The following is a 55,304-nucleotide window of genomic DNA, read 5'->3' on the forward strand; positions in this document are numbered from 1 at the left end:
TTCGTGGTTTACGTGTCCAGGTGGTTCATCCGCCGGACAGCGAGCGCACCAGACTTGTTGAACATCTCCGCCGCATCGGCTGTACGGTTGAAACCCAATGGCCTGTTCCAGAGAGCTGGACCGATGGTTCGGACGTGATGCTCCTCGCTATCGAACATGATGTCCGTGGTGAAATCCAGCGGCTGTTGAGGTGCAATGACAGGCCTCGGCCAACCTTGATCGCCGTGGTGGGATATGAAGATCCGACGACGCTTCAACTGGTTCTGGAGGCTGGTGCGGTTGCCGTCATCGAACGCCCGATCCGTCCATTCGGATTGCTCACCAATCTGACGATCGCGCGCAGCCTGTGGCTCGAGAAGCAGGAAACCGAGAAGCGAATTCGCAAACTGGAACGCAAGCTGTCAGGTCTGCAACGAATCCAGAAAGCCAAGGCCATTCTGATGGACGGGCAGGGCTTGAGCGAGGCCGATGCCTACGAAAGCATCCGTCGTCAGGCGATGGCAAAGCGGCTGTCGATGGACGACATGGCGTCGGCGATCATCCACGCAAATGAACTCTTGCAGTACCGCGCAAAAGATGTTTAATTTTTGCGTGATTGCGCGCGGGTGAGATAATCCTTCACGCAAATTCAGCCGGATCACCAATGATGTTGGTCTGGCATGGCTAGGTAGCCCGAAAGATCCGTGAGGATCTGTCGGGCTTTTTTGCGTTTGGTGATCGTAAAGAGGCATGGACCTGGAAGAGTCCGCCGCTGACGGTCATTTCTGGAAAAATTTCAGTTCTGAACAACGTGCTTCGGCGCGAACGGGTTTGGCTTGTCTTCGATCACAAGGGGAATGTCGTCATGTCGGTGGATCGGCGTAAGTTTCTTAAAGGCGGTTTGCTCGCGACCAGTGGCGCGCTCGCGTCGCCTTACTTCTTCAGTGCTCCGGCCCAGGCCGCGGCAACGATCAATGTGGGAGTGCTGTTCTCCTTGACCGGCGGTCTTTCGATCGTTGAAAAATCTCTCCATGACGCAACCATGATGGCGATTAGCGAGATCAATGCCGCCGGCGGCGTGAAAGGCATGAAAATCACCGCAATTGCCGAGGACGGCGCCTCCGATCCCAAAACGTACAACGAGAAAGCCTCGAAGCTGGTCATTCAGGACCGCGTGCCGACGGTATTTGGTTCGTATACCTCGGCGAGTCGCAAGGCGGTTTTGCCGGTCTTCGAAAAGCGCAACAATCTCTACTTTTACCCGACCTATTATGAGGGGTTCGAGTGCTCGCGGAACGTCGTCTATACCGGCGCGGTCCCGAACCAGCAGCTGTCCAATTTCATTCCTTGGATCATCAAGACACTCGGCAAGAAGAAATTCTTCATTGTCGGCTCCAACTACATCTACCCCCGCGAAATGGCGAAGGTGTCGAAGATCCTCATCGAGAAGAATGGCGGGGAATGGATCGCCGACGAGTATCTCGAGCTGGGACATTCCGAGTGGGGTTCGATGGTCAACAAGATCAAGAACTCGGGGTGCGACGTCGTGCTGTCGAATGTCGTTGGTGATTCCGTGGTGGCGTTCTATCGCGAATACAAGAATCAGGGCCTCACCCACGACAAGCTGCCGATCTGTGCAACGGTGACCTCCGAAATCGAGATCGCCGCGATGGGGCCGGAATATGCGGTCGGCAGCTTCACCTCGTTTCCCTATTTTCAGGCGATCGATACCGACCGCAACAAGGCGTTTGTCGAACGCTACCGGGCGTTTGTTAAGGATCCGAAGGCTGTCACGCATCATGCGCTGGAGTCGTCGTATTTCCAGGTGTTCTTGTGGAAGCAGGCGGTGGAAAAGGCCGCGGAGATCACACCGACGGCAATTCGGGATGCGGTCCGAGGGCAGGAGTTCGACGCGCCAAACGGGCATGTGAAAATCGATGCCAACAACCTGCATACTTACCTGACACCGCGCATTGCTCAGTGGCAAGCCGACGGCCAAGGCAAGATCATCGACGCCTACAAGGAGCCGACCATTCCGCTGCCTTACGTGGCGTACGGCGAGACGGAGAGCAATCTCTTCTGTACCGGCAAGGGCCTCGATACGTCGAAGCTGAAGATCTGAGGTCCCGTCCAAGATATCTGCCGCGAATGTGCGCGGCAGATCGTTCCGACCTGGTGCCATCGATGCTGGAAATCCTGTTTATCGGCCTGAGTCTCGGCTCGATCCTGTTGCTGGTGGCGCTGGGTCTCGCGATTACATATGGCGCGATGGGCGTCATCAATATGGCCCATGGCGAGATGGTCATGATCGGGGCTTATGTCACGGTGCTGTCCGGCATCTGGCTCGGCGCCAATATCTTCGTCGCTATTCCGCTGGCGTTCGTCGTCACCGCCCTGATCGGACTTCTGATCGAGCGTGTCGTCGTCCGTCGCCTGTACGGCCGTTTGCTCGACACGCTGCTGGCGACCTGGGGTATCGCGATCCTGATTCAGCAAGCCGTGCGGCTCGAGTTCGGGCTGTCTTTCCTAGGCATCCATATCCAGGGTTTGGGACCCGGCCTTCAGAATGTCAGCGTTCCCGCTGTACTGCAGGGGACGCTGTTTGTCGGAAGCGTGGAAATCAACCGATACCGCACATTCATCATTCTGGTGACCGCCGTGCTCACGGCGGCCACCTGGTTCATCATGCATCGCACGGCGATCGGCATGCAGGTGCGGGCGATCATCCGCAATCCGAAGATGGCGGCTGCCTGCGGCATCGACGTGGCGCGGGTCAATGCGCTGACATTTGCTTTCGGATCTGGCCTCGCCGGCATCGCCGGCGTGATGATGTCCGGGTTCAAGACCGTGTTTCCCGACATGGGGACATCCATGGTGGTTGACGGCTTCATGGTCGTGGTCATGGGCGGTGTCGGAAGTTTGCTTGGCTCGGTGTTTTCCGCGGGGATTCTCGGTGAGATCAATGGCGTTGTTGCCGCAGGTACCAATGACATCCTCGCAAGGGCGGTCGTCTTCGGTATCGTCATTCTGATCATCATTCTGAAGCCCAAAGGCCTTTTTGCGTTGAAGGGCCGTTGAGACATGACCGTCAAGCGTCGCTTTGAAATCGTGGTCTATCTGGCCTTCGTGGTGCTCATCATGTGCGCCCCCTTGGTGCTGGATCCGTTCTGGCTGAATCGCATCGCCAAGTATCTGGTGTTCGGCATGCTCGGTATCGCGGTGGCCCTGTCATGGGGATATGCCGGCATCCTGAATCTCGGCCAGGGGCTCTTCTTCGGCGCCGGAGCCTACATGCTGGCGATGTCGCTGAAGCTCGCCAGCGCCACAAGTCTGCAGCAGGGATCGGACAAGCCGGTGCCGGACTTCATGCTCTGGAACGCGGAACCCGGCGCGCCCACGCAGCTCTGCTGCATCAACAAGGCGTCGTTCCTCTGGTTGCCGTTCCAGCACCAATGGTTCGGTGTTGCGATGGGCCTTGTCCTGCCGGTCGCGATCGCAACGATCATCGGAACCATCGTGTTCCGGAAACGGATTGCCGGCGTTTTTGTTTCGATCATTACGCTTGCCCTGGTCCTGCTGGTGCGGTTGGTGGTGATCGATGCGCAGCCGATCACCAACGGGTTCAACGGATTGACCGATCTCGGCTGGTTCAGGATCGCGGACTTCGAATTCGACCCCTATATTGTTCAAACCTACTATCTGGTGGCCGGGGCGCTAGCGGTCGTCCTCGCGGGAGCACGGTTGCTGATCGAAACCCGTGCCGGCCTCATTCTTCAGGCGATCCGCGACGACCAGAATCGCGCCCGCTATCTCGGCTTCAATGTTCCGCTCTACCAGACGTTCTTCTTTGCAGTGTCTGCCGGCATCGCAGGCCTCGCGGGAATGTTCTATGTGATCGTGTCCGAGTTCGCGTCGCCCACCTTCATGGATCTTGCGTTCTCCATCACCATGGTGGTGTGGGCTGCGGTTGGCGGACGATCGTCGATCCTCGGCGCCTGTATCGGCGCCATCATCATCAACATGATTTCCGCGACCGTGAGCGAGACCCAGGGCTTCGCCGAGGCGTGGAAAGCCATCATCGGCCTGATCTTTGTTCTTGTCGTGCTGTACCTGCCGCGCGGTCTTGCCGGCATTGCCCACGATCTGATCGATCGCTTCATCGCGCGCCATTCGCCCGCATCCCGGCTTTCGGTGTCTGCGACCGACGCGTCGCAACCGGCGGAGTGAGACAGATGGGGCAGGTCGCACTCACGATCGACGGACTTGGTGTCGATTTCGGCGGGTTTAAAGCCGTCAATGGAGTCTCGTTGACGATTGAGGACGGTGAACTTCGCGTGCTGCTGGGCGCGAATGGTGCCGGAAAGACCACGTTGATGGATCTGGTTTCGGGCAAGACCCAATCCACTGAGGGGCGAGTTTTCCTGCACGATACCAACATCACCAACTGGGAAGAACACCATATCGCCCGCGCCGGTATCGGCCGCAAGTTCCAGATTCCGAGTGTGTTCAAGGAATTGACCGTGCGCCGCAATCTCGAAGTGGCGAGCTGCCGCAATCCCGGTGTCTGGGCCAATCTGCGCTTTGGTTTCAGCAAGCGGGCGACGCATGATGTCGATGAGGTGCTGGAGCTGATCGGTCTCACGGAGGAAGCCGGCCAACTGGCCGCCTATCTCAGCCATGGTCAGACGCAGTGGCTCGAACTCGGTCTTCTGATCACGCAGAATCCGAAAGTGATCCTGCTCGACGAGCCAACAGCCGGCATGACCCAGGCGGAAACCCGTAAAACCTCGGAGATCGTCAACAGCCTGAAAGGCCGCCATACCCTTGTGGTCGTCGAACACGACATGGCGTTCGTTCGCGAGATCGCTGAGCGCATCACCGTTCTGCATCTTGGCCAGGTCCTGGCCGAGGGAAGCGTCGCCCAGATCGAAGCCGATCCCAGAGTGAGAGAAGCCTATCTCGGATCGAAGGGGATCGGCTGATGCTGACCTTTGACAATGTCGACAGTTTCTACGACCGCAGCCATATCCTGCACGGCGTGTGCCTCGATATCGCGATCGGGAAAGTGACCACCATTCTCGGCCGCAACGGCACCGGAAAGACGACATTGCTCAAGACCTTGATGGGTCTTACCGACCGCACCGTGGGAGAGATCCGGCTGGACGGCCGCGATATCGGCCAGGACCCGAGCTTTCGCCGGGCGAGAGCCGGCATCGCCTATGTTCCGCAGGGGCGGGAGATCATTCCCGATTTCAGCATTCGCGACAACATCATGATGGGCGCCTTCGCCCGTGCCGACGGCAAGCGCGAAATACCGCCGCTGGTCTCGGAGCTGTTTCCCTATCTGATGGAAAATCTCGAGCGCCTCGGCGGCGTTCTGTCCGGCGGCCAGCAGCAGCAACTGGCGATCGCCCGCGCGTTGGCCGCGAACCCCAGGATCATCCTGCTCGATGAGCCCAATGAGGGCATCCAGCCCTCGATCGTCGAGGAAATAGAAACCATCATCATTCGTTTGAACAGAGAGGCCGGTCTGACCGTGCTGCTGGTCGAGCAGAACGTCATGTATGCCCGCCAGGCGTCCCATCGCTTCGCCATGCTGGAGAAGGGGCGGGTCGTCGCTGGTGGCGCCATTGCCGAACTCAGCGATGACCTGGTTCATCGTCATATGGCGGTGTGATGTGGCGCATCGCTGGGCTGATCCAAGGCATGATGACTTGAAAGGAGAGCTGCTGATGCGTCGTATCGATCACGTGCTGGGGAGCCGTCTGGACCCGACGCTCTCTGAAAGACTGCATGATCTGGAGCATCGCGGCGCCGTCGATGTCGTGCAGCTCCCTGTGGCCGATCTGGCGCGGCGCCGTCTGCTTGCCATCACCCGCGGCGGTCAAGAACTGGCGATTGCGTTGCCCCGCGACCAGCGATTGTTCGACGGTGCGGTCCTCTTTCTGGACAGCAAGGAGGCGATCGTGGTGCGCGCCGGCACCCAGCGATGGTTGCGCCTCGAACCCCGTTCGATCAGCGATGCCATCGAACTTGGCTATCATGCCGGAAATCTGCATTGGCGGGTCCGCTTTGAAGGCGAAGTTCTGCTTGTGGCGCTCGAAGGCCGCGCGGAGGATTACACCGCCCGTCTCGGAGAGCTGGTCTCGGCGCGAAAGGTTGGTGTGAGCGTCCTGGACGACGACGAAAGCAACGGGGATCACGATCACGGCGCAGATGATGACGACGCTGGCGGTCATCGGGCCAGGGACGGCGGATTTCATCACGGACATAGCCATTAGCCATGCTGTCCATCCTGCAGGCGATCTGGCAAGCCGATGGTGCCTTCCCGAGCGGATCCTTCGCCTTCTCCTACGGCATCGAAGGCGTGATGGCGCTGCGCGGAAAGATGGGCACTGCCGCATTGGCGGAATTGATCTCCGCGATCCTGCGCCAGCGCTGGGCGACATGCGATCGGGTCGCCCTGGTGAGGGCGTTCCGCGCCGGCGGCGAGATATCTGCGATTGCCGAGATCGATCGCGACGTGGAGACGTCGACGTTCGGGAAAACCCTGCGGGACGGATCGCGGCGCAATGGTTCCTCTTTTCTGGCCGCCCATCATCGGATCGGCGAGCCTGTGGCGACGCGCCTGCGCCAGGCTGTAGGGGCCGGTGTCTGTCTGGGGCATATCAGTGTGATGCAGGGTGCGGTGTGGCACGCGATAGGGCTGGATGAGAGTCTGGCGCGCCTGGCGTCAGGCCATTCGGTCGCCTCCGGCGTCATGGCCGCGGCGGTGCGCCTTGGTGCGATCGGCGCCCTCGAGGGGCAGAAAGCGCTGAGCGGATGTTTGCGCCAGATCGAACACCTGGCTGCCCAGCCCGTCCCGGTGGCCGGCGAACTGGCGAGCTTCCTGCCGTTCCTTGAGCTTGCCGCCGCGCGCCATGCGCGTGCTGATCTTCGTCTCTTTGCCAACTGAGGTTGCGACCCATGCTGCTGACGCCAACCGAGCTTGAACGTCTGACGATATTCACGGCCGCCGAGCTGTCGCGCAAGCGACGCGCGAAGGGGCTCAAGCTCAACTACCCAGAAGCGGTCGCGATCATTACCGATGATATTCTCGAGGGTGCACGGGAAGGGCGATCGGTTGCCGATCTGATCGGCTACGGCTCCACGATCCTGACCACCGATGACGTGCTGCCCGGGATCGCGGCCATGATGCACATCATCCAGGTGGAATGCGTATTTCCGGACGGCACGAAACTCGTCACGGTGCACGAGCCGATCCGCCCAGCACCGGGCTCAGTGGAAGACCTCGAGCATCCAGGAGCGGTGATCGCGCGCGAGGGCAGCATCGATCTCAATGCGGGACGCCGGACAGCGGTGTTGACGGCCGTCAATACCGGAGATCGGCCGATCCAGATCGGGTCGCATTTCCACTTCTTCGAGGTCAACAAGGCGCTGGAATTCGACCGGGTGGCCGCGTTCGGCATGCGGCTCGATATTCCGGCGGGAACCGCGGTTCGCTTTGAGCCGGGCGCATCGAAGGAGGTCTCGCTGGTCACGTTCGGCGGCCGCAGTGAACTCACCGGTTTGAACAGCCTGACGGACGGATTGGCATCGGAGCCGGCCGTCCGCGATGCGGCCGTTGCGCGCGCCAAACAGCGCGGTTTCAAGGGAGCGTAGCATGGCGAAAATGGATCGACGCGACTATGCCGCGCTATATGGCCCGACAACGGGCGATGCGGTGCGGCTCGGCGACACCGCCTTGATGGCGGTCGTCGAGACGGATCATGCTGTCTACGGCGACGAGTGCCTGCATGGCGGCGGCAAGACGCTCCGGGATGGCATCGGGATGGCCGGCATCACCAGCGCGGATGGCGCGCTGGATTTCCTGCTGTGCAATGCCCTGGTGATTGATCCGGTGATCGGGATCGTCAAGGGCGATCTCGGCATCCGCCACGGCCGCATCGTTGCGATCGGCAAGGCCGGCAATCCAGCGATCATGGATGGCGTCGATCCGCGCCTGATCGTCTCCACAGGGACCACAGTGCGCGATTGCGAAGGGCTGATCGTGACGCCCGGCGCGATCGACGTTCACGTGCATTTCGACAGCGCCGGCCTGGTCGAGCACGCGCTGGCCAGCGGCATCACCACCATGATCGGCGGCTCGCTGGGCCCGATCACGGTCGGCATCGATTCCGGTGGTCCCTTCAACACCGGCAAGATGCTGCAGGCCGCGGAAGCCTGGCCGATGAATTTCGGTTTCCTCGGGCGCGGCAATTCGCACCGTGTGCCGCCCATGGTCGAGCAGCTCGAAACCGGCGTGATGGGGCTGAAGCTGCACGAGGACTGGGGCTCGATGCCGGCGGCGATCGACACCTGCCTGCGGGTCGCCGACGACTACGATTTCCAGGTGCAGATCCACACCGATACCCTCAACGAGTCGGGCTTTGTCGAGAACACGCTGGAGGCGATCGGCGGCCGAACCATCCACATGTACCACACCGAAGGGGCCGGCGGCGGCCATGCGCCCGATATCATTCGCGTCGCCGGCGAACAGCACTGTCTGCCGTCCTCGACCAATCCGACCAATCCCTTCACCGTGAACACGTTCGATGAACATCTCGACATGACCATGGTGTGTCATCATCTTAATCCGGCGATCCCTGAGGACGTGGCGTTCGCCGAGAGCCGGATCCGTGCCCAGACCATCGCGGCGGAGGACGTGCTGCACGACATCGGCGCGATATCGATGCTCGGGTCCGACAGCCAGGGCATGGGCCGCATCCATGAGGTGATCTGCCGGACCTGGCAACTGGCCTCGAAAATGAAGCAGCAGCGCGGATCGCTGCCGGAGGATCGTCCCGGCTTCGGCGACAACGCCCGCATTCGCCGCTACATCGCGAAATACACCATCAATGCCGCGCGAACTTTTGGCATTGCCGATCATGTCGGTTCGCTGGAAGACGGCAAGATCGCGGATATCGTGGTCTGGCGTCCAGCGTTCTTCGGGATCAAGCCGGAACTCGTCATCAAGAGCGGCTTCATCGCCTGGGGAGCGATGGGCGACAGCGCCGCTTCGCTGATGACGTGCGAACCGATGCTGATGCGCCCGCAATGGGGTGCCTTCGGCCGGGCGCCCGCGGCGCTGTCGGCCTGCTTCGTCCACCCGCTGGCGATCGCGCGCGACCTTGCGGGCACTCTTGGCCTTTCCAAGACGCTGCTGCCGGTTCACGGCACGCGGCAACTGTCGAAACGCGACATGCTCTGGAACGACGCCTGTCCCAAGGTGACCGTCGATCCCGAGACCTTCGACGTTTTCGCTGACGGGGTGCTGGCCACTTGTGAGCCAGCCCGCGAAGTGCCGCTGTCCCGACGTTATATGTTGAGGTGAACGATGCTGCACAATGCAGGAATTGCGAAAACGACGACTGCGGCCACGTCACCCGCCGCGCGGGTGGGGATCGGCGGACCGGTCGGCTCGGGCAAGACGGCGCTGATCGAAGCGCTGATTCCCGAGTTGCAGCGTCGCGCCGTCGATTTCGCAGTGGTGACCAACGACCTCGTTACCAAGGAAGACGCCGAACGGCTGCGCCGCTCTGGTCTGATCGATCCGGCGCGGGTGTCGGCGGTCGAGGCCGGCGCCTGCCCGCACACCGTCATTCGTGAGGATCCGACGCTCAACATCGCGGCCGGCGACGAACTCGAAGCCAGGTTTCCCGGACTGGAGCTGATCCTGTTCGAGTCCGGCGGCGACAATCTCGCATCGACGTTTTCCCTCGATCTCGTCGACTGGTGGCTCTTCGTGATCGACGTTGCGGGTGGCGACGATATCCCGCGCAAGAAGGGACCGGGATTGCTCCGGTGTGATCTCCTGGTGGTCAACAAGATCGACCTTGCGCCTTATGTCGGCGTCGATCTCGAGCCCATGCTGATGCAGGCGAGACGGGTTCGGGAGATGCGCCCGGTGATCGCGACAAACGCCCGATCCGGTGTCGGGATCGAGGCGGTGGCTGATGCAATCCTTACCGCTGTCCTCTTCCGGGTTTGATCCCGGCCGCGAGGCGGAAGCCTTGCTGGTCGCCGAACTGGCCGGCGGCAGAACCGTGCTGCGGCGTCAGCATGTCGGCTATCCCTTTCATGTCACCCGGCCATTCCAGCTCGACCGGATGCGGCCTGAACTCGCGACCCTCTATCTACAATCGGCGTCTGGTGGATTCTATGCCGGCGATCGGCTGAAGCTTGACATCGTCGTCGGCGCACAGGCGGCGCTCAATCTCACCACGCAAGCGTCGACAGTTGTCCATGACGGACGAGGGATTGGTGCGGTGCAGCGGCAATCCGTGACGGTAAGGGGGCGTGCGTTCTGCGCCATCGTGAGCGACCCCTATGTGCTGTTTCCCGGGGCCGCGCTCTCGGTCGAGACCACGGCCGAGGTAGCCGACGATGCGATTCTGATCATGGCCGATGGTTTTGCCGTTCACGATCCGCAGCGGCGGGGCGGGCTGTTCGAGCGGTTTTCCACGCGGACCCGCATTCTGCGTCCCGACGGCACCCGTGTTGTCTTCGACGGCGGCAGCATGTCCGGACCCGAACTGCGGGGCCGTTTTGGCACCCTTGGCGGCATGGCGGCGGCCGGCACGGTCTTCATGATCGCACCGGCGGACCGGTTGCCCGATCTCGCCGAGATCGAGGCTGTCTGCGACCGCTGCGGATGCCTGGCTGGTGCGAGCGCGGCACCGAATGGGGCCGGACTAGCCATGCGGCTGCTGGCGCCGGATGGCGGCGCGCTGACGCGGGGGATCGAGGCGGCATTTCATCTCGCCGGGCGTGCGGCGCTCGGCATAGAACTCGCCCGCCGCCGGAAGTGATCACGCTCCATCGCACGTCAAGGACGTCAGCGGCGCGCCAGGCGAAAGTACAATTCCGACAAGTGGCTGGGCAGATCGTCCTGCACGCTACAGCATCGGAGCGTGCGAACAGGCGTCGGAACGCCTCAAGTCATCCATTAGATCGCGAATGAAGCCGGCTTTCAAGCACTGTCGCCGTCAATGATCGGCGCGACCCTCAATCCCGGAATATGACGGTCTTGCGCCCATTGGCGAAGGCACGTCCGTCAAGATGAAAGGACACCGCGCGAGACAGCACGCGGCGTTCGATATCCCGGCCCTTGCGGACCAGATCCTCGGGGCTGTCCTGATGGCTGATGCGCTCCACATCCTGCTCGATGATCGGCCCTTCGTCGAGATCGGCCGTGACATAGTGCGCGGTAGCCCCGATCAGCTTTACACCGCGGGCGTGGGCCTGGTGATAGGGCTTGGCGCCCTTGAAGCCCGGCAGGAAGCTGTGGTGGATGTTGATGCAGCGGCCGGACAGGAAGGCGGAGAGATCGTCGGACAGGATTTGCATGTAACGGGCGAGCAGAACCAGCTCCGCCCCCGTCTCGGTCACGATCGCTTTGATCCGCGCTTCCTGCTGCGGCTTGGTATCCACGGTAATCGGCAAATGGTGAAAGGGCACGGTACCGAAATCGGTGCCATGATAGGTCTCGCGCGGATGGTTCGAGATGACGCCGACCACATCCATCCGCAGTTCGCCGATGCGCCAGCGATAAAGCAGGTCGACCAGGCAATGGTCGAATTTCGAGACCAGCAACAGCACCTTGCGACGCTCGTGCCTCGATCGGATCTGCCAGGTCATCCGGTAGTGATCGCCGATCGGCGCGAACGCTTCGGTCAGCTTCGTTACCCGCCGCTCGTCTTCGAGATTGAAGACGATCCGGGTGAAGAAGTCGCCGGTTTCGGTATCGTCGAACTGATGGGCTTCGAGGATGTTGCCGCCATGGGCGTAAAGTTCGGCCGTCACGCGCGCGACGATACCGGGCTGGTTCGGGCAGGCGAGTGTCAGCAGATAGGGGACACCGGACATCGAAAACCTCACTGTCGCCTCAAGTGGATCTGGATCAAGAAAAAGACGGCAACCGATCAGAGCGCCGCCGCCGTGGTCTCGACCCATCGGCGGAAGCTGTGCGCATAACTGCGGAACGTTGCGACGTCGAAGGTCGGGGTGTCGTCGCGCTGCCAGAGAATGACGCCGATATGGGCGATCACAGTCGTCGCCGCCGATCCCTGCCGAAACACGTCGGGATGAAAGTCGATGAAGGCGCCGTGCTGAAGCAAAGCACGAGCACCGTTCCCGCCGATCCGGAACACCATGTAGCCGCCCGACTGATCCGAGACGGACGCGAGGCCAGTCAGCTTGTGTGCGAGTTGCAACGACCAGTCCGGGTCCGGCGCCTCCGTCAGCGCAAGCCAGGTGCCGGGGCCCGTGCCGATCAGGGCCAGGCGTGCATCGCCGACACGGCCCGGTCCTTCGGACGGCGCAAGGCCGAGCGCGGCGCCGATTGCCGCGGGACGCACGCCTTTGCGGCTCATGACGGCGGCGAGGCCCAGGCCAGATTGCTCCGTGATGACAACTGAATTAGCTGCGGACACGTACGCCCTCCGGATCGACGAAGATGGCATGGCAGACCTCCACCTCGAGGTTAGGGCCGCGCACAGGGTCGTGGACGACGATGCGCTCACCGTGCCGGGTGGCGCCGCGCTTCAGCAGCGCAAGGCCAATCCAGTGGCCGAGAGTTGGTGAAAACGCCGTGGAGGTGACGTAGCCCTGGTCGTTGGCGGCGACCATCGGCACGTCACGGGGCAACAGATGGCCGCCGGCGCGCAGCCGTTCGCCGTTCAGCGGTCGAAGACCGATCAGGGACGGGCGATCGGGATCCATCAGGCCGGGACGACCGGCCATGACCCGGCCGATGAAATCTTTTTTCGTCGACATCAGCCGGCTCATCCCGAGATCGCCCGCCGTCGTCTGGCCATTGAGCTCGTTGCCGGCGGGATGGCCTTTTTCGATCCGCATCACGCTGAGAGCTTCGGTGCCATAAGGGACGGCATTGAACGGTTTACCGGCTTCGAACAGCGCGCGGATAAGGATATCGCCGCACGATGCGGGAACGCTGATCTCGTAGGCAAGCTCGCCTGAGAACGACAGCCGGAACAGTCGTGCCGGGGTATCGCGCCAGCGCAGTTCGGCCGCGGCCATGTAGGGAAAGCCCTCGTTGGACAGGTCGAGCGCAGGCAGCAGTGATTGCAGCAGCGCGCGTGACTGCGGGCCGGCAACCGCAAAGGTCGCCCATTGCTCGGTGACGGAGGTGGCCTGGACATCGAGTTCCGGCCACAACACCTGACGGGCATAATCGATGTGCTGCATGATTTTTGCGGCGTTGAGGGTGGTGGTAGTGACGTAATATCGATCGTCGGCAAATCGCGTGGTGGTGCCGTCGTCCATCACCAGCCCGTCCTCGCGCAGCATCACCCCATAACGCGCCTTGCCGATGGGAAGCGTCGAGAAGGTGTTGATGTAGAGCCGGTCGAGCAGCACGCCGGCATCCGGACCGTGGACGTCGATCTTGCCGAGCGTCGAGACATCGCAGATGCCGACGCCGTTGCGCGTCATCGCCACCTCGCGGTTGACCGTTGTGAGCCAGTCGTGCTCACCTGGGCGCGCGAACCATTGCGCGCGTTTCCACAATCCGGCGTCCACAAAGGTCGCGCCCTGTTCGCTCGCCCATCGATGGCTGGCGGTGCGGCGTTCGGGGCGGAAATCCTCATCCCGATGGTGGCCGGCCAGCGCGCCGATCGCGACCGGCAGGTAAGGTGGTCGCGACAGGATGGTGCCGGTCTCGGCAATGCTCTTGCCGGTGGCGGCGGCGAGCAAGGCGTGGCCATTCAACTGGCTGGTCTTGCCCTGATCGGTGGCCATGCCGAGGGTGGTGTAGCGTTTCAGGTGTTCGATCGAGACGAATCCTTCCCGCGCGGCGAGGGCGACATCGGTGTCGGTTACGTCATGCTGGAAATCGACAAAGGCCTTGGTGGCGTGGGAACCGACATGCCACAGTGGCGTGACCGCCGATGGATCGTCGCTGGCGCGGGGCACGGCCATCGTCGCGACGCTGCGCCCGAGGTCGCGTGCGATCTGTTCGGCGCAGCGCATGCCGTCACCAAGAGCGTCGCCAAGCGCGAAATGACCTGCGGCGGCGCCGATCACAGTCAAGCCCGACGGTGTCGTGTCCAGAACGAAGCCATGGATGGTGTCCGACCAGACCGGGCGTGCGCCGAGATTGCTGCCGAGACCGATGGACGGCGTCCAGCCGCCCGCCATGGCAAGCAGGTCGGCCGTGAGGCGACGGATCTTCCCGTCGGCTGTGCGCACATCGATTGCCTTCACGCTGCGGCCGCGCACGTCCGCGACGACGGCGCCTGTCAAGATCTCGACACCGGCCTGTTGCACTTTGGTGGCCACGGACGGGCGTGGGTCGGTGCGGGCGTCGATGATCGCAGCGAGGTCGATGCCTGCTGCCAGCAAGTCCTCGGCCACCGACCAGCCGCTATCGGATGTTGTGAAGATGGCTGCGCGGCGCCCCGGAACGGCGGCGAAGCGATTGATGTAAGTTGCGACCGCCGATGCCGTCATGACGCCGGGACGGTCGTTGCCGCCGAACACCAATGGCCGCTCGATCGCGCCGGCGGCCAGGATCGCGCGTTTGGCGACGATCTTCCAGAGCCGCTGTCGCGGCTGCCCCGGTGCCGCAACGGGCAGGTGGTCCGACACCTGTTCCAGCGCGCCGTATTCGCAGCCGTCGTAGACGCCGAACACCAGCGTGCGATTGAGCACGGTGACATTCGGCATGGCCTGCAGTTCCGCCAGCGTAGCGCGGGCCCAGTCGAGAGCTGGTGCACCCTCGATCTCGTGTCGTTCCGCCAGCAGGCGGCCGCCCAGCAGCCGGTCGCCATCGGCGATGATGACGCGCAATCCTGCGCGGCCGGCGGTCAGCGCCGCGGCGAGGCCAGCGGGGCCGCCGCCGATCACCAGCACATCGCAGAAGCCGTGGGCGCGGTCGTAACTGTCGGGATCGGGCTGCATCGACAACGCGCCGAGCCCCGCGGCGCGGCGGATCAGGGGCTCGTAAAGCTTCTCCCACAATTTCGCCGGCCACATGAAGGTCTTGTAGTAGAAGCCGGCGACGAGAAATGGCGCGAACATCTGGTTCACGGCCATCACGTCGAAGGACAGGCTCGGCCAGCGGTTCTGGCTCGTCGCCACAAGCCCGTCGAACAGCTGAAGCGTGGTCGCGCGGGTGTTCGGTTCGGCTCGTGCGCCACTGCGCAAGGTCACCAGTGCGTTGGGCTCCTCGCTGCCGGCGGTCAGGATACCGCGGGGGCGATGATACTTGAAGGAGCGGCCGACCAGCTTGACGTCGTTTGCCACCAGTGCCGAGGCCAGCGTATCGCCCGCAAAGCCCGAATAGGCTCGGCCGTCGAACGTAAAACGGAGCGGCGCGTGGCGATCGATCAGGCCGCCGGAGGCGAGGCGGCTCATCGCGAGGCCTCGCGCGCGAGCACGGCGCCCGACATCTGATGATTGCGGGTGTCGCGCGCCACCACGATCCAGTTGCGGCACCCTTGCGCGTGATACCAGTGTTCGCGCATCGGACCCGCGATGTTGTCTCTGAGATAGACGTAGTCGTAGAAGCCGTCGTCCGAGGTGGGGCGCCGCGGTGCGGCATCGCCACGATGGACGAATTCATGGGCGTCGCGGTCGCCGCAATAGGGGCAGGAGATGCGCATCGGGCCGGCGTTCCTCAGTGCAGGTTGGGTTGGGCGCCCTGACCTTTTTCATCGATCAGGTGGCCGGTCGCGAAACGGTCGAGACGGTAGGCGGCTGCGGTCTCGTGCGGCTGGCCGGTTGCCAGCAAATGCGCAAAGGCCCAGCCCGATGCCGGCGTTGCCTTGAAGCCGCCATAGCACCAGCCGGCATTGAGGTAGAGCCCATCGATCGGCGATCGATCGATGATCGGCGATCCGTCCATCGACATGTCGACGATGCCGCCCCAGCTTCTGAGCAGGCGCGCGCGGCCGATCATCGGCATGAGCGCCATGCCACCCTCGCAGACATCCTCAACGGTCGGAAGGTTGCCGCGGCTTGCGTAGCTGTTGTAACCGTCGATATCGCCACCGAACACGAGGCCACCCTTGTCGGACTGGCTGATATAGAAGTGTCCGGCGCCGAAGGTGATGACGCCGGGAATGACCGGTTTCAACGCCTCGGAGACGAAGGCCTGCAGCACATGGCTTTCAATCGGCAGTCGCAGCCCCGCAAGCGCCGCCACGCGTGACGAATTTCCCGCAACGGCGACACCGACCTTGTTGGCCCGGATTGTGCCGCGCGTCGTCTCCACGCCGACAATCGCGCCATCCGCGTCACGAATGAATCCAGTCAGTTCGCAATTCTGGATGATGTCGACGCCGCGGTCCGACGCACCGCGCGCATAGCCCCAGACCACCGCGTCGTGCCGCGCGGTGCCGCCGCGTCGCTGCAGCAACCCGCCCATGATCGGAAAGCGCGCATGGTCGAAGTTGAGAAAGGGCGCAAGCCTGCGCACATCAGTCTGGTCGAGCAGGTCGGCATCGACGCCGTGCAGCCGCATCGCGTTGCCGCGTCGCGCGAAGGCATCGCGCTGCCCGTCCGAGTGGTAGAGGTTCAGCACGCCGCGCTGGCTGATCATGGCGTTGTAGTTGAGGTCTTGCTCGAGCCCTTCCCACAGCTTCATCGACCATTCGTAGAACGGCGTGTTGCCGTCGAGTCCGTAGTTCGAGCGGATGATGGTGGTGTTCCGTCCGGCATTGCCGCCGCCGATCCAGGCCTTCTCGATCACGGCGACATTGGTGATGCCGTGCACCTTGGCGAGGTAATAGGCGGTTGCCAGTCCGTGACCGCCGCCGCCCACGATCACCACATCGTAGGCCTCGCGGGGGGCGGCGTCGCGCCAGGTTCGCGGCCATTGGCGATGGCCGGAGAGGGCGTTGCGCGCGAGGCTGAAAATCGAGAAGCGCGTCATCGGGCGGATGCCATGAAATAGTGTTGATCGAGGAGAAGCTTACGCGCTAAAAGCGTCACAGGATTGATCAAAAGCGACGCTTTTATGCCTAAAAACGACAAAGCCGACGAGGCCATCTGCCGAACTCTCGGGCTGCTGCTGATCGACGGCTTTGCGCTGATGTCCTACGCCTCGGTGATCGAGCCGTTCCGGGCCGCCAATACGCTGGCGGGTCGCGAGCTCTATCGGTGGCGCCATATTTCCGTCGACGGCCGGCAGATTCGTGCCTCCAATGGCGCCGCTATTCTCGCCGACCAAGCCGTGGGGCAGCCCATCGCGTGCGATACGCTATTCGTGATCGCGGGAGGTGATCCGGTAGCCTTCTCCGATCCGAAAACATTCGCCTGGCTCCGGCAGCTCGCTCTGTCCAATGTCCGGCTGGCCGGCATTTCCGGTGGTCCGTTCCTGCTCGCGCGCGCCGGCGTACTCGCCGGTTATCGGGCGACCATCCATTGGGATCACCAGCCCGCATTCCTGGAAGCCTTTCCCACGCTGGCGATCGAACCCGGCCTCTATGTCATCGACAGGCGCCGGCTCACGTGCGCGGGCGGGACCGCCGGGCTCGATCTTGCGATCGAACTCATCGAGCGCGAACACGGCTCCAAGCTGGCGGCGCAGGTGAGCGAGTGGTTTATCCGCACCGAGCCGCGACCCGCCGGCAAATCGCAGCGGCTCAGTCTGCGCGAACGGGTCGGCGTCAGCAACGACCGGGTGCTCAGGGTCCTGGCGGAGATGGAAGCGACGCTGGAGGAGCCGGCAGAGCTGCAGCAACTGGCGGAGATCGCCGGCGTATCGCTGCGCCAGCTCGAGCGGCTGTTCGCCTCGCACATGCAAGAGACCGTGAGCGAGTGCTACCTGCGCATCCGGCTCGAGAAAGCCGCCGAACTGTTGCGTAAAACAGGGTTGTCGGTGACCGCCGTCGGCGTTGCCTGCGGCTTCCAGAGCAGCAGTCACTTCTCGCGGACCTTCAAGGCCCGCTACGGAAAAACGCCCAGCGCAGAGCGCCGCCGCCGATAGATCTCTGCGCACTCGCAGCATGGTCGCGAGGTTTCCCCGAGCCCCGTTGCCATCTCCTCGTCACCGGCAGATACTTCCCGGAAGAACCAAAAAAACATCCAGGGAGAGTCGCGTGAAAGAGCATAGTCTCGACCATCACCATCGTGACAAGCACGGCAAGATCGGCCTCAAGCACGGCGATACGCCTGTCCGCACCCTGCGCGGCATTTACGGACCGGGGTTCGCGGCCGGTTATCCCGACACCCAAAAACTGAGCGACGTGCTGGATCACCTCAACGAAACGTCACTGAGCCAGTTGCGCCGCGATCACGAGACCGGCCATTTGGACAAGAAGATCGCCAAAGCTTCAAAATAATGGCTTCAAAATAGTGGCGTCGAAATAGCTGTCTGTAACTGCCAGGCGCTGTTGTTGAACCAAAGTGGCTGATATCGACACAACGCCATGACATGAAACGCGTTGTGAAAGCGGTTATCGGTTTGCTTCTCATCGGATTTGGCAGTCCGCTGCTCTTTCTTGGTCTGACCCGCCTCGGGTGGCGCCGGCACGGTGCGTCGCCGCTCGATATCAGTTTGCTGCATCTCGACTGGATTTTTCAGCCGCAACCGCCGTACTGGTTCGCGCACATGGCCAATCTGGCCGTGGCCTGCGCCGGTCTGATCGCCATTCTCGCCGGCGCCAGTCTATTGGTGGGAGCTGCCTTCAGGGTTGGACACACACGGTAACACCCTGACGTTTTGGTGATTGTCCGTCCACGGGCTGCAACAGACGGCGAAAACCAACTACAATCGGTGTTGATCACGAGATCGCCACGGGCGATCTATATGTCGATCGCCGATCGAGCGGGTTGGTTTGTAAGGAAACGGAATGATCTTGCGGAAGGCGATGATCGCGCTGGCGATCATGGTGATTGGCGCGGTTGTCACGACGGAAGCGTCGGCGCGGGGATGGGGCCACCATGGCGGGTTTTACCGCGGCTATTATGGCCGCGGCTTCTATGGTCCCGGGTTCGGCTATTACGGTTATCCGTACGGCTACGGCGGCCCCGGCGGCTGGGGCTATGGCTATATCCCGTATGAGGAGCAGTGGTCCGAAAGCGGACCGTCTTGCTATCGGGAATTGCGGGGACGCACCCGCACTAATAAAGGCTGGCGCGATCGTTATGTCACCGTATGCCCAGGGGCGCGGTGATCTTCTGACGCGTCCATTTGACGCTATCCACGCTTGGCGCGATCCTTCTCGTTCTGCGCCTTGATGGCGTCGCGCGCCGAGTTCCAGTCGGCGTCCGACCAGTCGCGCAGGCCGTAGAAATTGCCGCCCATCGCCAGTGCCTGGGCGCCGTCCATGGCGATGGTTTCGCCATTGATCCAGTCGCAGCCGCCGGAAATCAGGAACACCGCGAGGTTCTGCAGCTCATCCATGCTGCCGACCCGCCCCATCGGATTGTGGGCAATGGTTTTCGCGCCGGCCTCGTCGCCGGGCTTGATGCGTTTGCTCATGCCCTCGGTCGGAATCTCGCCCGGCGCGATGGCGTTGAGGCGGATGCCGTAGCGGCCCCATTCGGTCGCCAGCGACATGGTCATGGCGTGGATCGCCGACTTGCTCATGGCGGAGGGAACGACATAGGGACTGCCGTTGCGCACCCATGTCACCACGATCGACACCACATTGCCGCGCTGCTGGCCGGCGATCCAGCGGCGGCCGACCGCATGGGTGACGTAGAACGTGCCGTGCATCACGATGTTGGCGACGGCATCGAAGCCGCGCGGCGTCAGGTCCTGGGTGCGGGAGATGAAATTGCCGGCGGCATTGTTGATGAGGTCGGTCAGCGGCTTCTCGGCGAAGATGCCGTCGACCATGGCGTCCACCGCGGCGGAGTCTCTGATATCGACGCCGTGGCTCGTGACCCTGCCACCGTGCGACTTCATCAGCTCGGCGGCGGTCTCATCGCACACGCCCTTGCGGCGGCCGCAGATATGGACGTCGGCGCCAAGGCTGAGGAAGCGTGCGGCCATGGCTTTGCCAAGCCCGGTGCCGCCTCCGGTCACGAGGATATTGCGTCCAGTGAGCAGGTGGGGGGTGAACATGGCGGGCCTCGCTGAAAAACTGACCGTTCCCGATTTAATCGATCAATTAAAATCTGCAAAGCTGTTTTTGCTCGGTGTTAGGCGGGCGCAGGGGTGGAAGTCACCGGTATCTGGCTGATATTGTTTGTAATTCTAGCTAAAGCTGCGCTTGCCGATATCTCAGGCGCGTCAGCAGGACGCGGTCCAGCCGGCCGGGAAGGGCACATAGGGCCATTCCATGGTGTTGTCGTTGGCCGGTTCCGGGAGGTCGTCGACGTCAAGACCATCGTCGAAATCGCCGGGGACGGGCGCGGACGCCATCACCGCGGTAACCGCGTCCAGCAGATGTTCGAATTCGATGTTCGTCATGAGGCCACCCGTTAATCGATGGCGCACACTCGCAGACGACGTTTTCGGTCACGTTCAGCGGACCGCTAAAATTTTATCGATCCCGATTTTAACGTGGTTTGCCGTCGCTGCAGACCGTCAGGTCTTGCAGACGCTGATGGTCGTCATCGCGAGCTTGGCGTCGTCCTCCGAGCGGTAGGGCCCATCGGAGAACTGGATATTGCTGCCGTCGATCACCGGGTTCTGCTGCACGATCCGGCAGCCGTTGATGCGGCTACCCACCACCCAGAACAGCCCACTTTGGGCCGCGATCGGCGACGCCAACGCCATGCAGCCAAGTATTGCGGAACCAAGAATTGCGGCAGCGACTAAACGCATGACATGCCTCATGCAAGGTTACATAGATATCGTTCAACACCAGTGCCAGCCGATGGTGCCGCGCGCATGGTGTCGCAGTCCAATCACGTCGCAGTAACCGCGCATTGAGGTTAACGCCGGACTTGAAACATGAAATTCGGGTTCCGGCCGTTGCCGACAATTTAAAATATGAGCTGAAATCGGCTACCTGAGCCATCAACACAACAATACGAAGGGGAGAAACTGCTGATGAACGATCGCATCTCGGTCACACTGACGGATGGCGTTGCCGATGTCCGGCTGGTTCGCGCCGACAAGATGAATGCGCTCGACGTGGCGATGTTCGAGGCGCTGGTGAATACCGCGGCGAAGCTGCAGACCGAGAAGGGGCTACGCGCCGTTGTGCTGTCGGGCGAGGGACGGGCGTTCTGCGCGGGCCTCGACATGGGCCGCTTCCAGGCGATGAATGAAAACGGCGGCAATGGCGTTGCCGGCGGCGAGAAGCGTGACCTGGCGGCACGCACCCATGGCATCGCCAATCATTCCCAGCAGGCGGTGTGGGGCTGGCGGCAACTGCCGGTGCCGGTGATCGCCGCCGTGCACGGCGTGGCGTTCGGTGGCGGCTTTCAGCTCGCGCTCGGCGCCGACATGCGGTTTCTCGCCCCCGACACGCGGATGTCGATCATGGAAATCAAATGGGGCCTGGTGCCGGACATGGCGGGCACGCCGATCCTCGCCAGCCTGGTGCGCGACGACATCCTGCGTGACCTGACTTACACGGGACGCGTGTTCTCGGCGCAGGAAGCCTTGAGCTATGGGCTCGCGACGCGGATCTGCGACGATCCGCGCGCGGCGGCGCTTGAGGTGGCAAAGGAGATCGCGGGCAAGAGCCCGGATGCGATCCGCGCGGCCAAACGGCTGCTGAACAACCTGACGGTGGATCCGGCGCCGGCGCTGCTGGCGGAATCCGTCGAGCAGATGAAGCTGATGGGTTTTCCGAACCAGACCGAAGCGGTGCGCGCCAACATCGAGAAGCGCGCGCCGCGGTTTATTGATGGTTAGTCCGGCTCACGCTTCATTCGCCGTGAGGCGCCTCATTCCTCTCAGTGTCGTCCCCGGCTCGACCTCTGCGACTCGGCGAAGCCGAGTCGCGCTTGGGACCCAGTAAACGCAGGCGTTCGTAATATGCTCTGTGCTTAGGGCACTCACACCGGGCGTACTGGATGCTCGCGTCCGTGCGCGGGCATGACAATAATGAGCGCTTCCATACCATCGGTGTGTAGCGTCTAGATCGCGTCCCACGAGAAGACGTCCGCGGATCGATCCAGCGGATAGAACGACCCCTTCAGCGCGGGAATGGCGTGCTCGCCGATGGTCTCGCAGTTCCAGCCATCGGCGCGATGCACCGAGCGCAGCGGGCGCGATTGTCCCATCAGGAAAATCTCGTTCATGCGCACGGCAAAGATCTGCCCGGTGACGTCCTTGGCGGCGTCGCCGAGCAGGAACACCGACAGCGGCGCGATCTTTTCCGGTCCCATCTGCTGGATGCGTGCGACCCGTTCCTTCTGCGCCTCGGTCTCGGTCGGAATGGTGCCGATCAGACGGCTCCAGGCGAACGGTGAGACGCAGTTCGAGCGCACATTGAAGCGGTTCATATCGAGTGCGATCGATTTCGACAGGCCGACGATGCCGAGCTTGGCGGCGGCATAGTTGGCCTGGCCGAAATTGCCCACCAGGCCCGAGGTCGAGGTGAAGTGGACGAACGAACCGCTCTCCTGCTCGCGGAACAGCCGCGCCGCCGCATGCGAGACATAGAACGAGCCCATCAGGTGCACCTTGATGACGGCCTCGAACGCATCCACGCTCATGCGGTGGAAGATCGCGTCGCGCAGGATGCCGGCGTTGTTGACCACGCCGTCGAGTTTGCCGAACGAGTCGATCGCGGTCTTGACGATCTTGCTGGCGGGGACGGCTTCCGCCACGGTCTCGAAATTGGCCACCGCGGTGCCGCCGGCCTTGCGGATTTCCTCCACCACTTCCTCGGCGGGCGCGGCACTGGTGCCCGAGCCGTCCGCCGCGCCGCCGGGATCGTTGACCACGACCTTGGCGCCTTCGCGCGCTGCGAGCAGCGCGATTTCACGGCCGATGCCGCGGCCCGCGCCGGTGACGATCACGACCTTGCCGTCGAGCGCCTTGTTCTGAGCCATATTCCTGATCCTCTTTGACGACTATCGTTGGTTGGTGAAAATGATGGTGCCGCTGGCGGCGAACATGCCACCGACGCCATGGCACACCGAGATCCTGGCGCCCGGCACCTGCGCCGGCGCAATGCCGCGCATCTGCCGCACGCTCTCCTGCAGGGCGTACATGCCGTACATGCCCGAGTGCATGTAACTGAGGCCGCCGCCATTGGTATTGACCGGCAGCTTGCCGCCCGGCGCGGTGTTGCGGTCGGCAATGAATTGGCCGGTCTCCTCATGCGGCATGAAGCCAAGGTCGCCCAGGCCGAACAGCGGCAGATGGGCGAAGGCGTCGTAGATCATCACATGATCGACGTCCTTGTGAGTGATGCCGGCTTCGCGGAATGCCGTGGGACCCGCGACACGGAAGGCGCGTGAACTATCGAACGTTTCCATCTGGCTGACCATCGGCGTCTCGACACTTTCGCCGGTGCCCAGGATGTAGACCGGCTTGCGCGGAAAATCCTTGGCGCGGTCGGCGCTGGTCAGGATCAGCGCGCCGCCACCGTCGGTGACCAGGCAGCACTGCAGGATGCGGAACGGATAGGCGATCATGCGCGAGTTCAGCACGTCCTCGACCGTGATCGGCTCCTTCATGGAGGCGCGCGGGTTCTTCGCCGCCCATTCGCGCTGCACCACCGAGACCATGGCGATCTGCTCATGGGTGATGCCGTGGGTCTTCATGTAACGCAGCACGGGGATCGGAAACATGCTGGGTGGGCCGTAGACCCCGAACGGGGCCTCGAACTGGCCATTGAGGCTGTCGGGCGCGGTCGAGCGCGGCAGCTTGCCGATCATCGACTTGCCGCTCTCGGCGTGGGTGATCAGCACGGTCTTGCAGAGGCCGGCCTCGATTGCCGCTGCGGCGTGACGAACATGCAGCATGAAGGAGCAGCCGCCGACCGAGGTGCCGTCCACCCAGGTCGGGGTGATGCCGAGATAATGGGCGATCTGCTGCGGTGTTTCGACGGCGGTGGCGATGCCGTCGATGTCTGACAGCTTGAGCCCCGCATCCGCGATCGCATTGAGCGCCGCATCCGCGTGAAGCTGGATCTGTGAGGCATCGGGAATGACGCCGAGCTTGGTTGTTTCAGCCGCACCGACGACGGCCACCTGGTTCCTGCGCATGGGATCAGCCTTTCGCCGGACGGAATACGGGAAGGCTGATCGCGTCATCCAGCTTCTCGAAGGCGGCTTCGAGCGGCATGTCGAGCACCAGCGCCTCCGGGGTCTGCGGGCAATCGATGATGTTGGTCATCATGCGGGGTCCTTCCTCCAGCGTCACCACCGCAATCGCATAAGGCGGGGTGAAGCCGGGCGCCGCCGGGCGATGATTGATGACATAGCTGTAGAGGGTGGCCTTGCCGCTGGCTTTGTAGATGCTGACCTTGCGCGAGCCGCAGCCCGGGCAGAAGGGACGTGGCGGGAAGTAAGTCTTGGCGCAGCTGTCGCAGCGCTGCAGGCGAAGCTCACCCGCTGCCGTGCCGTCCCAGAAGTGCTGCGTTTCGGGCGTTGGTTTCGGACGGGCACGTGCGGGCGTGGACATCGAAGCTGTTTCTCCCGGATCGGGGCTTCAAAAGCCCTCGGTTCTTGATCCGGTCATCTTCCATGCCGACACAGAGAGGTCCAGTTCGAATTGCGCCGCGCATGCGGACGCGCTCTCGCTGCATGGCACAAAGGCCGCGTTTAAATTTTCACGATCGCCGCCGAGGGAAGTCCGAAATGACGAGAGCCCCACTCGGCGGGGCTCTCGTATTTATCTCCGGGTGTCTATCGGCCGAAGAACAACCACAGCAGAATGATCACCGGGATCGGAATACCCAACAGCCACAACAGAATTCCGCGTCCCATTTCCTCACCTCCATCAATGCCCTGCTGCAAACCCAACACGGCAGGAGGGCAGTCGTTCCCTCGATATGGAGCGCCGGAAACGTGAGGTGAGAAGCGCGTTTACCAGTGGCCGGTGTTGGGCATCGACGACCACGGCTCCTGCGGCGGCTTGGCGTCGCCCTTCTGCAGCAGCTCGATGGAATGCAGATCCGGCGAGCGCACGAACGCCATCTGGCCGTCGCGCGGCGGACGGTTGATGGTGATGCCGAGCTTCTGAAGCCGGTCGCAGGTGGCGTAGATGTTGTCGACCTCGTAGGCCAGGTGGCCAAAATAACGGTCTTCGCCGTATTTCTCCTCGTCCCAATTGTAGGTCAATTCCACCAGCGGCGCGCCGCGGCCCTTCGACTGCTTGAGCAACTCCTCGTCCTCCGACGCGCAGAGGAAGACCAGCGTGAAGCGGCCCTTGTCGTTGTCGATGCGGCGGGCTTCCTTCAGCCCCAGCGCATCGGCGTAGAACTTGAGCGCAGCGTCGAGATTGCGGACGCGCAGCATCGTGTGCAGATAACGCATGTTTCTTGTCCTTCTGAGAACATTTTGAGAATTCGTCTCGGTTGAGGCACGGCGGGCCCTCAATAGCAGCAAAATGCAACGAGGTGCAGGCCCCTTGACAGGCCGTCGCGGACAACGTGGGGTGGGGAAGCCCTTCACGCCCAATGCACACGCGAGACGGCCCTGCCTGGGGGGACAAGCAGGGCCTGGGTCGTTGTGAGCGGTGGGGTAACCGCTCGGGAACGGGTTGGGGCGCCCGTTCAATTAAGTAGACGCACGGCGCCGCAAAAAGTTCACCCGGTCACCGGTTCTTGAAAACGAGTTGAACGGCCGAAAGGACCTCAAGTCATCGAGCGTCTTTGAACATTCCCCGTTTCGGCCCGACAGGCGAACAGGCCCATCGAGGGCCTGCAGATGAAACGCTTTTCTGTTGCGGCGGCTTTGCGCGTTTCCCGCGTCGTCGAGGCACGCAGGCCGAGCGGTTCGCAGTGCCTTGGTGCGACGTGATCAGGTCGCGCGCACGATGGCATCTCCAGCGCAGAACGAGTTGCCGGCAATCAGCGCGGCCAATTCACGGCCTTCAGCGATGCCTTGACGTCGGCCATCTGCTTGCGGCAACGCTCTTCCTGTTCCCGGATCATCTGCCGCTGAAAAGCCACCGTGCGATCGACGTGCTGCCGGATCAGTTCGCGCTCCGACAGGTTGCCGATAGCGTGCGCGACGGACTCGTCCGCCAGTTTGTCTGGCTTCATTGTGTTGGTCTCCCAAATCAGCTGGCGATTTCAATCGACGGCGGCAACATCGGTCAATGTCTCAGCGGTTTATGCACAGACAGGGCAGCCATGATGAAATCCGTGGCGACAAACGTCCGCCAACGTCCCTCGCGACGATTCCCACCACTCTGCAAAGCGGCAGAAGGAAACGCCGACTGCGCGCGATCGTTCCGTGGATAAGCCGGATGACTCCTTGCCTTGGATCAAATGTTCACGTTACGTCCGTATCGTGAATGGGAGGCCAGAATGGCTAAGATCGATTTGAACACCCTCAGCATTGAAGAACTGGCGGCGTTGCGCGACGACGCGACCGAAAAGCTCGCGGAGAAGGTTGCGGCCCGTCAGGCCGAGCTCGAAGCGGAACTGGAAAGGCTGTCGCTCTACGGAAAACCGGCGAAGAAGTCACCGGCCCCCGTCGTGAAGCCCAGGAAGGACGAGCCAGCCAAGACAAGCGATACGGCCAGCGAGCCGGTGTCCAAAGCGGCGTGATCCGATCGGCAAACGCAGCGACGCGATGAAGGGGGCTTCGGCCCCTTTTGTGTTTGAGGGAGCGCGACAGATGGTCTCGATCGCAAGCGCGCTTGAAACATCGGCGGGTTTGGGTGTGTAGTTGCGCTCTGCCCAAACGGAAGCCACGGATGATCGCCTCAAGTCTCTCCAGCGGCATTGAACAGCTCGGCGACTTGATCGCCGCAGCCTCCGTGATCGTCCCGTTCACCGGCGCCGGCATTTCGACGGAGTGCGGCATTCCCGATTTCCGCTCGCCCAGCGGCCTCTGGACTCGCAACCGCCCCATTCCGTTCGATGAATTCGTGGCGAGCCAGGATGCGCGCGACGAGTCCTGGCGGCGACGCTTCGCCATGGAGGAGACGTTCGCGGCTGCGAAGCCGGGACGCGGCCACCGCGCGCTTGCGGCCCTCTACAAGGCCGGCAAAGTTCCCGCCTTGATCACCCAGAACATCGACAATCTGCATCAAGCCTCGGGTTTCCGGCCCGACGACGTGATCGAACTGCACGGCAACACCACCTACGCGCGCTGCATCGGCTGCGGCAAAAGGTTCGAGTTGTCATGGGTGAAGCAGCTGTTCGATGGTCGTGAACACGCACCGGATTGCTCCGACTGCGATGAGCCGGTGAAGACGGCCACCATTTCGTTCGGTCAGGCGATGCCCGAAGACGAGATGCACCGCGCTGCGGAACTTGCGCGCGCGTGCGATTTGTTCATTGCGATCGGCTCGTCGCTGGTGGTGTGGCCGGCTGCGGGGTTTCCTGCGATGGCACGGAACTCCGGTGCACAACTTGTGATTATCAACAATGAACCGACGGAACAGGATGAGCTTGCCGATCTCGTGATCCGGCATGACATCGGCGAGACTCTTGGTCCGTTCGCAGGCAATTGATTGCGGAATTGATTCGCAAATGTGCAAGGCTGTTCATAGCCCAGCGCATACGAGTTTTTTATCTTTGCGAGTTGGCGGGGAGTGTTATCGTCGAATCAGGAGATTCGCGTTCGGACCGGTATTGCAGGCGGCGCGGGTGACGGGAAATTAAACGCGGTGGCTGACCGTGTTTTGCTGGTGTGAGGTCCGGGGATATGGGGTCGGACGGTTTTGAGTCCAAGAGGCCGGGAGGGTCGGCGTTAGGCGGACCCATATCGCGTGGTCTTGGCTCCAATGATTTTCGTTCTGGTGATTTTTCGGGCAACCGTGAGCGGTCGCCAGAGGCAGACCCGTTTCTCGGTGCAGGCGAGGGGATCGCCGCACATCTGGTTGAGGTCACCGGGGTCATCAAATGGTTTGATGCGTCCAAAGGATACGGCTTCATCATTCCAGACAATGGCTGGCCCGACGTGCTGCTGCACGTGACGGTGCTCCGGCGTGATGGCTTTCAGACCGCCTATGAGGGCGCGCGCATCGTTGTTGAATGCCTGCAGCGCTCGAAAGGCTACCAGGCGTTTCGCGTCGTCTCGATGGACGAGTCGACCGCGATCCATCCCGCTCAGCTGCCGCCGCCGCGCACGCACGCCAGCGTGACGCCGACCAGCGGCCTCGAGCGGGCCCAGGTCAAATGGTTCAACCGCCTGCGCGGTTTCGGCTTCCTGACCTGCGGCGAGGGCACGCCCGACATCTTCGTCCATATGGAAACCCTGCGGCGCTATGGCATGACCGAGCTGCGGCCCGGCCAATACGTGCTGGTTCGTTATGGTCCCGGATCCAAGGGTATGATGGCGGCGGAGATCCAGCCGGAGACCGGCGCTCCCGGTATGTCCCCTCACTGAGCCGTCACCGGCTGCAAAGCCTTCCTTGAGGCCCTTCCCATGTGTGAGGGGCCGATCTGGCAGCTGCCGCGTGGCCGCCCTCCCAAAAATAATCAATAAGAAGTGTGTGCCGCCAGGCAAAAACGGTATTCACCTGCGCGTCGGACGCGTTAGGTTGCGCCGGCTTTTTCCCCCTGAGGTCGGTTGCCATGAGATTTCGTTTCGGTTTTGCGGATGGCCGCAGTCTGCGCTGGCTGATGGCGTTTGCGGTGTTCTGGGGCGCGTTGTTCGGCGTATCCCTCGTCCATGCCGCGGAGACGCAGTCGCTCGAGATCATCACCAAATCCGGGGTGCAGGTGTTTGCCGTCGAGGTGATGCGGACGGACGAGGAGCGCGCCAAGGGGCTGATGTTTCGCAAGGAGCTTCCTGAAGGGCGCGGCATGCTGTTCGATTTCACCCCCGAGCAGAACGTCTCGATGTGGATGAAAAACACTCTGATCCCGCTCGACATGATCTTCATTCAGGCCGACGGACAGATCCTGCGCATCGCCGAGAACACCCAGGTCGAGTCGGAGAAGATCATCTCCTCGGGCGGCCCGGTCCGTGGGGTCCTGGAAGTCATCGCAGGCACGTCCCGGAAATTCGGCATCAAGGCGGGAGACCGGGTCGGGCACCCGCTTTTTAACGGGAAATAGCCTCTCCGGTGCGTCTTGCTGGTTTGGCGTGAAGCGTGTATCGAAGGCCCCGCGGAGCCCAATTCGGGACGCTGTGGGCCTTTTGGGCTCGTTTCGGCCGGCGATCATCCATAATGGCCGCCTGAAGATATCGTCGGAGCATAGCGCAGTCCGGTAGCGCATCTGCTTTGGGAGCAGAGGGTCGTAGGTTCAAATCCTACTGCTCCGACCATCTTCCCTTCTCTTCCTTGCAACGTCCGTTTCGCATCATGCCGCGCGCACGCGACATGAATGCCTGTTCAGTATTTTCCCTGACTTTTCGTCGTCGGTTCCCGGAACGAGCGCAATGACGCGCGGTTGGTCGGGCAGGTGGGGTTTTGACAATGGACTCTGGAGGATACTGATCATGATGAAGACAACATTGCTATCGACCGTTGCAGCCATTGGTCTTGCGGTGAGTTTGGGCGCGGCCTCGGCGCAGGCGCCGAGCGAGCGAGGCGGTGCCGCAGGTGGCACCGCGTCAGGCAGCATGGAGCGTGGCGGCGCAAGCGGCAGTGCCACAGGCGACCACAAGTCCGGCATGACCGAACAGTCGCCGTCGAAGGCCGGTACGTCGGAGCAGCGGGCCCAGACGCCGGCGAACAAGGCTGACGGCCGCCCCGAAGGCAAGAACGCCCAGGCGCCTGCGGCCAACGACGGCAAGGCCAACAGCAAGATGAGTTCGGACAAGATGGCGCCGGATCATTCGGCTCAGAAAACCGGCGACGCCAAGCAAGGCACGGACAGCTCCAAGCAGGGCGCGGACAGCAAGTCCGGGACCAACGCGCAGTCGCAGCCGGGCTCCAAATCGACGGTCGGCGCCGCCTCGTCGTCCGAGACCAAGATGACCAGCGAACAGCGCACCCAGATCCGCGAGAAGGTGATCGCGACCGGCCCAAGGGTCACCAACGTCAACTTCTCACTGAATGTGGGCACGGTCGTTCCGCGCACCGTGCAGGTGGTGGACGTGCCGACGGTGATCATCGACATGCATCCGGAATGGCGCGGCTATCGCTATTTCGTGGTGAACGATCAGGTCATCATCGTGGAGCGAGATTCGCTGCGGATTGTCGCCGTGCTCGACGTCTAATCGGCCATCGATAAAAATGGAAAAGCCGCCGACCCATGGTCGGCGGCTTTTTGACGTTTCGATCAAGCTGCGCTGGATTCCGCCGATGGCGCCACCGGCGCGGGGGCCGGTTTCGGCCGCGGCGGCGGCTTGTCCTGTTTCTTGGACCAGCTGCGATAGTAAGCGACAGCCGTCAATATCGCGATGCCGCCGGCGCTGACCACGATCTGCACGAAGACCGAGCCGGAGCTGAGCGTCAGCAGGAAGTGCGCAATGAACGACAGGAAGACGCCGACGCAGAACACTTCCAGCGATTGCTGGCCGCACTTGATCATCGGCGCAAATATCTTTGATTCCAGGCCCGGCCAGTTCTTCGGAACGAAGCGGGTGACGAGGAACGCGATGATCACGAAGTGCAGCACGCGATAGGGCGCGAGGTTGGTCTTGTCGTTCGGATTGAAGGCCTCAAAGAACCAGCGCGGAAACAGGTTTCCGAGCGTCTCGAAACGGCCCGCCATGGTCATCACCAGTGCAAACACCAGATAGGCCAGACCGGCGATCAGCAGGTGCTTGGACTTGATGACCGAGCGGGATTCCAGGGCGCCTCCCAGCGCAAACCACGCGCCGAAGATGAACAGCAGCTGCCAGCAGAACGGATTGAAGTACCAGGTGCCGGCCGGGTAGGCGGGCAGGTTCCAGCCGAACTGGCGCGCCGCGAAATACAGCACCAGCGAGGCGATCATCACGGTGTCCGGACGCCGCAGCATGAACCACAGGATCGGCGGGAACACGCCCATCAGAACGATGTATAGCGGCAGCACGTCCAGGTTCACCGGCTTGAATTTCAGCAACATGCCCTGGCTGAGCGTCTCGATCGGATTGTCGATCAGGCCCGCGACGTTGAACTCATTGATGATGTCGGGGTCGTGGAATTTGATCGCGACAAAGCCGATGGTCACGATGTAGATCACAAACAGGAACACGTGCGCGACATAGAGCTGCCACACCCGTTTCATCAGCCGCGTCGCGCCGACCACGAACCCGCGATCGAGCATCATCCGTGCATAGACGAACGACGCGGTGTACCCGGAGATGAAGACGAACAGGTCGGCGGCGTCACTGAAGCCATAGTTGCGCGTCGTGACCCAGTTCACGATGTTGTAGGGGATATGGTCGAGGAAAATCGCCCAGTTCGCGATGCCGCGGAACAGATCGAGCCGAAGGTCACGGCCGCCTGAGGGGAGTGTCGCTCTGATTGTCATATGGACCGTTTCATGCGGGGGCCGATTCATACGGATTCCGACGCGGGATCATGGGCGATCCCGAGCCCGACAGCCAGATTGTATCAGCCTTGCGGAACGAATATATTGAGGAAAGTAAGCCCTGTTAAACTGCAGAATCGTACAATAAAACTCACATGCCTGTCACCGCCATACCTGTTACTGAAATGGGCCTCGGCCAGGCGGTGATGACCCGGCCCCTGACGGGCCGGCCTCATCATGACATTGGCGTCACACCTCAGGAGCTCGTCTCGTTCATGACTGCCCGCATCTACAAACCTGCCAAGAACGCGATGCAATCCGGCAAGGCGAAAAGCCGGGAATGGCAGCTGGACTATGAGCCGGAGCAGCCCCGGACCATCGAGCCGCTGATGGGCTGGACCAGCTCCGGGGACATGAAACAGCAGCTCACCCTGCGCTTCCACACCAAGGAAGACGCGGTGGCCTATTGCGAGCGGGAGGGCATTCCCTATCAGCTGCTGGAGCCGAAGGAGCCGGTGCGGCGAATTGCGGCCTATTCCGACAATTTTGCTTTCCGGCGCGGCGAACCCTGGACACACTAAGCCCTCCACATTGATGGCGGGCGGCTCCTCGCCGTTCTGTCGCTTGCCGGACTTCGGACATCTGGCAGGGCCGGATGCGCTGCATACAGGTCTTCGCGCCCGTTGCGCAGGCCGTCGCAATTCATCCCAGAAATCAAACGATTGCAGACGCCGGGCGATATTGCCTGCTCTGTCGCCCTGGCACTGGACACGGGCGCGTTGCCTGCTTTAGTTCAGTCACCGACCCGGGAACGGGGTGCGGTCAAAAAGCCGATCGGGAGGCCTATGCCGCTTCATTCCGGGATTGATCCCAAATCGTCCGACTTTGCGCGGAATTCCGAGGCCATGCAGGCGCTGGTCGCGGACCTGCGTCAGAAGCTCGAGCAGGTGGCCGGCGGGGGCGGGGAATCATCCCGGGCCCGGCATACGTCCCGCGGCAAGCTGTTGGCCCGTGAGCGGGTGGACCTGCTGATCGATCCGGGAACGGCGTTCCTCGAATTGTCGCCGCTCGCCGCCTACGACCTCTATGGCGGCGACGTCCACTCCGCCAGCATCGTCACCGGCATCGGCCGTGTCGCGGGCCGCGAGTGCGTGATCGTCGCCAACGATGCGACCATCAAGGGCGGCACTTATTACCCGATGACGGTGAAGAAGCATCTGCGGGCGCAGGACATCGCGCGCCAGAATAATCTGCCGTGTATCTACATGGTGGATTCCGGCGGTGCCTTCCTGCCGCAGCAGGACGAGATCTTTCCGGACGAGCGCCATTTCGGCCGTATCTTCTACAATCAGGCGCAACTGTCGTCGCAGGGCATTCCGCAAATCGCCATCGTGATGGGATCGTGCACCGCGGGCGGCGCTTACGTCCCGGCGATGTCCGACGAGAGCATTATCGTCCGTAATCAAGGCACCATCTTCCTTGGCGGACCGCCGCTGGTGAAGGCTGCGACCGGTGAAGTCGTCACCGCCGAAGAGCTCGGCGGCGCCGATGTCCATAGCCGGCAGTCCGGTGTCACCGACCACTATGCCCAGAACGACGCCCATGCCATCGGCATCGCACGGCGGATCGTCGGCAACCTCAACCCGGCCGTGAGCGCCGCCACCGGCTGGCGCCAGCCGCGTGAGCCGCTGTATGCGCCGGAGGAAATCTACGGCGTCGTTCCCGCGGATGCCCGCAAACCGTTCGATGTCCGCGATATCATCGCGCGCATTGTCGACGGCTCGGAATTCGAGGAATTCAAGAAGCTTTACGGGCAAACGCTGATTTGCGGCTTCGCCCATATCTGGGGTTACCCGGTCGGCATCATCGCCAACAACGGCATCCTCTTTAGTGAGAGCTCGCTCAAGGGCGCGCACTTCATCGAACTGTGTTGCCAGCGCAAGATCCCACTGCTGTTCCTGCAGAACATCACCGGCTTCATGGTCGGCAAGAAGTACGAAGCCGGCGGCATTGCGCGCGACGGCGCCAAGCTCGTCACCGCGGTCGCCACCGCCGGCGTGCCCAAATTCACTGTGGTGATCGGCGGCTCCTACGGCGCCGGCAACTACGGCATGTGCGGCCGCGCCTACAGCCCGCGCTTCCTCTGGATGTGGCCGAATGCCCGCATCTCCGTGATGGGCGGCGAGCAGGCCTCCATGGTGCTGAGCACCTTGCGTCGTGACAACATCGAGGCCAAGGGCGACACCTGGTCGACCGAGGAGGAAGATCAGTTCCGCACCCCGATCCGCGCCCAATACGAAAAGCAGGGCCATCCTTATTACGCCACCGCACGGCTGTGGGACGACGGCGTGATCGATCCCGCCGACACCCGCCTGGTGCTGGGGTTGGGGCTGTCGGCAGCAGCCAATGCGCAGATCGAGCCGACCAAATTCGGCGTGTTCAGGATGTGATGATGACAGAGATCGTACGCATCGAACGCGAAAACGGTCTGGCCCGCATCGTGCTGAACCGGCCGGAACGCAACAATGCTTTCGACGAGGCGCTGATCGCAGCATTGGCGCAGGCGTTCGACGGCATCGCCCGGGACAGCGAGGTGTCGACTGTCGTGGTGCAGGGCGAGGGCAAGAGCTTTTGTGCCGGCGCCGACATCAACTGGATGAAGAAGGCCGCGGGCTACAGCCGCGAGGAGAACATCCGCGACGCCCAGCCGCTGGCACGGATGCTGGCCGCGCTCGACCGCATGCCGCAGACCACCATCGCCCGGGTGCAGGGGCCGGTCTATGGTGGCGGCGTTGGCCTTGTGGCCGCCTGCGACATTGCCATTGCGACGGACGAAGCCACGTTCTGCCTGTCCGAAGTGCGGCTGGGATTGGTCCCTGCTGTGATCAGCCCCTACGTCGTTCGCGCCATGGGCGTGCGCCAGGCGCGCCGTTACTTCCAGACTGCGGAGGCATTCGCCGCGCCGGAGGCCGCACGGATTGGCTTGGTCCACGAGGTGGTAGCGATTGACGCCATCGATGCGCGCATTGCTGCTCTGGTCAAGCAACTCAAAACCGGCGCGCCGGCGGCCCGTGCCGCCGCCAAGGCGCTGGTCGAAACAGTGGCCGGGCGGCCGATCGATGAGGATGTGCTGAGCGAGACGGCGCAGCTGATCGCCGAGATGCGGGCCAAGCCCGAGGCCCGCGAAGGGCTCTCGGCATTCCTCGAAAAGCGCAAGCCGGTTTGGAGCCAGACGTGACCGAGCCTCATTCCCTCTACCGCCGCTTCCGCACGCTCTTGATCGCCAATCGCGGCGAGATCGCCTGCCGCGTCATCCGCTCCGCCAAGGCCATGGGGCTGCACACCGTCGCGGTCTATTCCGAAGCGGATCAGGACGCGCTCCACGTGGCCATGGCTGACGACGCCATCCTGCTGGGGCCGGCGCGCGCGCGCGACAGTTATCTCAACATCGACCGCATCATCGCCGCGGCCAAAGCCACCGGCGCCGAAGCTGTCCATCCCGGCTATGGCTTCCTGTCGGAAAGCGCCGAGTTCGCTCAGCGCTGCGCCGATGCGGGGCTTATTTTTGTCGGCCCGACCGCCGCCATGATCACCGCCATGGGCTCCAAATCCGGCTCCAAGGCGCTGATGGAAGCGGCCGGCGTGCCGCTGGTGCCGGGCTATCATGGCGACGCCCAGGACGAGACGACGCTGTCCAATGCGGCGGCGAAAATCGGCTATCCCGTGCTGATCAAGGCCTCGGCCGGCGGCGGCGGCCGCGGCATGCGCATTGTGCGCGAAGCCGAGCAATTGCAGTCGTCCGTGGTCAGCGCCAAGCGCGAGGCGCTGGCCGCTTTCAGCGACGACAAGGTGTTGATCGAGAAGTATGTCGATAACCCGCGCCACATCGAGGTGCAGGTGATCGGCGACAGCCATGGCAATCTGCTGTCGCTGTTCGAGCGCGAGTGCACCTTGCAGCGACGCCACCAGAAGGTGATCGAAGAGGCGCCGTCGCCGACCCTCAGCGAAGCGCAACGCGAGGCCGTATGCGCCGCCGCGCGCATGGCGGCGGGGGCGGTCAAATATGTCGGCGCCGGGACCATCGAATTCGTGTCCGACGGCAAGGATGTGTTCTTTATCGAAATGAACACCCGCCTGCAGGTCGAGCACCCGGTGACCGAACTGATCACCGGCATCGATCTTGTCGAATGGCAACTGCGGGTGGCGTTTGGCGAACCGCTGCCGCTGACCCAGGACCAGATCCGGCTCAACGGCCACGCCATCGAGGCGCGCGTCTACGCGGAGAATCCCGCGCGCAACTTCATGCCCTCGGTCGGCAAGATCCGGACATGGCGCACGCCCGAGGAAACCCATGGCCTGCGCATCGACGCCGGCTACCGGCAGGGCGATGTGGTGTCGCCGAACTATGACGCCATGCTGGCCAAGGTGATTGCCTGGGCGCCGACCCGTGGTGCGGCGATCGAGCGGCTGCACCGCGGCCTCGACGACACCGACGTGCGCGGCATCGTCACCAACATCCCGTTCCTGTCGGCGCTGGTCACGCACCGGAACGTTCGCGACAACGACATCGACACCGGCTTCATCGAGCGCGAGCTGACGGCCCTGACGTCGCAGCAAACGACGGTCTCGAGTCTCGAGCTTTGCGCTGCGGTTTCCGCCATCCTGCGCGACGAAGCCCGGTCGATCGGCCAGGACGCGTTTTCGCCATGGCGGGCATCCGGTTGGGCGCAGGTCAGCCGTCGCACGCGGGTGTTTGCGTTCCGGCAGGGCCAGGCCGAGCACAAGGTGACGCTGCAGTATGGTCGGGGACCGTCGAGCATCCTGATCGACGGTCGCGAAATCGGCTTCGCCTATAGCTCCGGCAACGATGCAACGATCAGTCTTGATCTGCACGGCGCGAAGACCCAGATCGTGGCCATCATCGAAGGGCACGAGCTCTATATCCGTACCCGCAATGGCCGGTTTGATCTGCACTGGATTGATCCGTTCGGTGTCGATGAGGAAGATCACGCCGGCGAGGACCGCATTGTCGCGCCACTGCCCGGCACCGTGGTCGCGCTGCTGGCCGAGGTCGGCGCAACCATCGAAAAGGGCGCGCCGATCCTGACCCTGGAAGTGATGAAAATGGAGCAGACCCTGCGGGCGCCGTTCGACGGCGTGCTCAAGGCGCTCAAATGCAAGGTCGGCGACATCGTGCAGGAAGGCGCCGAGCTCGCCGAGATCGAGCCGAAAGCATAGCGTTTTCAAACGAAGTGGGTACCGGTTCGCGTCAAGAAAACGCGTCGAGGAAAGAGTATCTTGATGGGTGACGAAGTCCGGATTGTCGAAGTCGGTCCACGCGACGGACTGCAGAATGAAAAAACGCCGATCACCGTCGAAGCGCGCATCGCGTTTATCGAGGCGTTGATCGCAGCGGGATTTCCGACCATCGAGATCGGCAGCTTCGTCTCGCCCAAGGCGATCCCGCAGATGGCCAATTCCGACCATGTGCTGCAGGCCGTCGATCATCATGCGGATCGCGAATTCCACGTCCTGGTCCCGAATGAAAGAGGCTACGACGCGGCTGTTACGGCCGGCGCACAGGTCATCGCAGTGTTCGCCTCGGCGTCGGAAGGGTTTTCGCGCGCCAACATCAACTGCACCATCGCGGAATCGATCGAACGCTTCAAACCTGTGCTGACGCGCGCCAAGGCCGACGGCATCAAGGTGCGCGGTTACGTGTCCTGTGTGCTGGGATGTCCGTATGACGGCGAGGTCAAACCGGCGGCGGTGGCGTCGGTGGCAAAACAGCTCTGGGACCAGGGCTGTTACGAGGTCTCGCTGGGCGACACCATCGGGGTCGGCACGCCGGCCAGGGCGCGGCAGCTGCTGCGCGCGGTCGCGGGCGAGGTCCCGATGGCCAACCTCGGCATGCACTTCCACGACACCTATGGCCAGGCGCTGGCCAACATCTATGCGGGCCTGGAGGAGGGCGCGCGTGTCATCGATTCCGCCGCCGGCGGGCTCGGCGGCTGTCCCTATGCGCCCGGCGCCACCGGCAATGTCGCGACCGAGGATGTGGTCTACATGCTGGAAGGCATGGGGATCAAAACCGGCATCGACATGACCAAATTGCTCGCGGCCACCAACACGGTGAGCGAGCTGATCGGACGGCCCCCGGTCAGCCGTGTCGCCTCGGCGTTGAATGCCAAGGCGAAGGCGGCACGGACGGCGTAGTCGCTAGGGCGTGTACCCCTAAATCCACTTGCCGGACGACGTCCGCATTACCATCGGAAACTGACAAAAGAGGCGCGCTTGGTCATGTCAGCTAAGTGCCAATAAGCGACATTGCGCACCGTAACGGCAGCAGCAAACCTCATTCAAAATCGATATGCTGAATGTGCTACAAGCGAACGCAGAGCGAGCCACTTTATCTTCGCGGGAGCACGCCATGACGCATATGCAACACTCACTGACAAAGGCCCTGGCATTCTTCAGTGCAATCGGATGTGTTCTTTTGACCGTCGCGCTCTCGACACCTATCGATCCTGCGATCAAGAACTTTTCGATAGGGGGATTTTCGCAAATTACCTCTTGGTACAAGGAACGGATTGATGCGGTCGACCCTTCGGGCAAGGACCTGTCGGGTGCAGTCATCGCCATTGCTAAAGAGGGCAAGCTTGCTTATCTTCAACCCATTGGCTTCCAAGATCGCGCCAAGACCATTCCCATGACGACCGACTCGATCTTCTGGATCGCGTCGATGACCAAGCCGATCACCAGTGTTGCAGCCATGATGCTGGTAGACGACGGCAAGCTCGATCTCGATGCTCCGGTCGCGAAATACCTGCCCGAGCTGAAGACCATGCAAGTCGCGACCGCGAAGCCTAACCCGGCGTCAGGGAAGATCGACATTGCGCTAGAACCGCCGAAGCGACCAATGACCGTGCGCGACCTGCTTCGTCATACTTCCGGCTTGGTCTATCCGCCGCAATTTGTAGATGAGCCGATCAACAGGCTCTACGCTAAGGCCGCTTTCGGGCCGGACAATTCCCTCGCCGAGTTTGTGACAAGTCTTTCGAGCTTGCCGCTGGCACACCAACCGGGTGAGGTCTGGGAATACAGCTGGGGCGTAGATGTTCTGGCGAGGGTTGTCGAAGTTGCTTCCGGCCAGCAGTTTGATCAATTCCTGCAGAGCCGCATTTTCAAGCCCCTCGGGATGGTTGACACCGGCTTCTATGTACCGAGCGAAAACCTCGGCCGCGTGGTCGAGGCACCAACGACGCGTCCTCCTCAATTTGACATCACAAGGCCGCGCAAGCTCGTTTCAGGTGGCGGCGGACTTGCCTCGACGGCTCTTGACTATTTGCGCTTCTGCCAAATGTTGCTCAATGGCGGTGAGCTCGACGGAGTTAGGATACTCGCGCCTGAGACAGTGAAGCTGATGACCGCCGACGCGCTACCATACGATGTTAGCTTTGTGGGCCGCAGTGTCGGCCCAGACCATGGGACAACGTTTGGCCTCGGCTTTGCCATTCGCACCAGTCGAACATCGAGCCTTAGTAGTCCCGGCGGGTCAGTCGGCAGTTTTGGCTGGAGTGGAGTTTGGGGGACGGAGTTCTGGGTTGATCCGGCGCAGAAGGTGATCGCTGTACAGATGATCCAGGCCGCACCAGAAAAGGTCAGCGATTACTTCACGGCGATGCGCAATCTGACGTACGGAGCGCTGAATATCTCGCAACATTGAGTTCTTCGCGCCTTGTCGAATACCGAAGGCGACCGCTGCCGCGCGGCGACGTGCAGAAGCGGATTGCCGAGGTCCGCAACGGGTCACAAGGCGATATCCCTGAGGTCCGGTCGCGCGTCCGCTTCGTCCCTGAAAGCGTGGCGTCCCAGATTTATGAGTACGCGCCCTAGTACCCACTTTTGATCAAACGTGATTCAGAATCGGTGGGCACGTACAGTGTTTGCTCGTGTCACTTGGCTATGATTCCGGGTACTAGCGCAGCGCCGATTGCAGGAACTGAAAGATCCGCGGATCCGTCGACTGCGCCACATTGAAGCGCAGAAAGCTGCCGGCCGACTGCGACAGGCTGAAGGCGTTGCCCGGCGCCAGAACGATGTTGGCGGCCAGCGCGCGTTGCGCCAGGTCGGACGCGTCGAATCCGTCCGGAAGGCGGCACCACAGGAAGATGCCGGCTTTCGGCTCCACCCAGGGCGTGATCCCGAGTTTGCGCAGACGGGCGCTGGTGCTGCCCATGGCATCGGCGAGACGCCCTCGCAGGGCATCCAGATGCTTGCGGTAGGTGCCGTCCTTCAGCGCCGCGAGCAGCAGTTCTGCGGCCAGCCGTCCGCTGCTGAAGGTCGTCGCGATCTTCAGATCGGTCAGTCCCTCTATCCAATCCGGCCGCGCGGCGATGTAGCCGCAGCGCACTGAAGCCGACAGCGTTTTTGAGAAGCTGCCGATCTGCACCACGCGATTGAGCCCGTCGAACGCCGCCAGGCGCGGCGCCGGCTCGTGCTCGAAGTCGGCGAAGATGTCGTCGTCGACAACGGCGAGATCATGCTGCTCGGCGAGTTTGAGGATCCGGTGCGCGGTGACCGAGGACAAGGATGCGCCGGTTGGATTGTGCAAGCCGGAATTGGTGATGTAGAGCCGTGGCCGCTCGCTGGCGAGCACCTGGGCGAAGGCTTCGACATCGGGGCCGTGAGGCGTAAAGGGAACGCCGACAATGCGGACGCGATGGGCGCGCAGCAGGGCATGGAAATTATAGTAGCCGGGATCGTCCACCAGCACCGTATCGCCCGGCTCGAGCAGGAAGCGGCAGACCAGGTCGATCGCCTGGGTGCCGGAATCGGTCAGCATGATCTGCTCGGGCGCCACCTCCACGCCGTGGTCGGTGAGGCGGCGCGACAGCAACTGCCGCAGCGGCCGCAGCCCGAGCGGAGATCCATAATCCGTTAAGACGGCATTGTCGGCGCGTGAGAGACCGCGTAACGCGCGGCGCAGGCTCGGCTCCGGCATCCACGATGGCGGCAGCCAGCCACAGCCGGGCTTCAGGACGTCGTCACCGGCTTCCAGCGACTGCCGCGAGATCCAGAATGGGTCGACCGAGCGATCGAGCCGTGGTCCCATGTCGGCCAGCGACAGCGGCGCCAGGTGCCCTGCGACATAGAAGCCGGAGCCGCGGCGGGACTGGATGACGCCTTCCGCCGCCAGCCGGTCATAGGCTTCCACCACCGTCGATTTGGAAACCCGCTGGGCGGCCGCGAACGCACGGATCGACGGCAGCTTGGCGCCCGGCGCCAGCGTGCGGGCTGCGATCCGCTGCCGCACTGTTTGCATGGTGCGTGCGACCAGGGTGCCTGCGCCGGTCAAATCGCTGGTTTCGTCCATCTGTACTCCCGATTAATCAGTACAGTTTGGCAAAATTGTACTGGATTGTCTCTGGAATCACCAGCCTGTCCGCGGTGTTTGGGGCCGCAAGAAAGAGAGTGGCCATGGACAAGACAGGCGGTTGGATCAACGGATTTCTCGGCGTGCTGATTTTCAGCGGATCGCTGCCAGCGACGCGGCTGGCCGTGGCCGATTTCGATCCGGTGTTCCTCACCGTCGCCCGTGCCGCCATCGCCGGCGCATTGGCGCTGCTCCTGTTGCTGGTTTTCCGTGAACGGCGGCCGGCGCGCGAGGATGTCGGCTCGCTGGTCGTGATCGCACTCGGCGTGGTGGTGGGATTTCCGCTGCTGACGGCGCTGGCGCTGCGCCATATCACCTCGGCGCATTCCATCGTCTTCATCGGGCTGTTGCCGCTGGCGACGGCGGTGTTCGGCGTGCTGCGCGGCGGCGAGCGGCCGCGCCCGGTGTTCTGGTTGTTTTCCGGTCTCGGCAGCGCTTTTGTGGTGGGGTTCGCGCTCAGCCGGGATGCCGGCGCGGTGTCGGTCGGTGATCTGCTGATGCTGGCCGCCATCGTGGTCTGCGGCCTCGGCTATGCGGAGGGCGCGAAACTGTCGCGCAAGCTCGGCGGCTGGCAGGTGATCTCCTGGGCGCTGGTGCTGTCGCTGCCGGCGATGATCGTGCTGGCATGGACGATGAAGCCTGTGTCGTGGAGCGGGATCACCGCGCCCTCATGGCTCAGCCTCGGCTATGTCTCGCTGTTCAGCATGCTGATCGGATTCGTGTTCTGGTATCGCGGGCTGGCGCAGGGCGGCATCGCCGCCGTCGGGCAACTGCAGTTGCTGCAGCCGTTCTTCGGCCTGCTGCTGGCTGCGACGCTGCTGCACGAGGCGGTCGACGCTTCGATGATCGCCGCGACCGTTGCCGTGGTGCTGTGCGTGGTGGGCGCCAGGCGGTTCGCCTGACGCCCGAACGTACTAACGCACGCTCTCCGGTCCCATCACCAGGTCGGGCAGGTAGGTCGAGATCTGCGGCACGAAGCACAGCAGGATTACGGCGGCGAACATCAGCAGCACGAACGGCAGCGTGCCCCAGATCACTTCGCTCAGCGGAATGTCGGGGGCGACATTGCGGATGACGAAGATGTTCAATCCGACCGGGGGATGGATCAGCCCCATCTCCATCACGATGGTCATCACGATGCCGAACCAGATGATGTCGAAACCAGCGGCGCGCAGCGGCGGCAGAACGATCGGCGCGGTCATCAGGATGATCGACACCGGCGGCAAGAAGAAGCCGAGCACAATCACCATGAACAGGATCGCCGCCAGCAGCTCCCATTTCGGCAGGTGCATCGCGACGATCGCTTCCGCCGTCGATTGCGAGATGTGCAGGTAGCTCATCACGTAGGAATACAGCAGCGACATGCCGATGATCATCATCAGCATGGTCGACTCGCGGATGGTCGACGTCAGGATCGGTGCGAGGTCGCTGGGCCGCCAGACGCTGTAGATCAGCGCGATCAAAACCAGCGCCAAGAGTCCGCCGAGGCCGGCGGTTTCCGACGGCGTGGCGTAGCCGCCATAGAGCGCGATCATTACGCCGGTCAGAAGCGTAACGAACGGCAGCACCCGCGGCAGCATGCTGAAGCGTTCCGACATGGTGTAGGTGTCGTGGGTGAGGATCGCCGAGGTCTCGCCCGTGGCTTCATAGGCCTTCTGGGCCGTTGCATACTCCTTGCGGAAGCGGATCACGGCATAGACGCCAAACAGCGTCACCAGCAGCAGGCCGGGGCCGATGCCGGCGAGGAACAGCCGTCCCAGCGATTTTTCCGCGGCGACGGCGAACAGGATCATGGTGATGGACGGCGGCAGCAGGATGCCGAGCGTGCCGCCGGCGGCGATGATGCCGGCCGCGAAGCCGCCGGAATAACCGCGCTTGCGCATCTCCGGAATGCCGGCGGACCCGATCGCCGAGCAGGTGGCGGGCGATGAGCCGGCCATCGCCGCGAACAGCGCGCAGGCGAACACGTTGGCGACGCCGAGACCGCCCGGCACCCGGTGCAGCCAGGCGTGCAGCGCCGAGTACAGATCCTGTCCGGCGCGGGACTTGCCGATCGCAGCACCCTTCAGGATGAACAGCGGGATCGACAGCAGGGTGATGGAGGCAATTTCCTCATAGACATTCTGCGTTACCGTATCGAGCGATGCCGCCGGCATATAGACCGCCATGAACACAACGGCGACGGCGCCGAGCGCGAACGCGATCGGCATGCCGGAAAACATCGCCGCCAGTGTCGCGGCGCCGTAGGACAGTCCGATGCCGAGCACGCTCATGACCGCGGCACCCGGTAGAACGCGCCCCAGATCTGCAGCAGGATCTGCACACACAGCAGCGTCATGCCGATGGACATCAGCGCATAAGGGATCGACAAAGGCGGGCTCCACATCGAATTCGACACCTGGCCGTCGACCCAGGCCTCATGGGTCAGGGTCCATGATTTCCACGCAAAGAACGCGCAGAAGCCGAGGCTCACGAGATCGACCAGCATCAGGCGGACATGATTGACGCGGGGCGACAACAGTCCGACCAGCGCCTCGATGCCGATATGGCCGCGTTGCGACTGCACGAAGGCGGCGGTCATGAAGGTGGCACCGACCAGCAGGAAAACCGCGGCCTCATCCTGCCAGTAGGTTGCCGTATGGAACAGGCTGCGGGTGATCACGCTGTAACTCAGGATCAGGCAGGCGGCGATCAAAGCGAGCGCGGCCAGCACGACAATGACGCGGTTGCACAGGCCAACGCTGCGGTCGAGCGCCGCGAGGACCGGATTGGTCCCGGCGGCGGTCGACGGCAGGGCAGCTTGCTCCGATCGAGCGGGATGAGGAAAAGTGGACACCGGTTTTCCGCCCGCATCCCGCTCTACTTTATAAGGATCGATCACGTTCATGACTTTGGATCGTTTCGATCCAAAGTCATCGTGATCGGTGGGAGCGTGCATCATGAGGCGGTGGCTGATGCGAGCTTCAGGAGATTGGCCGCCGTGGTGGTCTTGGCGGCATAATCCTTCCAGGCGGTATCGCGGGCGATGTCGCGCCATTTCTCGACGGTGGCCGCGTCGAGGTCGGCGACTTTGGCGCCGGCCTTCTCATAGACCTGGGCCACGGCATCGTCGTCGGCCTTCGCGCCCTTCTTGCCGAACGCTTCCATGTCGGCGCCGACGGCCATCAAGATGTCCTGCTGGTTTTTCGGCAGCTTGTCGAAGATCGCCTTCGACATCAGCAGCGGCTCCAGCATGTACCAGTACGACTTGCCGCGTCCGGTGGTCAGGCTCTTGGAGACCTCTTCCAGCCGGAACGAAATCAGACTGGTGGAGGAGGTGATGCCGGCATCGCAGGCGCCGGTCTGCATGGCGGCGTAGATTTCATTTGACGGCAGCGACAGCACCGCGGCCCCCGCGGTCTGCAGCACCATATCCATCTCGCGCGAACCGCCGCGGACCTTCAGCCCCTTGGCGTCTTCCGGCGTGATCAGCGGGCGCGAGCGGCTGGCGACGCCGCCGGCTTGCCAGACCCAGCTCAGGATGACGATGCCCTTGTCGGCGAGGAAATCGGTCAGCGCCTTGCCGATCGGTTCGGTTTTCCAGCTCAGGCCTTGCTCGTAGCTGGAGACGAGACCCGGCATCAGGCCGATATTGGTCTCGGGCACTTCGCCGCCGGCATAGGGCAGCGGAAACAGGCTGAGATCGAGCGCGCCCTTGCGCATGGCGGAGAACTGGGCATTGACCTTGATCAGTGAGGCATTCGGATAGACATCGGCCGTGATCTCGCCGCCGCTGCGTTTGCTCACCTCGGCGGCGAACACGCGGGTGAGGCGGTCGCGGAAGTCACCCTGGTCGATGGTGCCGCCGGGAAACTGGTGCGAGATCTTCAGTGTGGTGGCGGCCTGTGCCGGTCCGAAATGCAGGATGGCGGGCGCGGCGAGCGCCGATGCGAGAACATGGCGGCGTGAAAGCATGAGCGTTGTCTCCCTTGTCGAGTCTTGTCCTAGACGTCTTTGTTGTCGTTGTCGTCGTTGTCTTCCGGGCGCGGTGCACGCGCCCGCGGTCATTGCACGGGAATCAGCTCCCGAGGCGTAAAGTCCTTCACCAGCCGCCGCACCGCGCTTGATGCAACGACTTCACCATTCTCGGCATAGGCTTCGTGGTTCTTTTCGATGGCGCCGAGATCATAGAGATAATTCACCATCAGGCCGTGCGCCTGCTTGATACCCCGTTCGGACTGATCACCGAGAAAATTCAGCCGTTCCAGCCGCGCACCGTTGCCGAGGTGGAACCGCGCCACCGGATCGACCGGCCGTCCGGCCGGATTCTTGGCGTGCAGGAAATAGTGGGCGGCGATCGGCTGCAGGACCTCTTCGACCTGGGCCCGGACGTCCGGATTGTCGAACCAGCCCTTCGCATCCAGCAGGTCGAGGGTCGCCGTCTGCTTGTCGTCGAACAGGGAGGAGTCCTTGGCGCGCTCGCGCTTCAGCCAGGCGGCAAAACCGGGGACGGGCGACAGTGTCACGAAGGTTTTCAGCGCCGGCATTTCGCGCTTGAGATCCTCCACCACCTGCTTGATCAGGAAATGGCCGAACGACACGCCGGCCAGCCCGCGCTGGGTGTTGGAGATCGAATAGAAAATCGCCGTCGTGGCGGTGTCAGGAGCGATCGGCTCGCGATCCTGCGCCAGCAGCGGCGCCACGGCGCCGGGGATCTGCGTGGTCAGCGCCACTTCCACGAAAATCAGCGGCTCGTCGACGAGTTGCGGATGAAAGAACCCGAAACAGCGCCGGTCGGCCGGCTCCAGCCGGCTTCTCAGGTCGCCCCAGCCGGCGAAGGGATGCACCGCTTCATAGCGGATGATCTTTTCCAGGATGTTGGCGGGCGTGGTCCAGCGGATCGGCTTCAGTTCGAGAAAGCCGCGATTGAACCAGGACGACAGCAGGTGGCCGAAGTCCGCATCCACGATCGCCAGCTCCGGATGCGTCTTCACCTGGTCGAGCAGTTCCTCGCGCATCCGCACCAAAGCAAACGTGCCGCCGGGGGCGAGGTTGAGGCGGCGGAACAGCTCCTGGCGTCGCGGTTCGGTCGCGGCCTGCAGCGCCTGTACGGCCGCGGCGTCGGGCTTCTTCTGGTAAGCCTGCACGGCGCTCTGCAACAACTGCTGGTCGGGGCCGAACTTGTCGGCCAGCGCCTTCAGGAATTCCAGCCTGACCTCGCGTGGAGCATGGGCGTAGCTGTTGAGCAGGGTCTGGGCCAGCATCACACCGGAGGCCTCGCCACGCCGCGACAGCAACATTTCGGCGAGTTCAACCAGATCGGTGTTGTCGGCCCGGCCGCGGGTGCGCCGGAGCAGGGCACGTCCGCGGTCAGTAAGCGTTTGCATCAAATCGTTGAGGAAGGCCTGCGCCTCGCCCGCCTTTGCCATTCGCCGGATCCTGTTTCGACGCCCCAAGCCGTTTTAGCGAAGCCTTTGGAGAAGCAACGCTTCAGAGGCACGCCACTGGAAGAGGCCTGCCATATTTTCGTGCATACTATCCTAGAAATCGTGTATACACAATCAGACCTTGGTTTGTTTTTGACAACCTCTTGGACAAAGATGATGAAGCACCCATCACGGTTGCGAGAAGCCATCGAGGACGAGATCGTCACCGGCCAGCTGACGCCGGGGACGCGGCTCGAAGAAACCACGCTTGCCACCAAATTTGGAGTTTCAAGGACGCCGATCAGGGAAGCGTTGCTGCACCTTGCGGCAACCGGACTGGTCGAGATCCGTCCCCGCCGCGGCGCGATTGTCAGCGCGCCCAATCCGCGCCGGCTGGTCGAGATGTTCGAAACCATGGCCGAGCTCGAAGCCGCCTGCGGCCGGCTCGCCGCGCGCCGCCACACCGCCGAGGATGAAGCAGCCATCACCGCTGCGCACGCCGCCTGCGAGAAGGCTGCGCAATCCGGGGATTCCGAAGCGTATTACTTCGAGAATGCGACGTTTCACGCAGCGATCTATCGGGCCAGCCACAACATGTTCCTGACCGATCAGAGCCTGGTCCTGCATCGCCGTCTGTCGCCTTATCGGCGGATGCAGTTGCGCGCGCGCAACCGCGTGACGCAATCGCTGACGGAACATGCCGCGGCCGTCCAGGCCATCCTGGCCGGCGACGGCGAGCTCGCGGCCAAGGTCTTGCGCGACCACATCGTCATTCAGGGCGAACGATTCTCCGATGTCGTCATCAGCATGGCGGGCGGCGAGGCGGCATGAGCGCACCCGAGCGACCGCGGCGATGACGATGTGAAATTCACGAAACCGTTATATGTCGATCGCCGAAATGATCGGCGGTTGCGTAACAAAGATCCCTCCTGGCCGTAGCAATCAAGGCGACCTTCGTCGTCTCAAACCGGTTTTGGAGGAATTTTGATCATGGCACTCAGCACCCGCATCTCGCTCGGCATGTCCGCCGCTGTTCTGTCTCTCGGCCTCGTGCTCGCGCCCGCGGCGTTTGCCCAGGACAAGATGAGCAAGGACAGCATGAGCAAGGACTCGATGTCCAAGGATTCAATGAGCAAGGACGGCATGAAGAAGGACACCATGTCCAAGGACCACATGTCGAAGGACGCCATGAGCAAGGACGGCATGAAGAAAGACGAGATGAAGAAGTAAGGCCGCCGGTAGGCACGGAAACAGGCCTGCCTTTCGAGCGCGGGCCTGTTGTCTTTATGACGAGAGCATCATTTCACGATCAGGTAGGCGCCGCTCAACAAGGCGAAGATCAGGACGCTCAGCCGCAAACCGTTTCCGCCAATCTTGCCGTGGGTCAGCTTTGACAGCGCGCTACCTGCCAGAACCGCCGGTACGAGATAAAGCGCAGACAGCAATTGGCTGGATCCGATCTTGCCGCTGATGGCCAGCATCGCGAGCGACATGATTTCGCCGATCAGAAAACACACGGCGACTGTGGCTCGCAGTGTCGGACCGTTGGTGTGCTGGTAGAGCAGGGCCAGTGGCGGTCCGCCGATGCCGGTCGCGGTTTCGGTAATGCCGGTAAACAGCCCCACACCCTGGGAGATTGAGGGCGTTGCCGCGAAGGGTGGGGCGACCAGTGCCGCTGCTGCTGCGATGACTGTGAACCAGCCGACGGCCTGATCCAGATGATGTCCGGAGAGGGCGGTGAGCAGCCACAAACCGGCAAAGGTCCCGACAAGGCGTCCTGCGGTGATCCATCTCGCTCCCACCCAGTCGATCGACGCACGCTCGCGCCAGGCGACGTGGAAATTGAGCGGCAGCATGAGGATCAGCAGAGTGACCGGCAGCAGACCCGGCTGGAGCACACCGACGACCGGTGCGACGATCAACGCAAAGCCGATTCCGAGCGCGCCCTGAACGAAGGCCGAAACGAAAACCACCGCAACCAGAGTTGCGAGGACACTTGAACTCACTGGTAGTATCCAATTTCGCGATGTTCGACTGACTGCGGATGAACCCGTTGTATGGGCGCATTGGCGATGGCTTCCGTCGTTGCAGCACGCACGTCGGCCATCAGGGCGCGCGCATCCCACTCCGGCGGCCAGCCCTGCCATAACCGAAGATGTCCATTGGTGAAGACCGCATCGATCTGGTCGCGGTTGCCATAGCGAACGAGCTCCCAGGAAAGATCGTGCGACGGTGTGAATTCCGGCCGGTCGAGATCTATCAGCAGGAAATCGGCGGCCAGACCCTCACGAATGGTCCCGGTGACGCCGGACAGGCCACAGACAGCGGCCGCGCCGGACGTGGCCCGATCAAGCCACAGCCAGCCGCCGCCGCAGGACGAGTCGCCCACGGCCATCCCGATGCTGGCGCGCTGGAGCGCCTCTGCCGAATCCATCAAGCGGAAGCCGTCGGCTCGCGTTCCATCGGTGCCGAGGCCGAAGCGGATTCCGAGAGCTGCCATATGCAGAGCGGGTGCGATCGCATTGCCCTTCCACACGCTCGCCACCGGGTTGTAGGCGACCGCCGTGTCGCTGTCGCGCAACAAGTTCAGCTCATGCGGTGTGACCATGGTGGAGTGCGCGATCAGCACATGCGCCCCCAGCGCGCCGACATGAGCGAGATGTTCGAGCGGGCGCCGGCCCGTTGCGACCAGCGAGCGCTCAACCGCGGCCAGATGCTCATTGACGTGGGTCTGGAAGATGACGCCGGCGTCCGCGGCCATCCGCGAGACGTCGTACAGCATGCCGTCTGTCGCTGCTTCCGTTATGGAGATGGCGAGCGAGGGATGAAGCAGCGGGTCGCCCTTGAAGACGGCGAGATGATCCCTCGCGCGGGCCAGAATGGCCGACCGGTCGGGCACGAGCGCAGTGCCGCTGCGGTCGTTGCAGATGAGGCCGATGACGCTGCGCAAGCCCGCTTCTCTCGTCGCCTGAGCGAGGGCGCCGATATGGCCGGCCGACCGCGTGCCTGCGTCCACTGCGGTCGTGAACCCGCCGCGCAGGCATTCAAGTGCCGCGAGTTTCCCCGACAGATAAACCATCCGCTCATTGAGGCTGCCTTCGAGCGGCACCCAGATGCGGCGAAAGATCTCCGACGGCTCGCCAAACACCAGTGATTTGCCCAGCGATTGTGTCAGATGGGTGTGGACGTCGATGAAGCCCGGCATCAGCAGGTGACCGGGCATGTCGATCGGTGGCAGGTCGCTGTTGGCGACGGATATTTGCTCCGCCGGCCCGATGTCGCTGAAACGTCCGGCGCGGACGACGACGGCCAGATCGCCTCGGGGACCGTCCGGCAGCAGCACATGTCCCGGCCGGATGAGGACATCGTCGCCGTGCCGAAAGCTCTCTGGACACCTCATTCCGCCGTTCCCCGAGCTTGACCTTCGACTTTGCCTTCATTGATCAACCCAGCCTCAATCGAACCGGTGTGCTGGAAGACTGCATTGACGATCACCGCGGTGATGGTGCCCGCGGCCAGGCCGTTGTTGAGAACCATCTGCGACCACTGTGGAAACTGGCTGTAGACGCCGGGAACAACGATCGGCAGCAGGCCCATTGCGAGAGCCGCGGCAAGCGTGAACATCGGACCATGCGTGCGCAGGTCGACGCGTCGCAGAATGTCGATGCCGATCACACCTATGATCGCGAACACGATCACGGCAGTGCCTCCGACGACGGGGCCCGGCAGGGCGGCGGCCAGTCGGCCGATCGGTGCGAACAGTGCGATCAGAACCAGGATCAGGCCGGCGGTCGCGGTGACGTAGCGGGACTTGATGTTGGTGGCGCGCACGATGCCGATGTTTTCGCCGCTGGTGACGATCAGCGAAGTCCCGAACAGGCCGCCGATCAACGAAGCAAGCGCGTCGCCACGGATCGTCGATGGCGCGATATCCTCCGCGCGGCCGCGTCGCCCGACCATCTCGACTGTGGCGACGGTCTGGCCGGTCGCCTCCGCCATGGAGACAATCGAGAAGACGATGAGAGGAATAGAGGCTGCCAGATCGAAGATCGGCATGCCGAACGGAAACAGCTGCGGAACGGCAATGACCGGGCCGGCCATCACACTCGAGAGGCTCATCCGCCCAAGGTTGAAAGCGATGATCGAGCCGGCAACAAGACCGAGCATCACAGCAAGCCGTTGCAGCGTGCCGGAGAAGATCCGCGCGAAGATCATGGTGAGCGCGATCGTGCCCAATGCCAGCATGACGTCGACAGGATCGGCAAATCCTGGCGCGCCGGTCTTGCCGGTTATGGTGCCGCCATAGATTTTGATGAGATTGATCGACACCAGCAGCAGCATCGTCCCGACGACGATCGGCGGGAAGAAGCGGATGATCCGGCGAAACACCGGCAATGCGATCAAATAGAACACGGCCGTGATGATGACCGCGCCGCTCGCCGTCCGGACGTTGGTCTGCTGGCCGATCGCGAGAAAGATGGCAATCGGTGCGCCGCCAGGCACCATGATGAAGGGAAGGCGCGCGCCAAAGCCGGCGGGGCCGAAGCTCTGCAGGATGGTCCCCAAACCGCAGGCAAGGAAGGTAGCGCTGGTCAGCGACACTGCAACGGCGTCGGGGAAACCAAGAGCCTTGCTGACCAGAAATACGGCAGTAATCGGCGCTGCCGCCATGACCAGCACATGTTGAAGACCAAACAGCGCCAGGCTTCGGGCTGGCAGAGGCCGGTCGGCGGGATCTAAACCGTCGTGAGCGTCGCTCATATCAGCTGGTACTCCCCATTATGCAAATCGTTTTGCAATTCTCCATAGCACCGATTCCAGGTCATGCAAAACGATTTGTATAAATGACGAACGAGAGCTATGATGCCGACAGTTCGGATAGGGAACCTTGATCCTGGGCAGACCGACCATTGTTGAACTGGCCAAAGCGGCTGGCGTATCGCCGACCACGGTCTCGCACGCGTTCACGGGCCGCCGTTATGTCGAGCCGGAAACCAGAGACAGAATCCTGGCCCTGGCCGGCGAGATGGGATACCGCGCCAACCCGCGTGCCCGCAGGCTGCGTACGGGTGGTGCGAGCACCATCGCGCTGGCTTCGTCCATGCCGTTTGCCGTTGCGGCTGGACCGTCCAGATTGGGATTCCTGATGGAGATCGCGGCCTCAGCCGCAATGACCGCGCTATCTCGGAACCTGGCACTCTGCCTGGTGCCGCCACTCCAGCCGGATTTCGATCTCGACGCGATCGAGGTCGATGGCGCGATTGTCGTCGAGCCCCTCGCAGATGATCCTCTCATCGCCTTCTTTCGGGATCGCGGTGTACCGGTTGTCGCTCTCGGACACGCTCCCGGACGGAGCGACATACCTTTTGTCGATATGCAGAGCGCGGCGACGGCTCGCCTGCTGCTCGATCACCTTTGGAGGCCGGGAGGTCGGATCGGGCTGATGACCGGCGAACAGCGCCGTAATTCCTACGCGGAAACGGAAGCTGTCTATGCGGATTTCGCCAAGGAAAAAGGGTTCGCTCCGTATGCCATTCGCATAGATGAAACTGGAGGCGAAGCCGCGGCAAGGAGCGCTGCGGAAACCTTGCTGTCCGTGGAAAAGAACATCGATGCGCTTTGTGTCCCCGTCGATGCGTTCGCGACGGGTGTTCTGCAGGCTGCGCAATCGCTTGAGATATCCGTTCCGGATCAGCTGCGGGTGGCAACGCGCTATGACGGGATGCGCGCCAAGCTGGCTGTGCCGCCATTGACGGCAACCGATCTGCATCTCGATAGGGTTGCAGAGGTTGCAGTCGAGCTGCTGATAGCAACGCTGGAATCGCGACAGCCGGCAACGCTGACGGTGCCAAGGCCAACGCTGATCGCGCGAAATTCCTCGGTTGCCTCAAGGTGAATTGCGGGTCCGCGCTGGTGCTATTTGCCGATCATGACACTCAGCAGTTCCGGATCAGCTTCGTTGCCTGTTCCGCACGCCGCCTGTAGCCTCGTTGCACAACAATAAGATGCAGGGAGGCCTCCAATGAAGAACAAGCTGGCGCTCACAATATTGCTCGCAGCCGGGCTGATTATTTCGACCATGACGGCGTGGGGCGCGAAGGACGAGATGGGCTTCGTTCGCGTCAATCCCGGCGAGGAGGACTGGAAAAATCCATTCGGCGTCGGCGTGCAGGTTGCGACACTGCACGGCGATCCGTCGAAACCGGGCATCTATGTGCTCCGTATCAAATGGCCGCCCGGGATCATGAGCCGGCCGCACAAGCATCCGGAAGACCGCCATGTCGTGGTGCTGTCGGGGACCTGGTACACCGGGACCGGCGAAGCCTTCGAGCCGGAAAAATCCATTGGGATGAAAGCGGGCGGCTACATGATGCATCCCGCCGGCGCCATTCATTGGGACGGCACGCGGGACGACGGCGCGGTGATCCAGATCACCGGTTATGGTCCGAGCGGCAATGTTTTCGCCAAACCGGATGAACCGCAGTTCTCCAAAACCAACTAATCGGAAACAGATCGGTCGTCATTTCCCGAGATGCCGTCATGCCCGCCGCGATCCGTCATCGCGCGATGACTGTTGTCTGCCTGCTGGCGGCGCTGGCCGGTGCCTGTGCGGCGCGAGCTGACAACGCCGACGCTCCGCCGAAGCAGCAGTTTGTCATCCGCCTCAAGGAGGCCGTCCGTACCAGTGACAAGATCTGGCTCGCCGACCATGCGCGTTATCCGTGCGCTACATCGGACGTACCACCCAACAAATTCCGGACAAGGCTTCGTTGCTGAAGAATTATCCGGCCCTGATCGGCGAAAAGCTGCGTGCCCAGATTCTGGCCCAGGATCCGGAGCAGGTGTTCGAGAATTATCAGGGCATGATGATCGGCGATGGACCGATCAATATCTGGGTCCGTGAGCGCAGCGACGACGGGCCGGGCGGCACCTTCGACATCATCACCATCAACGATAAAGAGTGATGCCGGTCGTTGTCATTTGCCAATCAGCGCCGCCAGCACCTCGTCGGGCTGCTCCGCCGTCAGCATGTGGCCGGCACCACGGAGAACAACGCGGCGCGCACCCTTGATGGCGCCGGCGAGTTCGGTGCCCGATTTCAACGGTGTCATCATGTCCCGCTCGCCGAGGATCAGCGTTGCCGGCACCGTGACGGCGGCAGCCGCCTCGATTGCCCGGGTGTAGTCGTTGCAGGCGGAAAGATCGTTGAACAGCGCGCCATCCGGCGTGTCTTCCAGCACCCGTTCGCCGCCCGCATGCATCCACAGGCCGGGCGCGCGCGACCCGCCGAGCGAGGCGCGGAAGCCCAGGCCCCAGATCGACACCATGTCGATGGCGTCGTGGTGATTAGCCTGCGCGGAGGTCAGCAAATCGGGCGACACCTTCATGCTGGCGCCGGCTGCGATCAGGCTGATCTCCGACACCTTGTCCGGATGCCGCGACGCGGCCTCCAGCGCAATCAGCGATCCCATCGAATGTCCGACCAGGCGGGCGCGGGGCGCCCCGGCGGCTTCGATCAGCTTGGCCACCCAGTCGGCCATGGCACTGATGGTCGGGATCAGCGCGCCGCCGGAGCGGCCATGGCCCGGCAGATCCGGCGCCAGCACGCTGTGGCCGTGATGGGCGAACCAGCGTCCGGGCAGCGCCCAGATGGTGTGATCGAAACCGGCGCCATGCAGGAACACCACCAGCGGCAGCGACGGATCGAACGGACGTCCGCCGGTGCTTGCGAAGATGTCGTTGCCATCAACCTTCAGACGCATGCTTACACCTTTTGCGAAACGCGCAGCGCCTGCGCGAAGTCGTCGATGATGTCATTGGCCGCCTCCAGCCCGATCGACAGCCGCACCAGCTCTTCGCCGATGCCGGCCGAGGCCAGTTGCGCCGCGTCCATCTGCTGGTGCGTCGTGCTGGCCGGATGGATCACCAGGGTCTTGGCGTCGCCGACATTGGCAAGATGGCTGGCCAGCCGCAGCGTTTCGATGAACTTGCGGCCGGCGGCGCGGCCGCCCTTGATGCCGAAGCTGATGATCGAACCGGCGCCGCGCGGCAACAGCGTCTTCGCCAGCGCGTGATCCGGATGGTTGTCGAGCGAGGGATGGATGACCCACTCCACCGCCTTGTTGGTGGTGAGAAACTTCAGGACAGCATCGGTGTTCTCGACATGGCGCTGCATCCGCAGCGGCAGCGTTTCTACGCCCTGCAGCAGATGAAATGCATTGGTCGGCGACAGGCAGGCGCCAAAGTCGCGCAAGCCTTCGGCGCGGGCCCGCATGATGAAGGCGGCCGGGCCGAACTCCTCGCTGAAGACGATGCCGTGATAGCCGGCATAGGGCGTGGTCAGGGTCGGAAACTTGTCCGACGCCTCCCAATCAAAGCGACCGGTATCGACGATCACGCCGCCGATGGCGATGCCGTGGCCGCCGATCCATTTGGTGATCGAATGCATCACGATGTCAGCGCCGAGCGCGCCGGGCTGGCTGAGATAGGGCGTGGCAAAGGTGTTGTCGATCAGCAGCGGGATCTTCGCCTGGTGCGCGATCTCCGCCACCTTCGGGATGTCGAGCACTTCAAGGCCGGGGTTGCCGATGGTCTCGCCAATGACAAGGCGCGTACGCGGGCCGATGGCGTTGCGGAGGGCGTCGAGGTCGCGCGGCTTGACGAATGTGGTGGTGATGCCGAACCGGGGCAGGGTGTGGGTCAGCAGATTGATGGTGCCGCCATAGAGCGAAGCCGAGGCCACGATGTGATCGCCGGCGCCGAGCAGGGTGGCGATCGCCAGATGCAGCGCCGCCATGCCGCTGGATGTGCAGACTGCGCCGACGCCGCCTTCCAGTGCTGCGAGCCGCTCCTCCAGCACCGCGATCGTTGGGTTCGAGATCCGGGTGTAGATGTGGCCGGCGCGTTCCAGGTTGAACAGCGCAGCGGCGTGGTCGGCATCTTGAAACACATAGGACGTGGTCTGGTAGATCGGCACGGCGCGCGATCCGGTCACTGGATCTGGGTGCTGGCCGGCGTGCAGGCTCAGGG

59 protein-coding genes, 1 tRNA gene and 1 pseudogene (2 of these 61 only partly in view) are annotated in these 55,304 nt (G+C 62.8%); 37 read left to right on the forward strand and 24 right to left on the reverse strand.

The genetic code is table 11. The features are described from left to right. The 12 genes from RS897_RS31350 to RS897_RS31405 form a co-directional block, all read left to right on the forward strand. Positions 1–584: the 3' portion of an ANTAR domain-containing response regulator gene (locus RS897_RS31350; protein ID WP_315832562.1), read on the forward strand. Its footprint begins 25 nt before the window's first position; only the last 584 of its 609 coding nucleotides appear in the window; the start codon falls outside the window, past its left edge; it ends in the stop codon at positions 582–584. A 260-nt stretch (positions 585–844) separates the two neighbouring features. Next, complete coding sequence (locus tag RS897_RS31355; protein ID WP_315832563.1) at positions 845–2,101, forward strand: ABC transporter substrate-binding protein; 1,257 nt, start codon at positions 845–847, stop codon at positions 2,099–2,101. A 62-nt stretch (positions 2,102–2,163) separates the two neighbouring features. Further along, on the forward strand, positions 2,164–3,057 hold the full coding sequence (urtB, locus tag RS897_RS31360; RefSeq protein ID WP_315838803.1) for an urea ABC transporter permease subunit UrtB: 894 nt from the start codon (positions 2,164–2,166) through the stop codon (positions 3,055–3,057). A 3-nt stretch (positions 3,058–3,060) separates the two neighbouring features. Then, positions 3,061–4,206 (forward strand): urea ABC transporter permease subunit UrtC, encoded by a 1,146-nt coding sequence (gene urtC, locus RS897_RS31365; RefSeq protein WP_315832564.1) that lies wholly within the window; start codon positions 3,061–3,063, stop codon positions 4,204–4,206. Positions 4,207–4,211: 5 nt separating this feature from the next. Then, positions 4,212–4,961: an urea ABC transporter ATP-binding protein UrtD gene (gene urtD / locus RS897_RS31370; protein WP_315832565.1), complete on the forward strand. Its 750-nt coding sequence runs from the start codon at positions 4,212–4,214 to the stop codon at positions 4,959–4,961. Next, positions 4,961–5,656 (forward strand): urea ABC transporter ATP-binding subunit UrtE, encoded by a 696-nt coding sequence (gene urtE, locus RS897_RS31375; protein ID WP_315832566.1) that lies wholly within the window; start codon positions 4,961–4,963, stop codon positions 5,654–5,656. Before urtD ends, urtE begins: the two co-directional genes overlap by 1 nt. 55 nt (positions 5,657–5,711) lie before the next feature. Beyond that, positions 5,712–6,260, forward strand: coding sequence for an urease accessory protein UreE (ureE, locus tag RS897_RS31380; RefSeq protein WP_315838804.1), 549 nt, complete (start codon positions 5,712–5,714; stop codon positions 6,258–6,260). Positions 6,261–6,262: 2 nt separating this feature from the next. Then, positions 6,263–6,934: an urease accessory protein UreF gene (locus RS897_RS31385; RefSeq protein WP_315832567.1), complete on the forward strand. Its 672-nt coding sequence runs from the start codon at positions 6,263–6,265 to the stop codon at positions 6,932–6,934. A gap of 11 nt (positions 6,935–6,945) precedes the next feature. Continuing rightward, positions 6,946–7,641, forward strand: coding sequence for an urease subunit gamma (locus RS897_RS31390; protein ID WP_315832568.1), 696 nt, complete (start codon positions 6,946–6,948; stop codon positions 7,639–7,641). A gap of 1 nt (position 7,642) precedes the next feature. Then, positions 7,643–9,352 carry an urease subunit alpha gene (gene ureC / locus RS897_RS31395; RefSeq protein ID WP_315832569.1) on the forward strand — a complete coding sequence of 570 codons (1,710 nt, stop codon included), beginning with the start codon at positions 7,643–7,645 and terminating at the stop codon, positions 9,350–9,352. A 3-nt stretch (positions 9,353–9,355) separates the two neighbouring features. After that, entirely contained in the window at positions 9,356–10,009 is a 654-nt protein-coding gene (ureG, locus tag RS897_RS31400; protein ID WP_315832570.1) for an urease accessory protein UreG, read from the forward strand. Beyond that, positions 9,975–10,829 (forward strand): urease accessory protein UreD, encoded by an 855-nt coding sequence (locus RS897_RS31405; RefSeq protein ID WP_315832571.1) that lies wholly within the window; start codon positions 9,975–9,977, stop codon positions 10,827–10,829. Before ureG ends, RS897_RS31405 begins: the two co-directional genes overlap by 35 nt. 196 nt (positions 10,830–11,025) lie before the next feature. Here the strand turns inward: RS897_RS31405 and purU are convergent, their stop codons facing one another. Genes purU through RS897_RS31430 form a run of 5 tightly spaced genes read right to left on the reverse strand, consistent with a single transcriptional unit; the run spans position 11,026 to position 16,915 of the window. Beyond that, positions 11,026–11,886: a formyltetrahydrofolate deformylase gene (purU, locus tag RS897_RS31410; RefSeq protein ID WP_315832572.1), complete on the reverse strand. Its 861-nt coding sequence runs from the start codon at positions 11,884–11,886 to the stop codon at positions 11,026–11,028. Positions 11,887–11,942: 56 nt separating this feature from the next. Then, a complete protein-coding gene (locus RS897_RS31415; RefSeq protein ID WP_315832573.1) occupies positions 11,943–12,452 on the reverse strand; it encodes a sarcosine oxidase subunit gamma in 510 nt (169 codons plus the stop codon). Further along, entirely contained in the window at positions 12,439–15,396 is a 2,958-nt protein-coding gene (locus RS897_RS31420) for a sarcosine oxidase subunit alpha family protein (protein WP_315832574.1), read from the reverse strand. The genes RS897_RS31415 and RS897_RS31420 overlap by 14 nt, the downstream gene beginning before the upstream one ends. Beyond that, positions 15,393–15,644 (reverse strand): sarcosine oxidase subunit delta, encoded by a 252-nt coding sequence (locus tag RS897_RS31425; protein WP_315832575.1) that lies wholly within the window; start codon positions 15,642–15,644, stop codon positions 15,393–15,395. Before RS897_RS31425 ends, RS897_RS31420 begins: the two co-directional genes overlap by 4 nt. 14 nt (positions 15,645–15,658) lie before the next feature. Beyond that, positions 15,659–16,915, reverse strand: coding sequence for a sarcosine oxidase subunit beta family protein (locus RS897_RS31430; protein ID WP_315832576.1), 1,257 nt, complete (start codon positions 16,913–16,915; stop codon positions 15,659–15,661). 84 nt (positions 16,916–16,999) lie between these two features. Between RS897_RS31430 and RS897_RS31435 the strand changes: the two genes are divergently transcribed. The 4 genes from RS897_RS31435 (at position 17,000) to RS897_RS31450 (ending at position 19,160) form a co-directional block, all read left to right on the forward strand. After that, a complete protein-coding gene (locus tag RS897_RS31435; RefSeq protein WP_315832577.1) occupies positions 17,000–17,971 on the forward strand; it encodes a GlxA family transcriptional regulator in 972 nt (323 codons plus the stop codon). 112 nt (positions 17,972–18,083) lie between these two features. Then, positions 18,084–18,326 carry a hypothetical protein gene (locus RS897_RS31440; protein WP_315832578.1) on the forward strand — a complete coding sequence of 81 codons (243 nt, stop codon included), beginning with the start codon at positions 18,084–18,086 and terminating at the stop codon, positions 18,324–18,326. Positions 18,327–18,418: 92 nt separating this feature from the next. Beyond that, a complete protein-coding gene (locus tag RS897_RS31445; protein ID WP_315832579.1) occupies positions 18,419–18,694 on the forward strand; it encodes a hypothetical protein in 276 nt (91 codons plus the stop codon). A 142-nt stretch (positions 18,695–18,836) separates the two neighbouring features. Beyond that, positions 18,837–19,160: a hypothetical protein gene (locus RS897_RS31450; protein WP_315832580.1), complete on the forward strand. Its 324-nt coding sequence runs from the start codon at positions 18,837–18,839 to the stop codon at positions 19,158–19,160. 23 nt (positions 19,161–19,183) lie between these two features. Here the strand turns inward: RS897_RS31450 and RS897_RS31455 are convergent, their stop codons facing one another. The 3 genes from RS897_RS31455 to RS897_RS31465 all read right to left on the reverse strand — a co-directional run bounded on the left by RS897_RS31455 (position 19,184) and on the right by RS897_RS31465 (position 20,761). Then, positions 19,184–20,056, reverse strand: a complete 873-nt coding sequence (locus tag RS897_RS31455; RefSeq protein WP_315832581.1) for an SDR family oxidoreductase — start codon at positions 20,054–20,056, stop codon at positions 19,184–19,186. Positions 20,057–20,224: 168 nt separating this feature from the next. Next, on the reverse strand, positions 20,225–20,404 hold the full coding sequence (locus tag RS897_RS31460) for a hypothetical protein (protein WP_315832582.1): 180 nt from the start codon (positions 20,402–20,404) through the stop codon (positions 20,225–20,227). A gap of 117 nt (positions 20,405–20,521) precedes the next feature. Beyond that, positions 20,522–20,761 carry a hypothetical protein gene (locus RS897_RS31465; RefSeq protein WP_315832583.1) on the reverse strand — a complete coding sequence of 80 codons (240 nt, stop codon included), beginning with the start codon at positions 20,759–20,761 and terminating at the stop codon, positions 20,522–20,524. A 228-nt stretch (positions 20,762–20,989) separates the two neighbouring features. Here RS897_RS31465 and RS897_RS31470 point away from each other — a divergent pair, with 228 nt between their 5' ends. After that, on the forward strand, positions 20,990–21,802 hold the full coding sequence (locus RS897_RS31470; protein ID WP_315832584.1) for a crotonase/enoyl-CoA hydratase family protein: 813 nt from the start codon (positions 20,990–20,992) through the stop codon (positions 21,800–21,802). Positions 21,803–22,026: 224 nt separating this feature from the next. Here RS897_RS31470 and RS897_RS31475 read toward each other — a convergent pair whose 3' ends face one another. The 5 genes from RS897_RS31475 to RS897_RS31495 form a co-directional block, all read right to left on the reverse strand. Further along, positions 22,027–22,947 (reverse strand): SDR family NAD(P)-dependent oxidoreductase, encoded by a 921-nt coding sequence (locus RS897_RS31475; RefSeq protein ID WP_315832585.1) that lies wholly within the window; start codon positions 22,945–22,947, stop codon positions 22,027–22,029. A 21-nt stretch (positions 22,948–22,968) separates the two neighbouring features. After that, a complete protein-coding gene (locus RS897_RS31480; RefSeq protein ID WP_315832586.1) occupies positions 22,969–24,108 on the reverse strand; it encodes a thiolase C-terminal domain-containing protein in 1,140 nt (379 codons plus the stop codon). Between the two features lie 4 nt (positions 24,109–24,112). Then, positions 24,113–24,526, reverse strand: a complete 414-nt coding sequence (locus tag RS897_RS31485) for a Zn-ribbon domain-containing OB-fold protein (protein WP_315832587.1) — start codon at positions 24,524–24,526, stop codon at positions 24,113–24,115. Between the two features lie 404 nt (positions 24,527–24,930). Then, positions 24,931–25,380, reverse strand: a complete 450-nt coding sequence (locus RS897_RS31490) for a VOC family protein (protein WP_315832588.1) — start codon at positions 25,378–25,380, stop codon at positions 24,931–24,933. Between the two features lie 536 nt (positions 25,381–25,916). Beyond that, positions 25,917–26,111 carry a hypothetical protein gene (locus tag RS897_RS31495; protein WP_315832589.1) on the reverse strand — a complete coding sequence of 65 codons (195 nt, stop codon included), beginning with the start codon at positions 26,109–26,111 and terminating at the stop codon, positions 25,917–25,919. Between the two features lie 267 nt (positions 26,112–26,378). Between RS897_RS31495 and RS897_RS31500 the strand changes: the two genes are divergently transcribed. From RS897_RS31500 to RS897_RS31525, 6 genes are all read left to right on the forward strand, one after another. Continuing rightward, complete coding sequence (locus tag RS897_RS31500; RefSeq protein ID WP_315832590.1) at positions 26,379–26,621, forward strand: hypothetical protein; 243 nt, start codon at positions 26,379–26,381, stop codon at positions 26,619–26,621. Positions 26,622–26,770: 149 nt separating this feature from the next. Beyond that, positions 26,771–27,532, forward strand: coding sequence for an SIR2 family NAD-dependent protein deacylase (locus RS897_RS31505; protein WP_315832591.1), 762 nt, complete (start codon positions 26,771–26,773; stop codon positions 27,530–27,532). 194 nt (positions 27,533–27,726) lie between these two features. After that, positions 27,727–28,410, forward strand: coding sequence for a cold-shock protein (locus tag RS897_RS31510; protein ID WP_315832592.1), 684 nt, complete (start codon positions 27,727–27,729; stop codon positions 28,408–28,410). A gap of 236 nt (positions 28,411–28,646) precedes the next feature. Further along, positions 28,647–29,084 carry a DUF192 domain-containing protein gene (locus RS897_RS31515; RefSeq protein WP_315832593.1) on the forward strand — a complete coding sequence of 146 codons (438 nt, stop codon included), beginning with the start codon at positions 28,647–28,649 and terminating at the stop codon, positions 29,082–29,084. A 134-nt stretch (positions 29,085–29,218) separates the two neighbouring features. After that, positions 29,219–29,295 (forward strand) — tRNA-Pro (locus RS897_RS31520). Between the two features lie 174 nt (positions 29,296–29,469). Continuing rightward, positions 29,470–30,192, forward strand: a complete 723-nt coding sequence (locus tag RS897_RS31525; protein ID WP_315832594.1) for a DUF1236 domain-containing protein — start codon at positions 29,470–29,472, stop codon at positions 30,190–30,192. 62 nt (positions 30,193–30,254) lie between these two features. Here RS897_RS31525 and RS897_RS31530 read toward each other — a convergent pair whose 3' ends face one another. Beyond that, positions 30,255–31,433, reverse strand: a complete 1,179-nt coding sequence (locus tag RS897_RS31530; protein ID WP_315832595.1) for an OpgC domain-containing protein — start codon at positions 31,431–31,433, stop codon at positions 30,255–30,257. Between the two features lie 275 nt (positions 31,434–31,708). On the opposite strand from RS897_RS31530, the gene RS897_RS31535 reads away from it, so the two are divergent. From RS897_RS31535 to RS897_RS31560, 6 genes are all read left to right on the forward strand, one after another. Further along, positions 31,709–32,014 carry an ETC complex I subunit gene (locus tag RS897_RS31535; RefSeq protein WP_315832596.1) on the forward strand — a complete coding sequence of 102 codons (306 nt, stop codon included), beginning with the start codon at positions 31,709–31,711 and terminating at the stop codon, positions 32,012–32,014. Between the two features lie 264 nt (positions 32,015–32,278). Further along, positions 32,279–33,883 (forward strand): carboxyl transferase domain-containing protein, encoded by a 1,605-nt coding sequence (locus RS897_RS31540; RefSeq protein WP_315832597.1) that lies wholly within the window; start codon positions 32,279–32,281, stop codon positions 33,881–33,883. 2 nt (positions 33,884–33,885) lie between these two features. Beyond that, positions 33,886–34,671, forward strand: a complete 786-nt coding sequence (locus tag RS897_RS31545; protein ID WP_315832598.1) for an enoyl-CoA hydratase-related protein — start codon at positions 33,886–33,888, stop codon at positions 34,669–34,671. Beyond that, the gene (locus tag RS897_RS31550) at positions 34,668–36,671 is read left to right on the forward strand and encodes an acetyl/propionyl/methylcrotonyl-CoA carboxylase subunit alpha (RefSeq protein WP_315832599.1); all 2,004 of its coding nucleotides are present in this window, start codon (positions 34,668–34,670) and stop codon (positions 36,669–36,671) included. The genes RS897_RS31545 and RS897_RS31550 overlap by 4 nt, the downstream gene beginning before the upstream one ends. A 63-nt stretch (positions 36,672–36,734) precedes the next feature. Further along, entirely contained in the window at positions 36,735–37,649 is a 915-nt protein-coding gene (locus RS897_RS31555; protein ID WP_315832600.1) for a hydroxymethylglutaryl-CoA lyase, read from the forward strand. 214 nt (positions 37,650–37,863) lie between these two features. Next, positions 37,864–39,159 (forward strand): serine hydrolase domain-containing protein, encoded by a 1,296-nt coding sequence (locus tag RS897_RS31560; protein ID WP_315832601.1) that lies wholly within the window; start codon positions 37,864–37,866, stop codon positions 39,157–39,159. 252 nt (positions 39,160–39,411) lie between these two features. On the opposite strand, the gene RS897_RS31565 is transcribed toward RS897_RS31560, so the two are convergent. Next, on the reverse strand, positions 39,412–40,809 hold the full coding sequence (locus RS897_RS31565; protein ID WP_315832602.1) for an aminotransferase-like domain-containing protein: 1,398 nt from the start codon (positions 40,807–40,809) through the stop codon (positions 39,412–39,414). Positions 40,810–40,913: 104 nt separating this feature from the next. Between RS897_RS31565 and RS897_RS31570 the strand changes: the two genes are divergently transcribed. Further along, on the forward strand, positions 40,914–41,771 hold the full coding sequence (locus RS897_RS31570) for a DMT family transporter (RefSeq protein ID WP_315832603.1): 858 nt from the start codon (positions 40,914–40,916) through the stop codon (positions 41,769–41,771). A 12-nt stretch (positions 41,772–41,783) separates the two neighbouring features. Here the strand turns inward: RS897_RS31570 and RS897_RS31575 are convergent, their stop codons facing one another. The 4 genes from RS897_RS31575 to RS897_RS31590 form a co-directional block, all read right to left on the reverse strand. Next, positions 41,784–43,142 carry a TRAP transporter large permease gene (locus RS897_RS31575; protein WP_315832604.1) on the reverse strand — a complete coding sequence of 453 codons (1,359 nt, stop codon included), beginning with the start codon at positions 43,140–43,142 and terminating at the stop codon, positions 41,784–41,786. After that, positions 43,139–43,663, reverse strand: a complete 525-nt coding sequence (locus RS897_RS31580) for a TRAP transporter small permease (RefSeq protein WP_315838805.1) — start codon at positions 43,661–43,663, stop codon at positions 43,139–43,141. Before RS897_RS31580 ends, RS897_RS31575 begins: the two co-directional genes overlap by 4 nt. Positions 43,664–43,806: 143 nt before the next feature. Beyond that, positions 43,807–44,823, reverse strand: a complete 1,017-nt coding sequence (gene dctP, locus RS897_RS31585; RefSeq protein WP_315832605.1) for a TRAP transporter substrate-binding protein DctP — start codon at positions 44,821–44,823, stop codon at positions 43,807–43,809. Between the two features lie 89 nt (positions 44,824–44,912). Further along, complete coding sequence (locus tag RS897_RS31590; protein WP_315832606.1) at positions 44,913–46,277, reverse strand: malonyl-CoA decarboxylase; 1,365 nt, start codon at positions 46,275–46,277, stop codon at positions 44,913–44,915. A 174-nt stretch (positions 46,278–46,451) separates the two neighbouring features. Here RS897_RS31590 and RS897_RS31595 point away from each other — a divergent pair, with 174 nt between their 5' ends. Together RS897_RS31595 and RS897_RS31600 are read left to right on the forward strand one after the other, a co-directional pair. After that, positions 46,452–47,105 carry a GntR family transcriptional regulator gene (locus RS897_RS31595; RefSeq protein ID WP_315838806.1) on the forward strand — a complete coding sequence of 218 codons (654 nt, stop codon included), beginning with the start codon at positions 46,452–46,454 and terminating at the stop codon, positions 47,103–47,105. Between the two features lie 159 nt (positions 47,106–47,264). Continuing rightward, entirely contained in the window at positions 47,265–47,504 is a 240-nt protein-coding gene (locus RS897_RS31600) for a pentapeptide MXKDX repeat protein (protein ID WP_315832607.1), read from the forward strand. 68 nt (positions 47,505–47,572) lie between these two features. Here the strand turns inward: RS897_RS31600 and RS897_RS31605 are convergent, their stop codons facing one another. From RS897_RS31605 to RS897_RS31615, 3 genes are read right to left on the reverse strand one after another with little or no spacing between them, the layout of a single operon-like run. After that, on the reverse strand, positions 47,573–48,280 hold the full coding sequence (locus RS897_RS31605) for a sulfite exporter TauE/SafE family protein (protein ID WP_315832608.1): 708 nt from the start codon (positions 48,278–48,280) through the stop codon (positions 47,573–47,575). Beyond that, on the reverse strand, positions 48,277–49,674 hold the full coding sequence (locus RS897_RS31610; RefSeq protein ID WP_315832609.1) for an amidohydrolase family protein: 1,398 nt from the start codon (positions 49,672–49,674) through the stop codon (positions 48,277–48,279). Before RS897_RS31610 ends, RS897_RS31605 begins: the two co-directional genes overlap by 4 nt. Then, entirely contained in the window at positions 49,671–51,035 is a 1,365-nt protein-coding gene (locus RS897_RS31615; protein WP_315832610.1) for a uracil-xanthine permease family protein, read from the reverse strand. The genes RS897_RS31610 and RS897_RS31615 overlap by 4 nt, the downstream gene beginning before the upstream one ends. 127 nt (positions 51,036–51,162) lie before the next feature. On the opposite strand from RS897_RS31615, the pseudogene RS897_RS31620 reads away from it, so the two are divergent. The 5 genes and pseudogenes from RS897_RS31620 to RS897_RS31640 all read left to right on the forward strand — a co-directional run. Then, positions 51,163–51,306, forward strand: a pseudogene (locus RS897_RS31620) (LacI family DNA-binding transcriptional regulator); the annotation flags it as partial. A 114-nt stretch (positions 51,307–51,420) separates the two neighbouring features. Next, positions 51,421–52,170, forward strand: a complete 750-nt coding sequence (locus RS897_RS31625; protein ID WP_315838807.1) for a substrate-binding domain-containing protein — start codon at positions 51,421–51,423, stop codon at positions 52,168–52,170. Between the two features lie 126 nt (positions 52,171–52,296). Next, the gene (locus RS897_RS31630; protein ID WP_315832611.1) at positions 52,297–52,776 is read left to right on the forward strand and encodes a cupin domain-containing protein; all 480 of its coding nucleotides are present in this window, start codon (positions 52,297–52,299) and stop codon (positions 52,774–52,776) included. Between the two features lie 38 nt (positions 52,777–52,814). Next, positions 52,815–53,051, forward strand: coding sequence for a hypothetical protein (locus RS897_RS31635; protein ID WP_315832612.1), 237 nt, complete (start codon positions 52,815–52,817; stop codon positions 53,049–53,051). Then, on the forward strand, positions 53,045–53,239 hold the full coding sequence (locus RS897_RS31640) for a hypothetical protein (protein ID WP_315832613.1): 195 nt from the start codon (positions 53,045–53,047) through the stop codon (positions 53,237–53,239). Before RS897_RS31635 ends, RS897_RS31640 begins: the two co-directional genes overlap by 7 nt. Before the next feature lie 12 nt (positions 53,240–53,251). On the opposite strand, the gene RS897_RS31645 is transcribed toward RS897_RS31640, so the two are convergent. Next, a complete protein-coding gene (locus tag RS897_RS31645) occupies positions 53,252–54,037 on the reverse strand; it encodes an alpha/beta fold hydrolase (protein ID WP_315832614.1) in 786 nt (261 codons plus the stop codon). 2 nt (positions 54,038–54,039) lie between these two features. After that, positions 54,040–55,304: the 3' portion of an O-acetylhomoserine aminocarboxypropyltransferase gene (locus tag RS897_RS31650; protein WP_315832615.1), read on the reverse strand. 31 nt of this gene lie beyond the right edge of the window; 1,265 of the gene's 1,296 nt are visible here — the last part of the coding sequence; its start codon lies off the right edge, out of view; it ends in the stop codon at positions 54,040–54,042.

It is taken from the genome of Bradyrhizobium prioriisuperbiae (assembly GCF_032397745.1).
In the GTDB taxonomy this organism is placed as follows: Bacteria; Pseudomonadota; Alphaproteobacteria; order Rhizobiales; family Xanthobacteraceae; genus Bradyrhizobium_A; species Bradyrhizobium_A prioriisuperbiae.

Bases quoted from the DNA above. Each gene is read 5' to 3' on its own strand.
- RS897_RS31635 (WP_315832612.1), top strand. From the start codon at position 52,815: ATGCCCGCCGCGATCCGTCATCGCGCGATGACTGTTGTCTGCCTGCTG.
- ureG (WP_315832570.1), top strand. From the start codon at position 9,356: ATGCTGCACAATGCAGGAATTGCGAAAACGACGACTGCGGCCACGTCA.
- urtE (WP_315832566.1), top strand. From the start codon at position 4,961: ATGCTGACCTTTGACAATGTCGACAGTTTCTACGACCGCAGCCATATC.
- RS897_RS31420 (WP_315832574.1), bottom strand. From the start codon at position 15,396: ATGAGCCGCCTCGCCTCCGGCGGCCTGATCGATCGCCACGCGCCGCTC.
- RS897_RS31610 (WP_315832609.1), bottom strand. From the start codon at position 49,674: ATGAGGTGTCCAGAGAGCTTTCGGCACGGCGACGATGTCCTCATCCGG.
- RS897_RS31565 (WP_315832602.1), bottom strand. From the start codon at position 40,809: ATGGACGAAACCAGCGATTTGACCGGCGCAGGCACCCTGGTCGCACGC.
- ureE (WP_315838804.1), top strand. From the start codon at position 5,712: ATGCGTCGTATCGATCACGTGCTGGGGAGCCGTCTGGACCCGACGCTC.
- RS897_RS31600 (WP_315832607.1), top strand. From the start codon at position 47,265: ATGGCACTCAGCACCCGCATCTCGCTCGGCATGTCCGCCGCTGTTCTG.
- RS897_RS31510 (WP_315832592.1), top strand. From the start codon at position 27,727: ATGGGGTCGGACGGTTTTGAGTCCAAGAGGCCGGGAGGGTCGGCGTTA.
- RS897_RS31545 (WP_315832598.1), top strand. From the start codon at position 33,886: ATGACAGAGATCGTACGCATCGAACGCGAAAACGGTCTGGCCCGCATC.
- RS897_RS31515 (WP_315832593.1), top strand. From the start codon at position 28,647: ATGGCGTTTGCGGTGTTCTGGGGCGCGTTGTTCGGCGTATCCCTCGTC.
- urtC (WP_315832564.1), top strand. From the start codon at position 3,061: ATGACCGTCAAGCGTCGCTTTGAAATCGTGGTCTATCTGGCCTTCGTG.
- RS897_RS31425 (WP_315832575.1), bottom strand. From the start codon at position 15,644: ATGCGCATCTCCTGCCCCTATTGCGGCGACCGCGACGCCCATGAATTC.
- RS897_RS31505 (WP_315832591.1), top strand. From the start codon at position 26,771: ATGATCGCCTCAAGTCTCTCCAGCGGCATTGAACAGCTCGGCGACTTG.
- RS897_RS31475 (WP_315832585.1), bottom strand. From the start codon at position 22,947: ATGGCTCAGAACAAGGCGCTCGACGGCAAGGTCGTGATCGTCACCGGC.
- RS897_RS31625 (WP_315838807.1), top strand. From the start codon at position 51,421: ATGGAGATCGCGGCCTCAGCCGCAATGACCGCGCTATCTCGGAACCTG.
- RS897_RS31485 (WP_315832587.1), bottom strand. From the start codon at position 24,526: ATGTCCACGCCCGCACGTGCCCGTCCGAAACCAACGCCCGAAACGCAG.
- RS897_RS31590 (WP_315832606.1), bottom strand. From the start codon at position 46,277: ATGGCAAAGGCGGGCGAGGCGCAGGCCTTCCTCAACGATTTGATGCAA.
- RS897_RS31460 (WP_315832582.1), bottom strand. From the start codon at position 20,404: ATGACGAACATCGAATTCGAACATCTGCTGGACGCGGTTACCGCGGTG.
- RS897_RS31560 (WP_315832601.1), top strand. From the start codon at position 37,864: ATGACGCATATGCAACACTCACTGACAAAGGCCCTGGCATTCTTCAGT.
- RS897_RS31430 (WP_315832576.1), bottom strand. From the start codon at position 16,915: ATGACGCGCTTCTCGATTTTCAGCCTCGCGCGCAACGCCCTCTCCGGC.
- RS897_RS31405 (WP_315832571.1), top strand. From the start codon at position 9,975: ATGCAATCCTTACCGCTGTCCTCTTCCGGGTTTGATCCCGGCCGCGAG.
- RS897_RS31555 (WP_315832600.1), top strand. From the start codon at position 36,735: ATGGGTGACGAAGTCCGGATTGTCGAAGTCGGTCCACGCGACGGACTG.
- RS897_RS31570 (WP_315832603.1), top strand. From the start codon at position 40,914: ATGGACAAGACAGGCGGTTGGATCAACGGATTTCTCGGCGTGCTGATT.
- dctP (WP_315832605.1), bottom strand. From the start codon at position 44,823: ATGCTTTCACGCCGCCATGTTCTCGCATCGGCGCTCGCCGCGCCCGCC.
- RS897_RS31385 (WP_315832567.1), top strand. From the start codon at position 6,263: ATGCTGTCCATCCTGCAGGCGATCTGGCAAGCCGATGGTGCCTTCCCG.
- RS897_RS31355 (WP_315832563.1), top strand. From the start codon at position 845: ATGTCGGTGGATCGGCGTAAGTTTCTTAAAGGCGGTTTGCTCGCGACC.
- RS897_RS31595 (WP_315838806.1), top strand. From the start codon at position 46,452: ATGAAGCACCCATCACGGTTGCGAGAAGCCATCGAGGACGAGATCGTC.
- RS897_RS31435 (WP_315832577.1), top strand. From the start codon at position 17,000: ATGCCTAAAAACGACAAAGCCGACGAGGCCATCTGCCGAACTCTCGGG.
- RS897_RS31470 (WP_315832584.1), top strand. From the start codon at position 20,990: ATGAACGATCGCATCTCGGTCACACTGACGGATGGCGTTGCCGATGTC.
- RS897_RS31525 (WP_315832594.1), top strand. From the start codon at position 29,470: ATGATGAAGACAACATTGCTATCGACCGTTGCAGCCATTGGTCTTGCG.
- urtB (WP_315838803.1), top strand. From the start codon at position 2,164: ATGCTGGAAATCCTGTTTATCGGCCTGAGTCTCGGCTCGATCCTGTTG.
- RS897_RS31480 (WP_315832586.1), bottom strand. From the start codon at position 24,108: ATGCGCAGGAACCAGGTGGCCGTCGTCGGTGCGGCTGAAACAACCAAG.
- RS897_RS31495 (WP_315832589.1), bottom strand. From the start codon at position 26,111: ATGAAGCCAGACAAACTGGCGGACGAGTCCGTCGCGCACGCTATCGGC.
- RS897_RS31630 (WP_315832611.1), top strand. From the start codon at position 52,297: ATGAAGAACAAGCTGGCGCTCACAATATTGCTCGCAGCCGGGCTGATT.
- RS897_RS31540 (WP_315832597.1), top strand. From the start codon at position 32,279: ATGCCGCTTCATTCCGGGATTGATCCCAAATCGTCCGACTTTGCGCGG.
- RS897_RS31500 (WP_315832590.1), top strand. From the start codon at position 26,379: ATGGCTAAGATCGATTTGAACACCCTCAGCATTGAAGAACTGGCGGCG.
- RS897_RS31645 (WP_315832614.1), bottom strand. From the start codon at position 54,037: ATGCGTCTGAAGGTTGATGGCAACGACATCTTCGCAAGCACCGGCGGA.
- purU (WP_315832572.1), bottom strand. From the start codon at position 11,886: ATGTCCGGTGTCCCCTATCTGCTGACACTCGCCTGCCCGAACCAGCCC.
- RS897_RS31535 (WP_315832596.1), top strand. From the start codon at position 31,709: ATGACTGCCCGCATCTACAAACCTGCCAAGAACGCGATGCAATCCGGC.
- RS897_RS31465 (WP_315832583.1), bottom strand. From the start codon at position 20,761: ATGCGTTTAGTCGCTGCCGCAATTCTTGGTTCCGCAATACTTGGCTGC.
- RS897_RS31455 (WP_315832581.1), bottom strand. From the start codon at position 20,056: ATGTTCACCCCCCACCTGCTCACTGGACGCAATATCCTCGTGACCGGA.
- RS897_RS31575 (WP_315832604.1), bottom strand. From the start codon at position 43,142: ATGAGCGTGCTCGGCATCGGACTGTCCTACGGCGCCGCGACACTGGCG.
- RS897_RS31490 (WP_315832588.1), bottom strand. From the start codon at position 25,380: ATGCGTTATCTGCACACGATGCTGCGCGTCCGCAATCTCGACGCTGCG.
- RS897_RS31390 (WP_315832568.1), top strand. From the start codon at position 6,946: ATGCTGCTGACGCCAACCGAGCTTGAACGTCTGACGATATTCACGGCC.
- RS897_RS31615 (WP_315832610.1), bottom strand. From the start codon at position 51,035: ATGAGCGACGCTCACGACGGTTTAGATCCCGCCGACCGGCCTCTGCCA.
- RS897_RS31450 (WP_315832580.1), top strand. From the start codon at position 18,837: ATGATCTTGCGGAAGGCGATGATCGCGCTGGCGATCATGGTGATTGGC.
- RS897_RS31530 (WP_315832595.1), bottom strand. From the start codon at position 31,433: ATGACAATCAGAGCGACACTCCCCTCAGGCGGCCGTGACCTTCGGCTC.
- RS897_RS31445 (WP_315832579.1), top strand. From the start codon at position 18,419: ATGAAACGCGTTGTGAAAGCGGTTATCGGTTTGCTTCTCATCGGATTT.
- ureC (WP_315832569.1), top strand. From the start codon at position 7,643: ATGGCGAAAATGGATCGACGCGACTATGCCGCGCTATATGGCCCGACA.
- urtD (WP_315832565.1), top strand. From the start codon at position 4,212: ATGGGGCAGGTCGCACTCACGATCGACGGACTTGGTGTCGATTTCGGC.